At 69.4% G+C, this 56,362-nt stretch carries 49 protein-coding genes, 1 tRNA gene and 1 pseudogene (1 of these 51 cut by a window edge); 26 read left to right on the top strand and 25 right to left on the bottom strand.

Going from position 1 to position 56,362, the window contains the following annotated elements:
* The 3 genes from C5F48_RS05215 to C5F48_RS05205 form a co-directional block, all read left to right on the top strand.
* Positions 1-993, top strand: partial view of a glycosyltransferase family 4 protein gene (locus tag C5F48_RS05215; protein WP_107662852.1) — the 3' portion only. It extends 54 nt beyond the left edge of the window; only the last 993 of its 1,047 coding nucleotides appear in the window; its start codon lies beyond the left edge, outside the window; the stop codon is at positions 991-993.
* Complete coding sequence (locus C5F48_RS05210) at positions 990-1,616, top strand: glycosyltransferase family 29 protein (protein WP_107662851.1); 627 nt, start codon at positions 990-992, stop codon at positions 1,614-1,616. The genes C5F48_RS05215 and C5F48_RS05210 overlap by 4 nt, the downstream gene beginning before the upstream one ends.
* A gap of 72 nt (positions 1,617-1,688) precedes the next feature.
* A complete protein-coding gene (locus tag C5F48_RS05205; protein WP_107662850.1) occupies positions 1,689-2,711 on the top strand; it encodes an aspartate-semialdehyde dehydrogenase in 1,023 nt (340 codons plus the stop codon).
* A gap of 237 nt (positions 2,712-2,948) precedes the next feature.
* Here the strand turns inward: C5F48_RS05205 and C5F48_RS05200 are convergent, their stop codons facing one another.
* Entirely contained in the window at positions 2,949-3,593 is a 645-nt protein-coding gene (locus C5F48_RS05200) for a carbonic anhydrase (RefSeq protein WP_107662849.1), read from the bottom strand.
* Between the two features lie 142 nt (positions 3,594-3,735).
* On the opposite strand from C5F48_RS05200, the gene C5F48_RS05195 reads away from it, so the two are divergent.
* From C5F48_RS05195 to C5F48_RS05185, 3 genes are all read left to right on the top strand, one after another.
* On the top strand, positions 3,736-4,119 hold the full coding sequence (locus tag C5F48_RS05195; protein ID WP_107662848.1) for a hypothetical protein: 384 nt from the start codon (positions 3,736-3,738) through the stop codon (positions 4,117-4,119).
* Positions 4,120-4,194: 75 nt separating this feature from the next.
* On the top strand, positions 4,195-5,580 hold the full coding sequence (locus C5F48_RS05190; RefSeq protein WP_107662847.1) for a leucyl aminopeptidase family protein: 1,386 nt from the start codon (positions 4,195-4,197) through the stop codon (positions 5,578-5,580).
* Positions 5,580-6,398: a C40 family peptidase gene (locus C5F48_RS05185; RefSeq protein ID WP_107662846.1), complete on the top strand. Its 819-nt coding sequence runs from the start codon at positions 5,580-5,582 to the stop codon at positions 6,396-6,398. Before C5F48_RS05190 ends, C5F48_RS05185 begins: the two co-directional genes overlap by 1 nt.
* 4 nt (positions 6,399-6,402) lie before the next feature.
* Here C5F48_RS05185 and C5F48_RS05180 read toward each other — a convergent pair whose 3' ends face one another.
* Positions 6,403-8,940, bottom strand: a complete 2,538-nt coding sequence (locus C5F48_RS05180) for a hybrid sensor histidine kinase/response regulator (protein ID WP_107662845.1) — start codon at positions 8,938-8,940, stop codon at positions 6,403-6,405.
* A 191-nt stretch (positions 8,941-9,131) separates the two neighbouring features.
* On the opposite strand from C5F48_RS05180, the gene C5F48_RS05175 reads away from it, so the two are divergent.
* Entirely contained in the window at positions 9,132-14,561 is a 5,430-nt protein-coding gene (locus tag C5F48_RS05175) for an alpha-2-macroglobulin family protein (protein ID WP_107662844.1), read from the top strand.
* Positions 14,558-16,594, top strand: a complete 2,037-nt coding sequence (gene pbpC / locus C5F48_RS05170) for a penicillin-binding protein 1C (protein ID WP_107662843.1) — start codon at positions 14,558-14,560, stop codon at positions 16,592-16,594. Before C5F48_RS05175 ends, pbpC begins: the two co-directional genes overlap by 4 nt.
* A gap of 4 nt (positions 16,595-16,598) precedes the next feature.
* Here the strand turns inward: pbpC and C5F48_RS05165 are convergent, their stop codons facing one another.
* The 3 genes from C5F48_RS05165 to C5F48_RS05155 form a co-directional block, all read right to left on the bottom strand.
* Positions 16,599-17,339, bottom strand: coding sequence for a metallophosphoesterase family protein (locus tag C5F48_RS05165; RefSeq protein ID WP_107662856.1), 741 nt, complete (start codon positions 17,337-17,339; stop codon positions 16,599-16,601).
* A gap of 107 nt (positions 17,340-17,446) precedes the next feature.
* Entirely contained in the window at positions 17,447-19,042 is a 1,596-nt protein-coding gene (serA, locus tag C5F48_RS05160; protein WP_107662842.1) for a phosphoglycerate dehydrogenase, read from the bottom strand.
* A 127-nt stretch (positions 19,043-19,169) separates the two neighbouring features.
* Positions 19,170-20,324 carry a phosphoserine transaminase gene (locus tag C5F48_RS05155; RefSeq protein WP_107662841.1) on the bottom strand — a complete coding sequence of 385 codons (1,155 nt, stop codon included), beginning with the start codon at positions 20,322-20,324 and terminating at the stop codon, positions 19,170-19,172.
* 164 nt (positions 20,325-20,488) lie between these two features.
* Between C5F48_RS05155 and serB the strand changes: the two genes are divergently transcribed.
* Positions 20,489-21,367, top strand: coding sequence for a phosphoserine phosphatase SerB (gene serB / locus C5F48_RS05150; RefSeq protein WP_107662840.1), 879 nt, complete (start codon positions 20,489-20,491; stop codon positions 21,365-21,367).
* Here the strand turns inward: serB and zapE are convergent.
* On the bottom strand, positions 21,337-22,437 hold the full coding sequence (gene zapE / locus C5F48_RS05145) for a cell division protein ZapE (RefSeq protein WP_107662839.1): 1,101 nt from the start codon (positions 22,435-22,437) through the stop codon (positions 21,337-21,339). The genes serB and zapE overlap by 31 nt on opposite strands.
* Positions 22,438-22,529: 92 nt before the next feature.
* Between zapE and C5F48_RS05140 the strand changes: the two genes are divergently transcribed.
* Positions 22,530-23,732 carry a winged helix-turn-helix domain-containing protein gene (locus tag C5F48_RS05140; RefSeq protein WP_107662855.1) on the top strand — a complete coding sequence of 401 codons (1,203 nt, stop codon included), beginning with the start codon at positions 22,530-22,532 and terminating at the stop codon, positions 23,730-23,732.
* Positions 23,733-24,068: 336 nt separating this feature from the next.
* Here C5F48_RS05140 and C5F48_RS05135 read toward each other — a convergent pair whose 3' ends face one another.
* The gene (locus C5F48_RS05135; RefSeq protein WP_107662838.1) at positions 24,069-24,893 is read right to left on the bottom strand and encodes an LOG family protein; all 825 of its coding nucleotides are present in this window, start codon (positions 24,891-24,893) and stop codon (positions 24,069-24,071) included.
* 91 nt (positions 24,894-24,984) lie between these two features.
* Here C5F48_RS05135 and dapD point away from each other — a divergent pair, with 91 nt between their 5' ends.
* The 7 genes from dapD (at position 24,985) to C5F48_RS05100 (ending at position 32,384) form a co-directional block, all read left to right on the top strand.
* Entirely contained in the window at positions 24,985-25,824 is an 840-nt protein-coding gene (gene dapD / locus C5F48_RS05130; RefSeq protein WP_107662854.1) for a 2,3,4,5-tetrahydropyridine-2,6-dicarboxylate N-succinyltransferase, read from the top strand.
* 92 nt (positions 25,825-25,916) lie between these two features.
* Positions 25,917-26,729, top strand: coding sequence for a DUF421 domain-containing protein (locus C5F48_RS05125; protein ID WP_107662837.1), 813 nt, complete (start codon positions 25,917-25,919; stop codon positions 26,727-26,729).
* Positions 26,647-26,985 carry a DUF8846 family protein gene (locus C5F48_RS05120; RefSeq protein WP_107662836.1) on the top strand — a complete coding sequence of 113 codons (339 nt, stop codon included), beginning with the start codon at positions 26,647-26,649 and terminating at the stop codon, positions 26,983-26,985. Before C5F48_RS05125 ends, C5F48_RS05120 begins: the two co-directional genes overlap by 83 nt.
* Before the next feature lie 22 nt (positions 26,986-27,007).
* Positions 27,008-28,156, top strand: a complete 1,149-nt coding sequence (dapE, locus tag C5F48_RS05115) for a succinyl-diaminopimelate desuccinylase (protein ID WP_107662835.1) — start codon at positions 27,008-27,010, stop codon at positions 28,154-28,156.
* On the top strand, positions 28,153-28,569 hold the full coding sequence (locus C5F48_RS05110) for a GNAT family N-acetyltransferase (protein ID WP_107662834.1): 417 nt from the start codon (positions 28,153-28,155) through the stop codon (positions 28,567-28,569). Before dapE ends, C5F48_RS05110 begins: the two co-directional genes overlap by 4 nt.
* A 61-nt stretch (positions 28,570-28,630) precedes the next feature.
* Positions 28,631-30,883 carry a ribonuclease R gene (gene rnr, locus C5F48_RS05105; protein ID WP_107662833.1) on the top strand — a complete coding sequence of 751 codons (2,253 nt, stop codon included), beginning with the start codon at positions 28,631-28,633 and terminating at the stop codon, positions 30,881-30,883.
* 223 nt (positions 30,884-31,106) lie between these two features.
* Complete coding sequence (locus tag C5F48_RS05100) at positions 31,107-32,384, top strand: lytic murein transglycosylase (protein WP_170139541.1); 1,278 nt, start codon at positions 31,107-31,109, stop codon at positions 32,382-32,384.
* 3 nt (positions 32,385-32,387) lie between these two features.
* Here the strand turns inward: C5F48_RS05100 and C5F48_RS05095 are convergent, their stop codons facing one another.
* Genes C5F48_RS05095 through dapF form a run of 6 tightly spaced genes read right to left on the bottom strand, consistent with a single transcriptional unit; the run spans position 32,388 to position 39,033 of the window.
* Positions 32,388-32,867: an RNA pyrophosphohydrolase gene (locus C5F48_RS05095; protein WP_107662831.1), complete on the bottom strand. Its 480-nt coding sequence runs from the start codon at positions 32,865-32,867 to the stop codon at positions 32,388-32,390.
* 46 nt (positions 32,868-32,913) lie between these two features.
* Positions 32,914-34,251: a S41 family peptidase gene (locus C5F48_RS05090; RefSeq protein WP_107662830.1), complete on the bottom strand. Its 1,338-nt coding sequence runs from the start codon at positions 34,249-34,251 to the stop codon at positions 32,914-32,916.
* Positions 34,252-34,258: 7 nt separating this feature from the next.
* Positions 34,259-35,368: a murein hydrolase activator EnvC family protein gene (locus C5F48_RS05085; protein ID WP_107662829.1), complete on the bottom strand. Its 1,110-nt coding sequence runs from the start codon at positions 35,366-35,368 to the stop codon at positions 34,259-34,261.
* Entirely contained in the window at positions 35,365-36,885 is a 1,521-nt protein-coding gene (gene gpmI / locus C5F48_RS05080) for a 2,3-bisphosphoglycerate-independent phosphoglycerate mutase (protein WP_107662828.1), read from the bottom strand. The genes C5F48_RS05085 and gpmI overlap by 4 nt, the downstream gene beginning before the upstream one ends.
* Positions 36,886-36,916: 31 nt before the next feature.
* Positions 36,917-38,197 carry a tRNA (N(6)-L-threonylcarbamoyladenosine(37)-C(2))-methylthiotransferase MtaB gene (gene mtaB / locus C5F48_RS05075; RefSeq protein ID WP_107662827.1) on the bottom strand — a complete coding sequence of 427 codons (1,281 nt, stop codon included), beginning with the start codon at positions 38,195-38,197 and terminating at the stop codon, positions 36,917-36,919.
* Positions 38,194-39,033 (bottom strand): diaminopimelate epimerase, encoded by an 840-nt coding sequence (gene dapF / locus C5F48_RS05070; RefSeq protein ID WP_107662826.1) that lies wholly within the window; start codon positions 39,031-39,033, stop codon positions 38,194-38,196. Before dapF ends, mtaB begins: the two co-directional genes overlap by 4 nt.
* A 181-nt stretch (positions 39,034-39,214) precedes the next feature.
* Between dapF and C5F48_RS05065 the strand changes: the two genes are divergently transcribed.
* Positions 39,215-39,289: transfer RNA gene (locus tag C5F48_RS05065), tRNA-Lys, on the top strand.
* A 141-nt stretch (positions 39,290-39,430) separates the two neighbouring features.
* Positions 39,431-40,669, top strand: coding sequence for an MFS transporter (locus C5F48_RS05060; protein WP_107662825.1), 1,239 nt, complete (start codon positions 39,431-39,433; stop codon positions 40,667-40,669).
* A gap of 42 nt (positions 40,670-40,711) precedes the next feature.
* Here the strand turns inward: C5F48_RS05060 and C5F48_RS05055 are convergent, their stop codons facing one another.
* The 4 genes from C5F48_RS05055 to C5F48_RS05040 form a co-directional block, all read right to left on the bottom strand.
* Positions 40,712-41,944, bottom strand: coding sequence for a saccharopine dehydrogenase family protein (locus C5F48_RS05055; protein WP_107662824.1), 1,233 nt, complete (start codon positions 41,942-41,944; stop codon positions 40,712-40,714).
* 36 nt (positions 41,945-41,980) lie between these two features.
* Positions 41,981-43,078 carry a carboxynorspermidine decarboxylase gene (locus C5F48_RS05050; protein ID WP_107662823.1) on the bottom strand — a complete coding sequence of 366 codons (1,098 nt, stop codon included), beginning with the start codon at positions 43,076-43,078 and terminating at the stop codon, positions 41,981-41,983.
* Between the two features lie 226 nt (positions 43,079-43,304).
* The gene (locus C5F48_RS05045; RefSeq protein ID WP_107662822.1) at positions 43,305-44,009 is read right to left on the bottom strand and encodes a winged helix-turn-helix domain-containing protein; all 705 of its coding nucleotides are present in this window, start codon (positions 44,007-44,009) and stop codon (positions 43,305-43,307) included.
* Positions 43,981-44,271 (bottom strand): hypothetical protein, encoded by a 291-nt coding sequence (locus C5F48_RS05040; RefSeq protein ID WP_107662821.1) that lies wholly within the window; start codon positions 44,269-44,271, stop codon positions 43,981-43,983. The genes C5F48_RS05045 and C5F48_RS05040 overlap by 29 nt, the downstream gene beginning before the upstream one ends.
* A gap of 195 nt (positions 44,272-44,466) precedes the next feature.
* On the opposite strand from C5F48_RS05040, the gene C5F48_RS05035 reads away from it, so the two are divergent.
* From C5F48_RS05035 to C5F48_RS05025, 3 genes are all read left to right on the top strand, one after another.
* Positions 44,467-45,024: a hypothetical protein gene (locus C5F48_RS05035; protein ID WP_107662820.1), complete on the top strand. Its 558-nt coding sequence runs from the start codon at positions 44,467-44,469 to the stop codon at positions 45,022-45,024.
* A 132-nt stretch (positions 45,025-45,156) separates the two neighbouring features.
* Complete coding sequence (gene rnhB, locus C5F48_RS05030) at positions 45,157-45,795, top strand: ribonuclease HII (RefSeq protein ID WP_107662819.1); 639 nt, start codon at positions 45,157-45,159, stop codon at positions 45,793-45,795.
* Positions 45,796-45,882: 87 nt separating this feature from the next.
* A complete protein-coding gene (locus C5F48_RS05025; protein ID WP_107662818.1) occupies positions 45,883-47,001 on the top strand; it encodes a site-specific DNA-methyltransferase in 1,119 nt (372 codons plus the stop codon).
* A 109-nt stretch (positions 47,002-47,110) separates the two neighbouring features.
* Here the strand turns inward: C5F48_RS05025 and mutY are convergent, their stop codons facing one another.
* A complete protein-coding gene (gene mutY / locus C5F48_RS05020; RefSeq protein ID WP_107662817.1) occupies positions 47,111-48,169 on the bottom strand; it encodes an A/G-specific adenine glycosylase in 1,059 nt (352 codons plus the stop codon).
* A gap of 90 nt (positions 48,170-48,259) precedes the next feature.
* On the opposite strand from mutY, the gene C5F48_RS05015 reads away from it, so the two are divergent.
* The 3 genes from C5F48_RS05015 to C5F48_RS05005 are packed head-to-tail and all read left to right on the top strand — an operon-like array spanning position 48,260 to position 50,621.
* Positions 48,260-48,790, top strand: coding sequence for a DUF721 domain-containing protein (locus tag C5F48_RS05015; protein ID WP_107662816.1), 531 nt, complete (start codon positions 48,260-48,262; stop codon positions 48,788-48,790).
* A gap of 8 nt (positions 48,791-48,798) precedes the next feature.
* The gene (locus C5F48_RS05010; protein WP_107662815.1) at positions 48,799-49,467 is read left to right on the top strand and encodes a DsbA family protein; all 669 of its coding nucleotides are present in this window, start codon (positions 48,799-48,801) and stop codon (positions 49,465-49,467) included.
* Positions 49,464-50,621, top strand: a complete 1,158-nt coding sequence (locus C5F48_RS05005) for a CaiB/BaiF CoA transferase family protein (RefSeq protein ID WP_107662814.1) — start codon at positions 49,464-49,466, stop codon at positions 50,619-50,621. The genes C5F48_RS05010 and C5F48_RS05005 overlap by 4 nt, the downstream gene beginning before the upstream one ends.
* Here C5F48_RS05005 and lpxK read toward each other — a convergent pair.
* The 5 genes from lpxK to C5F48_RS04980 form a co-directional block, all read right to left on the bottom strand.
* The gene (gene lpxK / locus C5F48_RS05000; protein ID WP_107662853.1) at positions 50,573-51,580 is read right to left on the bottom strand and encodes a tetraacyldisaccharide 4'-kinase; all 1,008 of its coding nucleotides are present in this window, start codon (positions 51,578-51,580) and stop codon (positions 50,573-50,575) included. The genes C5F48_RS05005 and lpxK overlap by 49 nt on opposite strands.
* A gap of 2 nt (positions 51,581-51,582) precedes the next feature.
* Entirely contained in the window at positions 51,583-52,776 is a 1,194-nt protein-coding gene (locus C5F48_RS04995) for a 3-deoxy-D-manno-octulosonic acid transferase (protein ID WP_107662813.1), read from the bottom strand.
* Positions 52,777-52,789: 13 nt separating this feature from the next.
* Positions 52,790-53,035 carry a DUF4170 domain-containing protein gene (locus C5F48_RS04990; protein WP_107662812.1) on the bottom strand — a complete coding sequence of 82 codons (246 nt, stop codon included), beginning with the start codon at positions 53,033-53,035 and terminating at the stop codon, positions 52,790-52,792.
* Positions 53,036-53,132: 97 nt separating this feature from the next.
* Positions 53,133-53,888 carry an NYN domain-containing protein gene (locus C5F48_RS04985; protein WP_107662811.1) on the bottom strand — a complete coding sequence of 252 codons (756 nt, stop codon included), beginning with the start codon at positions 53,886-53,888 and terminating at the stop codon, positions 53,133-53,135.
* On the bottom strand, positions 53,888-55,018 hold the full coding sequence (locus C5F48_RS04980; RefSeq protein WP_107662810.1) for an S-(hydroxymethyl)glutathione dehydrogenase/class III alcohol dehydrogenase: 1,131 nt from the start codon (positions 55,016-55,018) through the stop codon (positions 53,888-53,890). Before C5F48_RS04980 ends, C5F48_RS04985 begins: the two co-directional genes overlap by 1 nt.
* A 160-nt stretch (positions 55,019-55,178) precedes the next feature.
* Here C5F48_RS04980 and C5F48_RS04975 point away from each other — a divergent pair, with 160 nt between their 5' ends.
* The gene (locus C5F48_RS04975) at positions 55,179-55,469 is read left to right on the top strand and encodes an I78 family peptidase inhibitor (protein ID WP_107662809.1); all 291 of its coding nucleotides are present in this window, start codon (positions 55,179-55,181) and stop codon (positions 55,467-55,469) included.
* A gap of 10 nt (positions 55,470-55,479) precedes the next feature.
* Here C5F48_RS04975 and C5F48_RS04970 read toward each other — a convergent pair whose 3' ends face one another.
* Both C5F48_RS04970 and C5F48_RS04965 read right to left on the bottom strand, forming a co-directional pair.
* Positions 55,480-55,911 (bottom strand): c-type cytochrome, encoded by a 432-nt coding sequence (locus tag C5F48_RS04970; RefSeq protein ID WP_107662808.1) that lies wholly within the window; start codon positions 55,909-55,911, stop codon positions 55,480-55,482.
* Between the two features lie 118 nt (positions 55,912-56,029).
* Positions 56,030-56,362: pseudogene (locus C5F48_RS04965) on the bottom strand (bifunctional folylpolyglutamate synthase/dihydrofolate synthase); the annotation flags it as partial.

Genomic DNA, 56,362 nt, shown 5'->3' with positions numbered 1-56,362 from the left:
CTCTCCGGCGTGACGGCGACGATCGCCCGGCTCGTCCCGGTGCAGGCGCGCCAGATCGGCATCGCCGCCACCGGCCCCGGCCTGCCCGCCAGCCTGCCGCATATCCCGCTAGCGGCACTCCCCTTCCTGCCGCGCGACCGCTGGCGCGTCTGGCACGCCCGGCGCAACACCGAGATGCTCCTGGGCCTCGCCCTGAAACACCTCTGCCGCCGCAAGCTGAAACTGCTCTTCACCTCGGCCTCGCAGCGCAAGCACTCCGGCTACACCCGCTGGCTCATCGCCCGGATGGACGCGGTCGTCGCCACCTCGCAGCGCAGCGCCCGCTATCTGGAGCGCCCCGCCACCGTCATCCTGCACGGCATCGACGCCGAAAGCTTCCGCCCGCCCGAAGACCGCGCTGCGCTGCGCCACAAACTCGGCCTGCCCGACGCCACCCTGATCGGCTGCTACGGCCGCATCCGCGCGCAGAAGGGCACCGACGCCTTCGTGCAGGCCATGCTGCAGGTCCTGCCCTCCCGCCCCGGCGCCACCGCCCTCGTCATGGGCCGCGCCACCGACAAGCATCAGCCCTTCCTCGATGACCTCAAGCGACAGGTCACCGAAGCGGGCCTGCAGGCCCGCATCCTCTTCCTGCCCGAAGTCAGCGTCGACGCCATGCCCGACTGGTACCGCGCCCTCGATCTCTACATCGCCCCGCAGCGCTGGGAAGGCTTCGGCCTGACCCCGCTGGAGGCGATGGCCTGCGGCGTCCCCGTCATCGCCACCCGCGTCGGCGCCTTCGAGGAACTGGTGACCGAAGCCGCCGGCGCGCTGGTCGATCCGGGCGACATCCCGGCGCTGGCTGCCGAGGCCGCCCTCCTCCTCGACGATCCCGCCCTCCGCGCGGAGAAAGCCGCCGCCGCCCGCGCCCGCGTCACCGCCGGCTTCCGCATCGAGGACGAGGCGGCGGCGCTGATCGCCCTCTACCGCCGCCTGCTGGATGATCCGTCATGAACCGCCTCGGCTTCCTTCTCGCCCGCAGCCTGCGCCGCGAGGCCCCGCTGCGCGCCGCCTCGATCGCGCCCGAGGCGCTGCTGGCGCGCTTCGCCGGGCAGAACATCGCGCTGGTCGGCAATGCGCGCGGCCTCGCCAGGGCGGCGCATGGCGCCTCGATCGACCTCGCCCAGACGGTGATCCGCATCAACCGCGCGCCGATGCCCTCGCCGGTCTCGCATGGCGCCCGCACCGACGTGCTGGCGCTGGCCACCTCGCTCGACGCGAAGGCGCTGGACCGGCTGAACCCCGAGCTCACGCTCTGGATGTCGCACAAGAGGAAACGCCTGCCCTGGCATGTGGTGAAGCGGCCCGGCTTCTACCTGCACCCTCTGCCGGCCTATGAGGCGCTGAAGCGCAGGCTGAAGGCCCCGCCGACCACCGGGCTCATGCTGATCGACCTCCTGGCCCGGTCCGAGGCGGCGCATGTCACGCTCTACGGCTTCGACTTCTTCGCCAGCCAATCGCTGTCGGGACGACGCCGCGCCGACCAGACGCCGCATGACTTCGCCGCCGAGGCGGCCTTCGTGCGCAACCTGATCGCCACCGACGCGCGCTTCACCCTGAAGCATCACCCGGCGTAAACCCCTTTCCCCCGTGGGCCGGTTGCGCTAAACGGGCGCGTCATTCCGACAACACACGAGAGGAAGTCCCCGATGGGCTACAGGGTCGTCGTCGTGGGTGCCACGGGCAACGTGGGCCGCGAAATGCTGAACATCCTCGCCGAGCGCGAGTTTCCGGTGGATGAGATTGCCGCGCTGGCAAGCCGCAAATCCATGGGCACTGAAATCAGCTTTGGCGACAAGACCGTCAAGACCAAGGACCTCGACAACTTCGACTTCACCGGCTGGGACATCGCGCTGTTCGCGGTCGGCTCGGAAGCCACCAAGATCTACGCGCCGAAGGCCGCCGCCTCGGGCTGCGTGGTGATCGACAACTCGTCGCTCTACCGCTACGACCCGGCCGTGCCGCTGATCGTGCCGGAAGTGAACGCCGACGCGATCGAGGGCTACAAGAACAAGATGATCATCGCCAACCCCAACTGCTCGACCGCGCAGATGGTGGTGGCGCTGAAGCCGCTGCACGACCGCGCCCGGATCAAGCGCGTCGTCGTCTCGACCTACCAGTCGGTGTCCGGCGCCGGCAAGGAAGGCATCGACGAGCTCTGGGACCAGACCAAGGGCCTCTACGTCCCCGGTCAGGAAGTGGCGCCGTCGAAGTTCACCAAGCAGATCGCCTTCAACGTGATCCCGCATATCGACGTCTTCCTCGACGATGGCTCGACCAAGGAAGAGTGGAAGATGGTGGCCGAGACCAAGAAGATCCTCGACAAGTCGATCAAGGTCACCGCGACCTGCGTCCGCGTGCCGGTCTTCGTCGGCCATTCGGAATCGATCAACATCGAGTTCGAGGATTTCCTCGACGAGCACGAGGCCCGCGACATCCTGCGCGAGGCCCCCGGGGTCATGGTGATCGACAAGCGCGAGAACGGCGGCTACATCACCCCGGTCGAATGCGTCGGCGACTACGCCACCTATATCAGCCGGATCCGTCAGGATTCGACGGTCGACAACGGCATCAACCTCTGGTGCGTCTCCGACAACCTGCGCAAGGGCGCGGCCCTGAACGCGGTGCAGATCGCCGAAGTGCTCGGCAACCGGTGTCTTAAGAAGGGGTGAGAAGCGCCCGGACGATCCTCCAGTGGAGGATCGTCAGCCTCGAACGCCCGCCGCGCAAGCGGCGGGCCGGAGGAGGCGCGTCCGGCCCACGATCTTTCTGCGAAAGATCAGAGTCTCCCCCGTAGGGTGCGCATTCATTGCGCACCCTCCCTCACCCCAAAAGGGTTAAGCACTCCCTAACGGAACCCAAAAACCCGTTCCGTTCCAAACACTTCCCCCGATTTTCACGCGTGAAAATCACACGGCGACGAACCCCGACCCCGGCACGAACTGCTCCAGCCCGCCCTCGCCGACATTGGTCCAGAGCCCGTGCAGCGTCATCTTCTCGGCCTCGACGGCTTCCTTCACGAAGGGGAAGGTCATCAGGTTCTCGAGGCTGACCAGCACCGCCTCCTTCTCCAGCGCCGCCAGCCGCGCCTCGGCCGGGACATGCTCGACCCGCTGATAGCCGGGCCGCAGGATGTCCATCCAGCGCCCGACGAAGCTCGACCGCAGCTCCAGCTCCGGCGCGATCCCCGAACACATGTCGTGGCAGCCCTTCACCCCGCCGCAGTTTGAATGCCCCAGCACCACGATATGCGCCACCTTCAGCGCCGTGACCGCATATTCCACCGCCGCCGAGGTCCCGTGAGCCTCGCCATCCGGGCTGTAGGGCGGCACCAGATTGGCGATGTTGCGGTGGATGAAGAACTCGCCCTCGTCGGCCCCGAAGATCGAGGTGACATGCACCCGGCTGTCGCAGCAGGAGATCACCATGGCCCGCGGATGCTGCCCGCTCTCGGCCAGCCGCCGGTACCAGGCCTTGTTGCCGGCATAGGTGGTTGCCCGCCAGCCGTGAAAGCGCTGGATCAGATAGCTTGGAAGGGGTTTGGCCTGTTCCATCTCGCAACCTCTGCATCATTGTCCGGCTCGTCTGATTAGGCCGCAAGCGGGGAAAATTCGAGAGGTTTCTTGCGGGAGCGGAAACCTTTTCTTCAGCGCGGCGGCGCATCCTCGCGCCGGGTGTGACGTGAGGACGGGTGTGATGGATTGCAGCATAACGGCTCTCCAGCCGAAGGAGCGTGTATGTCAGGATGCCGAACAGATCGCCGCGATCTGCCGCGAGATGGGCGCTCCGGCGGCGGAGCAGGCGATCGGCCGCGCCCTGGGCGAGCTGACGCTGATCCTCTCCGGGCTTGCGGCGCGGGTGCAGGCGCAGGATGTGGCGGATCTCGGGCGGCAGCTGCGCCGGCTGCAGCGGATGTCGGAGCATCTGGGCATGGTCAGCCTCGGTCATGTGGCCTGCGACGCGCGCAGATGTGCCGAGACCGGCGACGGCACCGCCTTCGCCGCGGTCTGGGCTCGGCTGATCCGGGTGGCCGAGCAGTCGCTGGCCGGCGACCGACCGCCGCTGGACCAGCGGGTCTGAGACCGCTTCCGGCCTTGCGGGCGGCGGCGGAATGGCTAGGCTCCGCGGCGATCTCCCTGGAACCGGAACCTGCCCATGGCCCTGTCTTTCGCCGATCCCGCCGCCCCGTCGCGCCCGCTGCATGTCGTCGCCGTCGACGACCTCGCCTCCTGGCGCGCCGGGCAGAGCGATGCGGTGCAGGCCTGGCTGGCGGCGACCGGCTTCGAGGCTGGCTTGGGCGAGCTGCGGCTGATCCCGGCGCCGGATGGCGGGGTGGCGGCGGCGGTGCTGGGCCATGGCACGGCTGCGATCCGCGCCCGCAGCCGTTTCGGGCTTGCCCGCGGCTACAAGGGCCTGCCGGCGGGCGACTGGCATCTGACCGGCGCGCTCAGCCCGGCGCAGGCGGAGGAGGCGGCGCTCGGCTTCCTGCTGGCGGGCTACAGCTTCGACCGCTACCGCAAGACAAAGCCGGCGCCGCAACCCCGGCTGAAGTTGCCGGAGGGATGCGATGCGGCGCGGATCCTCGCCATGGCCGAGGGCGAGTTCCTGACCCGCCGGCTGATCGACACGCCCGCCTCCGACCTCGGCCCGCAGGAGTTGGAGGAGGAGTTCTTGGCGCTGGCCGCGCGTTTCGGGGCGGAGACCTCGGTGATCCGCGGCGAGGATCTGCTGGCGCAGAACCTGCCGATGATCCATGCCGTCGGCCGCGCCTCGCCGCGCGCGCCGCGGCTGCTGGAGCTGCGCTGGGGCAGCCGCGGGCCGAAGCTGACGCTGGTCGGCAAGGGGGTCTGCTTCGACACCGGCGGGCTGGACATCAAGCCGAGCGCCGGCATGCTCTTGATGAAGAAGGACATGGGCGGCGCCGCCACGGTGATGGGGCTGGCGCAGATGATCATGCAGCTGGACCTGCCGCTGCGGCTGCGCGTCCTCGTCCCGGCGGTGGAGAATGCCATTTCCGGCAGCGCGATGCGGCCGCGCGACATCCTGACCTCGCGCAAGGGGCTGACGGTGGAGGTGAACAACACCGACGCCGAGGGGCGGCTGATCCTCGCCGATGCGCTGGCGCTGGCGGATGAGGAGACGCCCGATGTGCTGATCTCGATGGCGACGCTGACCGGCGCGGCCCGGGTCGCGGTGGGGCCGGACCTCGCGCCCTTCTTCACCGATGACGAGCCGATGGCCGAGGCGCTGCAGGCCGCGGCCCCCGTCGCCTGCGACCCGGTCTGGCGGCTGCCCTTCTGGCAACCCTATGAGGCGATGATCGAGCCGGGCATCGCCGATCTCGACAACGCGCCCTCCGGCGGCTTCGCCGGGTCGATCACCGCCGCGCTGTTCCTGCGCCGCTTCGTCGAGACGCCGCGCTACATGCATTTCGACATCTATGGCCACACGCCTGCCGACCAGCCGGCCCGGCCGAAGGGCGGCGTGGGGCAGGGCGCGCGGGCGATCCTGACCGCGCTGCCGCGGATCCTGGCGCTGTGATGGACCGGCGCACCACCCCGGCCAATGCCCGCGCCGCGCATGACAGCCTGCGCGGCCAGATCGAGGCGCCCCGCTTCACCGCCGGCGAGCCGGCGCAGGTGTCGCTGCCGCTGGTCGACCTGCTGGCGGCCCCGGGCGGGGCGCGGGACCGGCAGTTGCTGCTGGGCGACGGCTTTCTGGTGATCGACCGGCACGAGGGCTTCGCCTTCGGTCGGGCCGAGAAGGACGGGTTCTGCGGCTATGTCGCCGAGGCGGCGCTGGCGGCGCCCGGGGCGCCGACCCATTGGGTCGCGGCGCCGGCGACGCATCTCTACAGCGCGGCGCGGGTGCAGGCGCCGGAGCGTGCCGGGCTCAGCTTCGGCGCGCGGCTGACCGTGACCGGCGCGGCGGGGATCTTCAGCGAGACCACGGAGGGTCATGTCCCGACCCAGCACCTGCGGCCGCTGGGCGAGGTCTTCGCCGATCCGGTCGAGGCGGCGATGCTGTTTCTCGGCACGCCCTATCTCTGGGGCGGCAACAGCCGCAGCGGCATCGACTGCTCGGGACTGGTGCAGGCGGCGCTGCTGGCCTGCGGCATCGCCTGTCCCGGCGACAGCGACCTGCAGCAGGCCATCGGCGAGGAGGTGGCGGAGGCCGAGCTGCGGCGCGGCGACCTGCTGTTCTGGAAGGGCCATGTGGCGATGATCGTCGACGCGACCCGGATGATCCATGCCACCGGCCAGTTCATGCAGGTGGTGGTCGAGGAGACGCGGACCGCCATCGACCGGATCGCCGCGCAGGACGCCGGGCCGGTGATCGCCCGCCGCCGGCCACGCTGAGCGGTCAGGCGGCGTCATCCGGGCGGAGCGGCGCCAGATCGCAGGCGTCTTCGGGGCGGTAGAGGGTCAGCGCCTCGAGGATGGCCGATTTGCGGAGCGGCTTGGTCAGGTAGCGGTCGATCCCGGCGGCGAGGATGCCCTCGGCGTCGCCCTCCATCGCATGGGCGGTCAGAGCGACGATCGGAACGCGGGCGCGGCCGGCCTCCAGCCGGCGGATCGCCCGCGCCGCCTCGCGCCCGTCCATCTCGGGCATCGAGATGTCCATGAAGATCAGGTCGGGGGCGAGGCTGCGGTACAGCGCCACCGCCTCGGCGCCATTGGCGGCGAAGGTGATCTCGATCGGCAGGCCGCGCAGCATCTTGGCGAAGACCAGCTGGTTGGTGCGGTTGTCCTCGGCCGCCAGCACCCGCATCCGCCGCGCCCCCGGTTCGGGCGGCGGCGCGGGCTCCGGTTCCGGCGGGGCGGAGAGCCGCTGCAGCTGGCGGTAGAGGTCGGAGCGCAGCAGCGGCTTCTGCAGCACCGCGGCGAACAGACTCCGGGTCTCGGCGACGCGGGGCGCGGCGGGGTTGGAGGAGAGCAGCAGCAGCGGCATGGTCCAGCCGCCGGCGCGCAGCGCCTCGGCCAGGTCGCAGCCGTCCATCCCCGGCATCTCGTGATCGGTGAGCACCAGGTCGAAGGGCCCGTCGCGCGCCAGTTCGGCCAGCGCGTCGGGGCCGGAGCGGCAGAGCGTGGCGCGGATGCCGCAGGCGGTCAGTTGCCGCTCGAGGATGGTGCGCTCGAGGAAGCGGTCGTCCACCACCAGCGCCCGGGTCAGCGCTCCGGCGACAGGCGGGGCCGCGGCGTCATCGGCCACCGGCAGCGTCAGCCGGAAGCCGAAGCAGGAGCCGCGGCCCGCCGTGCTGTCCACCCAGATCTCGCCCTGCATCATCTCGACCAGCCGCCGGCTGATGGCGAGGCCGAGGCCGGTGCCCTCGAACTTGCGGTTGCTGCCGGTCTCCAGCTGGTTGAACTCGCCGAAGATATGCGCGAGGTGCTCCGGCGCGATGCCGATGCCGGTGTCTTCCACCGTGACATGCAGCTCCTCCAGCCCCGGCCCGGCCTCGCCGCCGAGCACGCGGATCGTCACATGACCCTTGGCGGTGAACTTCACCGCATTGCCGACGAGGTTGGTCAGCACCTGCCGCAGCCGCCCCGGATCGCCGATGTAGCGGGTCGGCAGCGCCATGTCGAAATGCACGATGAGGTCGATCCCCTGCGCCCGGGCGCGGGGTTGCAGCAGCATGGCGACCTCGTGGATCGTGCGCTCCAGGTCGAAGGGCTCGGGATGCAGGGTCAGCCGGCCGGCCTCGATCTTCGAGTAATCGAGGATGTCGTTGATGATGACCAGAAGCGCCTCGCCCGAGGACCGGATGGTCTCGGCGAACAGCCGCTGGTCGCCGGTCAGCGTCGTGTCGCAGAGCAGTTCGGCCATGCCGACCACGCCGTTCATCGGGGTGCGGATCTCGTGGCTCATGTTGGCGAGGAAGGCCGATTTCGCCCGGTTGGCGGCCTCGGCGGCGAGCCGGGCGGCGTCGAGCGCCGCCTGCTGCTCCTTCAACTCGGTGATGTCCATCCTCAGGCCGACCCTTCCGCCGTCGGGCGTCGCCTGGTCCAGCACCCGCAGCCAGCGGCCGTTCGCCATCTCGTATTCGGCGGCCTCGCCGGGGTGGCGGTAGCGCGCCAGCCGCTCGGCCAGCCAGGCTTCCGGATCCGTCACCTCGGGGCTCTGGCCATGCGCCAGCCCGTAGCGCAGGATGCTTTCGAAGCTGGCGCCCGGCTGCATGGCGGGGGCGGCGCAGGGGTAGATCTCGCGGTAGCGGCTGTTGCACAGGAGCAGCCGGTCGTTGCGGTCGAACAGCACGAAACCGTCGGGAACAGCCTCGATCGCCGCCCGCAGCCGCATCTGCTCGGTGATGTCGACGGCGAGGCAGACCATGTCGCCGTCGCGCGCCCGCCGGTCCTCCAGCTGCAGCCAGCTGCCGCTGGTCAGCCGCAGCACCACGGGGTCGGGGCTGTCGGTCTCCCATCGCGCCAGCATGGCGGCGCACCAGGCGTCGGGGCCGTCGTCCAGCGCGACGCGGCCTGACCCGGCGAGATGGCGCAGCAGGTCGGCATAGGGCAGGCCGGGGGCGATCTGCACCCCCTCGAAGGCCGAGAGATAGGCCCGGTTCGCCGCCACCAGCCGCTGCGCGGAATCGAAGACCGCGAAGCCGTCGCGGATCGTCTCGATCGAATCCCAGAGCCGGCGTTCGGCCATCACCGCCGCGGTATGCGCCCGTTCCAGATCGCCGAGGAAGCGGCTGTTCTGGCCTTTCAGCGCCTCGGCCTCGGACAGGGCGTTGCGGACCACGCTGCGCTGCTCGACGATCTGCTCCGACAGGGCGCGGGCGTGCAGCGCCAGCTTTTCATTGGCGGCGAAGAGCTCGCGCTGCTTGTGTTCCAACAGGCGCTCGGCGGCGAGTCGCGCGCGGCGTTCCCGCGCCAGCCGTTCCGCGATGTCCATCCGGCGAAGTCCCGATCCGTTGCCCGCCGGTCGCACGTCGCCGGCCGCTCCTGCACAGTCTGCGACAGCGAGATGAACCGGCGGTAAATGCCGACGGGCCGCACAACCCCCGGAGGAAAGGGCGGTGCGAGTCGCTTGCCAAAACGGGGGGGTGGTGACAGCATCCGCGCATTGGTGGAGGAAATAGCGTGATGCGGTCGATTTTCAGGACGGCGATTGTTTCTCTCGGGCTGGTGCTGCCCACGGTGGCGCTGCCGCAGGATCTGGTGCCGGCGCAGCGCTTCAACCTCAGCGCCGACGCCGACCTGCCGGGTGGCGATCTGGCGACGCTGCTCGACACCACGCTGGAGGGCTGCGAGCGCGCCTGCGCCACCAATGAAAGCTGCACCGCCTTCACCTTCAATTCGCGCAACGGCTCCTGCTTCCCGAAATCCGACCCCGGCGCGCCGGTCTTCTTCCAGGGCGCGCTGTCCGGGCTGGTGGTGAAGGCCGATCCTGCGGTGCAGGCCCGGGCCATGGCGCGGCGGGCCGATCTGGGCTTCCTGTCCGACTATGACATGTCGCAGGCGACCGAGCAGGCCAGGGGCCTCGGCAAGCTGCACACCACCAATGGCTGGAGCGCGGCGGAGCATCTGCAATCAGCGCGGGAGGCCGAGGCCAATGGCGATGTCGCGCTGGCCAGCAACTTCGCCGGGGCGGCGCTGAATGCCGAGGATCGGGCGGATGGCTGGGTCGAATATGCGCGGCTGCTGCTGGCGGCGGGCGCACCCGAGGGCCAGAACCAGCGCGCCTTCCGCGAGCGGGCGTTCAACGCCGCGATCAACGGCTATCTGCGCGCCGAGCCCGACGGGCTGCGCCACAGCGCGCTGGTGATGCTGGGCGAGGCCGCCGAGGCCATCGACCGCGGTCGCGACAAGGTTCTGGCGCTGCGGCTGGCGCAGCGCATCCAGCCGCGCGACGATACGGCGGCGCTGCTGGAGGATGCCGCCGGGAAATACGGCTTCCGGGTGCTGGAGCACGAGGTGCAGGCCGATTCCGTCCGGCCCCGCGTCTGCGCCACCTTCTCGGAGGATCTGGCCGAGTCGGGCGTCGATTATTCCAGCTATGTGCAACTGCCCGAGGCCGGGCTGACGGTGGAGAGGGGCGGCTATCGCCAGCTCTGCGTCGGCGGCATGGCGCATGGCGCGCGCTATGCGCTGACCTTCCGCGAGGGGCTTCCGGCGGCGGACGGGCAGGGGCTGCTGAAATCGGTGGCGCTGAACGTCTATGTCCGCGACCGCAGCCCCGGCGCCCGCTTCCCGAGCCGCGCCTATATCCTGCCGCGCGCCGAAAGCGCCGCGATTCCGGTGGAGACGGTGAACACCGCCAAGCTGGACCTGACGCTCTACCGCGTGTCGGATCGCAACCTGTTGCGCACCATCCAGGACGATTACTTCGCCCGGCCGCTGGCGCAGTATCAGGTCGAGGGCTTTTCGTCGCAGGTCGGCGAGGAGCTCTGGAAGGGCAGCGCCGAGGTGGGGATGGAGGTGAACCGCGACGTCACCACCCGCCTGCCGATGGACGAGGCGATCGAGGGGCTTTCGGCGGGGATCTATGCGCTGAAGGCGGCGGTGCCGGGGGTGGATGAATACGAGACCCCCGCGGCCTGGCAGTGGTTCGTGATCTCGGATCTGGGGATCACCACCATGTCGGGGGTGGACGGGCTGCATGTCTTCGTGCGCAGCCTCGGGACGGCGGCGGCGAAAGAGGGGGTGACGGTCGATCTGGTGTCGCGCGCCAATGCGGTGCTGGCGACGACGACCACCGATGCGATGGGCTATGCCAGTTTCGCCCCCGGTCTGACGCGGGGCGCCAATGGCGCCGATCCGGCGCTGGTCGTGGTGCGCGAAGGCGACAGCGATCTCGCCTTCCTGTCGCTGACCGATCCGGAGTTCGATCTGTCCGACCGCGGCGTCGAGGGGCACGAGCCCGCGCCGCCGGTCGATGTCTTCCTGACCACCGACCGAGGCGCCTATCGCGCGGGCGAGACGGTGCATGTCACCGCCCTGACCCGCGACGCGCAGGCGCAGGCAATTCCGGGACTGCCGCTGACGGCGGTGCTGACCCGGCCCGACGGCGTGGAATATGCGCGCGCGCTGGCCGAGGATGGCGGCGCGGGCGGGCATGTGTTCGACCTGCCGATCGCGGGCACGGCGCCGCGCGGCGTCTGGCGGCTGGAGGTGCTGGCCGATCTGGAGGCCGAGGCGCTGGCGAGCCAGACCTTCCTCGTCGAGGATTTCCTGCCGGAACGGATCGACTTTGCGCTGGCGCTGTCGCAGCCAGAGGTGCGGCTGGAGGACAGCCCGGAACTGACGCTCGACGCGCGCTATCTCTTCGGCGCGCCGGGGGCCGATCTGGGGATCGAGGGCGAGGTGCTGCTGCGCGAGGCCAAGGGCCTTGCCGCCTTCCCCGGCTACCGTTTCGGGCGGCATGACGAGCCCTTCAACGCGCAGATGGCCTCCTTCGGCGGCGAGCGCACCGATGACGCCGGCACGGCGACCGTCGCGCTGGCGCTGCCCGAGGTGACAGACCCGGCGCGCCCCTTGGAGATGCAGGTGACCGCCCGCGTCACCGAAGGCTCGGGCCGTCCGGTGGAGCGGCAGCTGGTGCAGCCGATCACCCCGACCGCGCCGATGATCGGGGTGAAGCCCCTTTTCGACGGCGTGGTGGGCGAGGGCTCTGACGCGCGCTTCCAGCTGATCGGCGTCGGGCCGGATCAGGCGCCGGCGCCGATGCCGGTGAAATGGGTGCTGACCCGGATCGAGACCGACTATCAATGGTATCAGCAATACGGCAACTGGAACTGGGAGCCGATCGTCAGCCGCAGCATCGTGGCCGAAGGCGAGGCGACGCTGGGGGCCGAGCCGGTGCAGATCTCCGGCGCGGTGAAATGGGGCGAATACGAGCTGCTGGTGGAGCGGACCGACGGCCAGCCCGCCGCGACCTCCACCACCTTTTCTGCGGGCTGGTATGCGCCCGCCGACGTGACCTCCACCCCCGACACGCTGGAACTGTCGCTGGACAAGCCCGCCTACAGGCCGGGCGAGACGGCCGAGTTGCGGCTGGTGCCGCGCGCGGCGGGGACGGCGCTGGTGACCGTGCTGTCGAACCGGCTGGTCGCCATGCAGGCGGTCGAGGTCAAGGAGGGCGAGAACCTGATCTCGCTGCCGGTGACGGATGACTGGGGCGCGGGGGTCTATGTGACGGCCTCGGTGCTGCGACCGATGGATGTGGCGGCGGGGCGCAACCCGACGCGGGCGATGGGTCTGGCCCATGCCGCCATCGATCCCGGCGCGCGCCGTCTGACGGCGACGGTGGAGACCGCGCCCGAAGCCGCGCCGCGCGGGCCGCTGGAGGTGGCGGTGAAGGTGGACGGTTTGACCGAGGGCGATACCGCCTATGCCACCATCGCTGCCGTCGATGTCGGCATCCTGAACCTGACCGGCTTCACCTCGCCCGATCCGGACGATCACTATTTCGGCCAGCGCAAGCTCGGCGTCGGCATCCGCGATGTCTACGGGCGGCTGATCGACGGGCTGAATGGGGCGCAGGGCACGGTGCGCTCGGGCGGCGATGCCGGGGCCAAGGGCCGCCTGCAGGCCCCGCCGCCGACCGAGGAGCTGGTGGCCTATTTCACCGGCCCGGTAACGGTGGGGGCCGATGGCTACGCCCGCGCTAGCTTCGATCTGCCCTCCTTCAACGGCACGGTGCGGGTGATGGCGGTGGTCTGGTCGGGCAAGGGTGTCGGCAAGGCCGAGGCCGATGTGCTGGTGCGCGATCCGGTGGTGGTGACGGCCTCGGTGCCGCGCTTCCTGTCGCCGGGCGACGAGAGCCGGATGCTCTTGGAGATCGTCCATGCCACCGGGCCGGTGGGCCGGGTCGGGATGGATGTCTCGGCGCAGGGGCTGAGCATCGGCGCGGCGCCCTCGGGCTTCGAGATCACCGAGAAGGGCAAGGTCACCTTCGCCGTGCCGATCACGGCGGGTGATGTGGGTCTGCAAAGCATCGACGTGGCGCTGACCACGCCGGATGGCCGGCAGCTGACCAAGCATCTGACGATCCCGGTGCAGGCCAATGACCCAGAGGTGGCGCGGATCACCCGCTTCGATCTGGCCCGCGGGCAGAGCTTCACCTTCGACTCCAATGTCTTCGCCGGTCTTGTGCCCGGCTCGGGCAAGGCGACACTGGCGGTGGGGCCGATCGCCCGGCTGAACGCGCCGGGGCTGCTGGCCAGTCTCGACCGCTATCCCTATGGCTGCACCGAGCAGATCACCTCCAAGGCGCTGCCGCTGATCTATTACGATCAGGTGGCGCAGGCGATGCAGCTGCAGGGGGCCGGAACCATCGGCCAGCGCATCGACGAGGCGATTGCCGAGGTGCTGACCAACCAGACGGCGGAAGGCGCCTTCGGGCTGTGGAACCCGTCTTCGGGCGACATGTGGCTCGATGCCTACGTCACCGACTTCCTGTCGCGCGCCAAGGCGCAGGGCCATGCGGTGCCGGATCAGGCCTTCCGCTCGGCGCTCGACAACCTGCGCAATCAGGTGAACTACACCGCCGATTTCGAGACCGGCGGCGAGGCCTTGGCCTATGCGCTGATGGTGCTGGCGCGCGAGGGCGCGGCGGCGGTCGGCGACCTGCGCTACTATGCCGATGTGAAGGGCGATGCCTTCGCCACGCCCATCGCGCAGGCGCAGCTCGGCGCGGCGCTGGCGAGCTATGGCGACCAGACCCGGGCCGATGCGATGTTCCGCAAGGCGGGCATCCGCATGGCGGGGCTGATGGCCGAGGAGACGGCGCAGGTGTTCCGCGCCGATTACGGCACCAACTTCCGCGATGCGGCGGCGCTGTTGACGCTGGCGGTGGAGGCGGGCTCGCAGGCGGTGGACCGCGGCGTGCTGACCGACCGGATCGCCACCAACGACGGCCCGCTCTCGACGCAGGAGACGACATGGGCGCTCCTGGCGGCCAATGCGCTGATTGACCGGCCCGATACCGATGTGACCATCGACGGCGTGGCGCCGACCGGGCCCTTGGTGCGGATGCTCGACGACAGCGGTGCGCCGGTGGAGGTGAAGAACAACGGCGCCGATACCTTCCTGACCGTCACCACCTATGGCGTGCCGGCCGAGCCGGAGCCGGCGGGGGGCAATGGCTATGCGATCAAGCGCAGCTATTACACGCTGGAGGGCGAGGCGGTCTCGCCCTCGGGTGTCGCCGTCGGCACCCGGCTGGTGACGGTGCTGGAGGTGACGCCCTTCGGCACGGGCGAGGCGCGGCTGATGGTGTCGGACCCGCTGCCCGCGGGCTTCGAGATCGACAACCCGAACCTCTTGCGCGCGGGCTCGGTCTCGTCGCTCGACTGGCTCGGGGTCGAGGAGGAGGTCGCGCATAGCGAGTTCCGGCAGGATCGCTTCCTGACCGCGCTGGACCGCACCGATGGCGCGCCGTTCAAGCTGGCCTATATCGTCCGCGCCGTCTCGCCCGGAACCTTCCACCATGCCGCGGCCTCGGTCGAGGACATGTATCAGCCCGACTTCCGCGCCCGGACCGACGCCGGAACCGTCACCGTCACCGAGTGATGCGGGCGCGCTGGTTCATCGCGGCGGCGGCGGGGCTCTGGCTCGCCGCCGTGGTGCAGGACGGGGTGACGGGCTGGATCGCCCGCACCGACCTGCCGCCCTTGGCGCTGGAAACCTCGGTCGAGGTGGTGGCGCGCGACGGCAGCCTCTTGCGTGCCTATACGGTAGCCGACGGGCGCTGGCGCATGGCGGTGACGCCGGGGGCGGTGGACGCGGGCTATCTCGCCATGCTGGTGAATTACGAGGACAAGCGGTTTCGCCAGCATCCGGGCATCGACCTTCGGGCGATGGCGCGGGCGGTGGGGCAGGCGCTTTGGAACGGGCGGGTGATCTCGGGCGGCTCGACGCTGACGATGCAGGTGGCGCGGCTGCTGGAGGAGAGCGGGACCGGCAAGGTTGCAGGCAAGCTGCGGCAGATGCGGGTGGCGCTGGCTTTGGAGCGGCGGCTCGGCAAGGACGAGATCCTGTCGCTCTATCTGCTGCTCGCGCCCTTCGGCGGCAATCTCGAAGGGGTGCGGGCGGCGAGCATCGCCTATTTCGGCAAGGAGCCGGGGCGGCTGACCCCGGCCGAGGCGGCGCTGCTGGTGGCGATCCCGCAATCGCCCGAAGGCCGCCGCCCCGACCGCGCCCCCGGGCGGGCCGAGGCGGCGCGCACCCGAGTTCTGGCGCGGGCGGTGGGTGACGGGCTGATCGACGCCGAACAGGCTGATGCGGCGGAGCGCGAGGCGGTGCCGACGGCGCGCCGGCCCTTCCCGGCGCTCGCCCCGCATCTCGCCGACCGGATGCGGCTGGCCGCGCCGGGCGTCGGGCGGCATCAGCTGACGCTGGACGCGCCGCTGCAGCGCAAGATGGAGGAGCTGGCGGCCCAGACCGTCGCCGGGCGCGGCACGCGGCTGCAGGTGGCGATGGTGGTGGCCGATCACCGCACGGGCGAGATCCTCGCCTCGGTCGGGTCCGCCGCCTATCAGGGCGATGCGCGGCAGGGCTTCGTCGACATGACGCGGGCGCTGCGCAGCCCGGGCTCGACGCTGAAGCCCTTGATCTACGGGCTCGCCTTCGACGAGGGCCTTGCCCATCCCGAGACGCTGGTGGAGGACCGGCCGACCAGCTTCGGTGGCTACACGCCGCAGAACTTCGACCGGGTGTTCCGCGGCGACATAAGGGTGCGCGAGGCGCTGCAATTGTCGCTGAACATCCCGGTGGTGGCGCTGACCGATGCGCTCGGTCCGGCGAAACTGTTGGCCGCCATGCGCCGCGCCGGGGTGGAGGCGGTGGTGCCGGGCGGGCAGCCGGGGCTGGCGGTGGCTTTGGGCGGCGTCGGCGTGACGCTGGAGGACATGGTGCAGATCTACGCCGCCCTCGCGCGCGGCGGCGTGGCGCTGCCGCTGCGGGTGACGGGCGAGGCCCTGCCGGGCGAGCGGGTGCTGTCGGAGGTCGCGGCGTGGCAGGTGGGCGATATCCTCTCGGGTCTCGCGCCGCCGCCGGGGGCGCCGCTGAACCGGCTGGCCTACAAGACCGGCACCAGCTACGGCCACCGCGATGCCTGGGCCATCGGCTTTGACGGGCGGCATGTCATCGGGGTCTGGCTGGGCCGGGCCGATGGCACGCCGGTGCCGGGGGTGTTCGGCGCCGATCTGGCGGCGCCGGTGCTGTTCCGCGCCTTCGCCCGGCTGAAGCCGCAGCTGGAGCCACTCAGCCCGGCGCCGCCCGCGACGCTGATGGTCTCCAACGCCGAACTGCCGCAGCCGCTGCGCCGGTTCCGCTCGCGCATGGCGGCCTTCGCGCCTGCCGCCGATGCCCCTGCCGTGGCCTTCCCGCCCGACGGGGCCGAGGTGGAGCTGAACGACGGCGCGCTGCTGGTGCGGGTGCGCGGCGGGGCGGGGCCCTTCACCTGGCTTGCGGATGGCGTGCCGGTCGCCGTGGCGCAGCGCGGGCGCGAGGCGATGCTGGCGCTGCCGGGGCCCGGGTTCCTCACGCTCTCGGTGATCGATGCCGAGGGGCGCTCGGCCCGGTCGCAGGTCCGGCTGCGCTGAGCGCTCAGAGCATCGGCGTCAGCAGCATCCGGCCTTGCGGGGTCAGGGCATGGGCGGTCCGGTCCTCGATCACCACGGCGGTCAGCGGCCCGCCATAGGCCACGCCGGAATCGAGGTTCAGCCGGTTGCCGTAATGCGTCGCCATGTCGATGGCGGTATGGCCATGCACCACGAGCGCGCCATGGTCGGACCGGTCGGAGAGGAAGGGCTCGCGGATCCACAGCAGGTCGGTCTCGGTCTGGTCCTCGACCGCGATGCCTGGGCGGATGCCGGCATGGACGAAGACCACCTCGCCACGGCGGTAGAAGGTCGGCAGCGCCTCGATGAAGGCGCGGTGCTCGGCCGGCACCAGCTCCACCGCCTCGGCATGCACCGGCGCCAAGGGCCGGCTGGCCGCCTCGCGCACCCCGTAGGACTCCAGCGTCGCCCCGCCGCCGAGCCGCGGATGCAGCCAGCCGAGATCGCTGCGCAGCCCGGGGTCGTGGTGCTTGAGATCGTCGAGAAAGCCGAGGAACATCCGGTCGTGGTTGCCCTTCAGCACCACCCAGTTCTCGCCGGAGTCGATGCCGGCGCGCAGATGCTCCACCACGCCGCGGCAGTCGGGGCCGCGGTCGACCAGATCGCCGACATGCACCACCGGGGCGGTATCGTCGCCGGTCGCGCGGCGGTCGGCGGCGATCCGGTCATGCGCGGCCAGCAGCTGATCGAGATGACCATGGATGTCGCCAATAGCGTAGCTTCGCATCATGCGCCTTGTCTTGAAACGGCAGGACCGGGGCTGATTGCCCCGGACCGCCGCAGGTTTCCCGGGGGCGGAGACGCGTCCCCGCCGCCCGATTTCAGGCCCGGATGTCAGGCCACATCGAATTCCAGCGGCTTCACCTGCTGGAACATACCGGTCGATTCCAGCGTGTCCACCACCTTCTGATCCAGTGCCTGATCGAGGTAGAGGATGGCGATGGCCTCCTGCCCCTCGCCCGAGCGGCCGAGGGTGAAGTTGGCGATGTTGACGCCGTTCTTGCCCATGGTCATGCCCAGAAGGCCGATGATGCCCGGCACGTCCTCGTTGGTGGTGTAGAGCATGTGCCGCCCCACCTCGGCGTCGATGTTGATGCCCTTGATCTGGATGAAGCGCGGCTTGCCATCCGAGAAGCAGGTGCCCGCGACCGAGCGCTCGCGCTTGTCGGTGACCACCGTCAGCTTGATGAAGGCGTCGAAGACCCCGGTCTTCTCCTGACGCGTGGTCGAGATCTGGATGCCGCGCTCCTTGGCGATCACCGGAGCCGAAACCATGTTCACGTCCGGGTTGGTGGCCTTCATGATGCCGGCGATGGTGGCGCAGTTCAGCGCCGCGAGGTTCATGTCGGACACAGCGCCGTCATAGAGCACGTTGATCGCCTTGATCGGCTCGTCGGTCATCTGGCCGACGAAGGCGCCGAGATGGCTGGCGAGCTTGACCCAGGGCCCCATGACCGCGGCTTCCTCGGCGGTGACCGAGGGCATGTTCAGCGCGTTCTGCACCGCGCCGGTCAGAAGGTAGTCCGACATCTGCTCGGCCACCTGCAGCGCCACGTTCTCCTGCGCCTCGGTGGTCGAGGCGCCGAGATGCGGCGTCACCACCACGTTGGGCAGGTTGAACAGCGGCGACTCGGTCGCCGGCTCCACCGCGAAGACGTCGAAGGCCGCGCCGGCGACATGGCCGGACTTCAGCGCCTCGGCCAGCGCCGCCTCGTCCACCAGACCGCCGCGGGCGCAGTTGATGATCCGCACGCCCTTCTTGGTCTTGGCGAGGGTCTCCGCCGACAGGATGTTGCGGGTCTTGTCGGTCAGCGGCACATGCAGGGTGATGAAATCGGCGCGGGCCAGAAGCTCGTCCAGCTCCACCTTGGTCACGCCCAGTTGCTTGGCGCGCTCTTCCGACAGGAAGGGGTCGTAGGCCACGACCTTCATGTGAAGGCCGACGGCGCGGTCGCAGACGATGCCGCCGATGTTGCCGGCACCGATCACGCCCAGCGTCTTGTTGTAGAGCTCCACCCCCATGAAGCGGGACTTCTCCCACTTGCCGGCATGGGTCGAGGCATTGGCCTCGGGCAGTTGCCGCGCCACGGCGAACATCATGGCGATGGCATGCTCGGCGGTGGTGATCGAGTTGCCGAAGGGCGTGTTCATCACGATCACGCCGCGCTTCGAGGCGGCGGGGATGTCGACATTGTCGACGCCGATCCCAGCGCGGCCGATCACCTTGAGGTTGGGCGCGAGGCCCAGCAGCTTTTCGGTCACCTTGGTGGCCGAGCGGATGGCGAGGCCGTCATACTGGCCGATGACCTCGGCCAGCTTGTCCTTGTCCTTGCCGAGTTTCGGCATGTAGTCGACCTCGACGCCACGGTCGCGGAAGATCTGGACGGCGGTTTCGGAGAGTTCGTCGGAAACGAGAACGCGGGGAGCCATGGATGCGGTCCTTCAGAGGATGGGGCGGGACGGTGCGCAATGAATGCGCACCCTACGGGAGTCTGGGGTTTGGCGGGACGGTGACCGTCCAACGGTAGGGTGCGCATTCATTGCGCACCCCTGGCGCTCACGCCGCCTGAAGCGCCGCGATCTCGGCGCGGAAGGCCCAGTCGATCCAGGGCATCAGCGCCGCGACATCGGCGGTCTCGACCGTCGATCCGCACCAGATCCGGAGCCCCGGAGGCGCGTCGCGATAGGCGCCCACGTCCAAGGCAACCCCTTGGCTTTCCAGCCGTTTGGCCACGCCCTTAGCGAAGGCCGCCCCGTCGGTGATGCGCGGATCGGTGAACTTCAGGCAGACAGAGGTGGTCGAGGCGATCTCGGGCCGCACCGCCAGATTGGCGATCCAGTCGTTCTGCGCCACGAACTCGGCCACCACCCTGGCATTGGCCTCGGCCCGGGCGACGAGGCCCTTCAGCCCGCCGATGCTCTGCGCCCAGTCGAGCGCCACGAGGTAATCCTCCACCGCCAGCATCGACGGCGTGTTGATCGTCTCGCCCTGGAAAATGCCCTCGATCAGCTTGCCCTTCGCGGTCAGCCGGAAGATCTTCGGCAGCGGCCAGGCGGGAACATAGCTTTCCAGCCGCTCCACCGCGCGGGGGCTCAGGATCAGCATGCCATGCGCGCCCTCGCCGCCCAGCACCTTCTGCCAGGAGAAGGTGACGACATCGAGCTTGTCCCAGGGCAGCTCCATCGCAAACGCCGCCGAGGTGGCGTCGCAGATCGTCAGACCCGCGCGATCCGCCGGGATCGCGTCGCCATTCGGCACCCGCACGCCCGAGGTCGTGCCGTTCCAGGTGAAGACCACGTCCTTGTCGAAATCGACCGTGGCGAAATCGACCACCTCGCCATAGGGCGCCTTGGTCACTTTGGCGTCGAGCTTCAGCTGTTTCACCACATCGGTGACCCAGCCCTCGCCGAAGGATTCCCATGCCAGCATCTCGACCGGGCGGGCGCCCAGCAGCGACCACATCGCCATCTCCACCGCGCCGGTATCCGACCCCGGCACGATGCCGATGCGGTAGTCGGCCGGAACGCCGAGGATCTCGCGCGTCTGGTCGATGGCCCGTTTCAGCTTGGCCTTGCCCACGGCGGCACGGTGCGAGCGGCCCAAGGGCGCGTCGGCGAGCATGTCCAGCGAATAGGCGGGGATCTTGGCGCAAGGGCCAGAAGAAAAGCGCGGATTGGCCGGCCGCGTGGCCGGGGTCTGCAGATCAGACATGGTATCCTTCCAGATAAATGCCCCCCGTTGGGGAGGGGTGTCCCGCCGTCGGGTCTATCGGGGGTTGCTCTCTGGCGCAAGGAAAGAAATTGCCGTAAAGCGCCGCTTCATGCGGCCAAAACGACGCAGCCGCGCGATGGCAGCCCTTGCATGGTGGACCCCCGATGTATGTAGCGACCCTCTTGACCGACCCCGCCTCTCCGGCGCTCGACCGCGCCACGGTGGAGGCGCTGCGCAATGCCTGGGGCGGCGGCGATGCCCTCTGGCTCGATCCCGGCGTCGCGGCGGAGTTTCCGCTGGAGGATTGCCCGGCGAACCTCTGGGATGTCTGGGCCGAGATGCAGGCGCTGAAGGTCGATCTGGTGGTGCAGAAGGCCGAGGGGCGGCGCAAGCGGCTGCTCTTGGCCGACATGGATTCGACGATGATCCAGCAGGAATGCATCGACGAGCTGGCCGACGAGGCGGGCGTCGGCGCCTATGTCGCGGGTATCACCGCCCGGGCGATGAACGGCGAGCTCGACTTCGAGGCGGCGCTGCGCGAGCGCGTCGGGTTGCTGCGCGGGCTGTCGGTCGAGGTTATCGAACGGGTGTTCACGAACCGCATCACCTATATGCCGGGCGGGCGCGCTCTGGTGGCGACGATGCGGGCCAATGGCGGCTATGCGGCGCTGGTGTCGGGCGGGTTCACCGATTTCACCACCCGCGTCGCGGCGGGGCTCGGCTTCGACGAGCATCGCGCCAATACGCTCTTGGCCGAGGGCGGGCAGCTCACGGGCCGGGTGGCCGAGCCGATCCTCGGGCGCGAGGCCAAGCTTGCGACGCTGGAGGAGCTTTGCGCCCGGCTGGGCATCGCGGTGACCGAGGCGATGGCGGTGGGCGACGGGGCGAACGATCTCGGCATGCTGAAGCGCGCCGGGGCCGGGGTGGCCCTGCATGCCAAGCCCGTGGTGGCGGCGGAATGCGATATCCGCATCAACCACGGCGACTTGACGGCGCTGCTCTACGTGCAGGGCTATGCCCGGTCGGCGTTCGTCTCGGCCTGACCCCAGTCCGCCGCCTGCATCTCGCGCAGGCGGCTCGCGGTGCGGGCGAACTCGAAACTGCCGCTGCCCTCGATATAAAGCCGCTCCGGCTCGTCGGCGGCGGAGGCGATCAGCCGCACCTTCGCCTCGTAGAGCGCGTCGATCAGCGTGACGAAGCGCTTGGCCTCGTTGTAATTCTCCTGCGACAGCCGCGGGATGTCCTCGAGGATCAGCACCCGCACCGCCTCGGCGATGGCAAGGAAATCTGCGGGGCCGAGCGGCCTCGCGCAGAGATCCCAGAAGGTCGCGCGACCGACGCCGTTGGCAAAACAGGGCAGCTCCACCGTGCGCCCGTTCACCGGCAGCACCAAGGGCGCGCCCTTCGAACCGCCGGTCAGATCGGTCCAGATGCCGGCGATCAGCGTCTTGGCCCGCACCGCCGGGTGGAAATACACCTGCGCCCCGGCCAGCCGGTGCTGGCGGTAATCGGTCGGGCTCTCCAGCGGACGCACGACGAGGTGATCGCGCAGAAGATCGATGAAGGGCAGGAAGACCTCGCGGTTCAGCCCGTTCTCGTAGAGCCCTTCCGGCGGGCGGTTCGAGGTGGTGACGATCACCACCCCCGCCGCGAACAGCTTCTCGAACAGCCGCCCCACGATCATCGCATCGGTGATGTCGGTGATCTGCATCTCGTCGAAGGCCAGAAGCCGCACCTCCGCCGCCACCGCATCGGCCACCGGCTGCAGCGCATCCTCGACGCCGCGCTTGCGCGCCTCGTGCATGCCGCGCTGCATCTCCTGCATGAAGGCATGGAAATGCACCCGCCGCTTGACCGGAATGTCCACCGCATTGACGAAGAGATCCATCAGCATCGACTTGCCGCGCCCGACCCCGCCCCAGAGATAGAGCCCCTTCGGCGGCTGCGGCGGCTTGGAGAACAGGCCGAACAACCCGCGCTTCCGCTCGGGGTTGGCCTCCAGCCAGTCGCGCAGCACCTCCAGATCGGCCAGCACCGCGTGCTGGGCCGGATCGGGGCGCAGGGTTCCGGCTTTGATGCGGGCGTCGTAGATCTCGGTCAGGGTCTGGCGCATGCGGCCCTATATCGCGCGGCGTGCAGCGGGAAAAGCCGGAACGCGCGGCAGCTTGACGGGTTTTCTCACCCTGTTACCCCTTCTGCATGACAGTGCTCCTGCCCAACCCCGCCGCGCGCCGCCTGTTCCTCGACCTGCACGCGCTGGCCGAGCCGCCGACCGGCCCGGCGCGCGGGCCCGATCTGCTGGCGCTGATCCGGCGGCTGGGCTTCGTACAGCTCGACTCGATCTCGACCGTCGCGCGGGCGCATCACATGATCCTCTTCGCCCGGCGGCAGAGTTACCGGCAGGAGGCGCTCTCGCCGCTTCTGGACCGGCGCCGCTGGCTCTTCGAGCATTGGACCCATGACGCATCGCTGATCCCGACCGAGTTCTTCCCGCATTGGCGGATGCGCTTCGCCCGCGACCGCCCGCGCCTCTTGGAGCGCTGGCGCGGCTGGCAGCGCGACGGTTTCGAGACCCAGTTCGACGCGGTGCGCCAGCGCATCGCCGATCACGGCCCGGTCTCGGCGGCCGAGGTCGGCGAGGGCGAGGCGCGCGGCGCCGGCGGCTGGTGGGACTGGCATCCGTCGAAGGCGGCGCTGGAATATCTGTGGCGGGTGGGCGAGATCTCGGTCTGCCATCGCGCCGGCTTCCAGAAGGTCTATGACCTGACCGAGCGGGTGATGCCCCCGGAAGTTCTGGCGTGGCATCCGGCGCCGGAGGAGACGATCGACTGGGCCTGCAACACTGCGCTCGACCGGCTGGGCTTCGCCACCTCGGGCGAGATCGCCGCCTTCTGGGCCACCGTCGCCCCGCAGGACGCGCGCGACTGGTGCCACGCGGCGCTGGCGCGGGGCGAGATCATCGAGGCGCGGATCGAGGGCGCCGACGGCGCGCCCCGTCGCAGCTTCGCCCGGCCCGATCTCATGGAGCGCGCCGCCGCCGCCCCTGAACCGCCGGCCCGGCTGCGCATCCTCTCGCCCTTCGACCCGGCGCTGCGCGACCGCAACCGCGCCGAGCGGCTCTTCGGCTTCCGCTACCGGATCGAGGTCTTCGTGCCCGAGCCGAAGCGGACCTACGGCTATTACGTCTTCCCGCTGCTGGAAGGCGCGCGGCTGGTCGGGCGGATCGACATGAAGGCCTTCCGCGACCAGGGGGTGCTGCAGGTGAAGGCCCTCTGGCCGGAGCCGGGGGTGCGGTTCGGGACGGGAAGGATGGCGCGGCTCGAGGCGGAGCTGGAGCGGATGGCGCGGTTCGCCGGGTGCGAACGGGTCGGGTTCGAGGCGGGGTGGATGCGGGAGACGATGGGGTGAGGTGGAACCCCACCCTACGGGGACGGGGGCGGAGGCAATTGAACGTGCGTGGAGTTCGGTGCGCAATGAATGCGCACCCTGCGGTGTCGCGGGGAAGGTGGGGTGAAACCCCACCCTACGCGGAGCGCTTGGTGGCATGTGGGCGGGGACGGGGCCCACGGTCTTCATAGGGTGGGGTTCCACCTCACCTGTGCCACGCCTCGTAGGGTGCGCATTCATTGCGCACCATCGGGACGCCCCCAACACCGGATCACCCTCCACGCCGCGGGGTGGGGTTCCACCCCGCGCCTTCATCGCGCCCGTCCCGGAAACGCCGCCGACACCCGAGCCCTTCCCTCAACACCCCGGATCGGGCCAGCCGTCGATCGCCGCCACCGCCTCTTCCGCCGTTTCCACGAAGCGGAACAGCCGCAGATCCTCGCGCGAGATGGTGCCGGCTTCGGCCAGCGCCTCCCAGTTGATGATCTTTTCCCAGAAGGCCCGGCCGAACAGCAGGAAGGGGATCGGCTTCATCCGCTTGGTCTGGATCAGCGTCAGGCTCTCGAACATCTCGTCCAGCGTGCCGAAGCCGCCGGGGAAGACCACGACCGCCCTGGCCCGCATCAGGAAATGCATCTTGCGGATCGCGAAATAGTGGAAGTTGAACGACAGGTCCGGCGTGACATAGGCGTTGGGCGCCTGCTCGTGCGGCAGCACGATGTTGAGCCCGATGGACTGCCCGCCCGCCTCGTTGGCGCCGCGGTTGCCCGCCTCCATCACCCCCGGACCGCCGCCGGTGACGATGACGTTCTCGCGGCCATAGCTCTCCATGCTGCGCTCGGTCATCACCCGGGAAAAGCGCCGCGCCTCCTCGTAATAATGCGACAGCTCCGCCAGCACCGGGGTCTTCGCCGTCTCCTTGTGCGCGGGATCGGGGATGCGCGCGCCGCCGAACAGCACGATGGTCGAGGCGATGCCGCGCTCGTCCATCACGATCTGCGGCTTCATCAGCTCCAGCTGCAGCCGCACCGGCCTCAGGTCGTCTCGCATCAGGAAGTCGAGATCGGCATAGGCCAGCCGGTAGGCCGGGGCGCGGCTCTGCGGCGTGTCGGGAATCCGGTGCGTGGTTTCCAGATCCTCGGTCGAGTCGCGGAACGGATGGCTGCGGGGTTCGTCTTTCATGAGCTTCCTTGCCGACCTTGGGCGGATTGCGGGAGGTGACCCCACGGTTTATAGCCCTTGACCGGACAAGACCATGAAAAAGGACGCCGCCATGTCGACCGCCCCCGCGAACGCCGCCCTGGAAACCGCCATCGAAGCCGCCTGGGAGGCCCGCGACGGCATCAGCCCCGCCAGCACCGGCGAGGCGCGCGACGCCATCGAGGCGACGCTGGAGGCGCTCGACAAGGGCCGCCTGCGTGTGGCCGAGCGGCAGGCCGACGGCCGGTGGCATGTGAACCAGTGGGCCAAGAAGGCGGTGCTCTTAGGCTTCCGTCTGAAGGACATGGAGCAGCAGCCGGGCGGTCCGCAGGCCGGCGGCTGGTGGGACAAGGTCGACAGCAAGTTCGCCGGCTGGACCGAGGCCGACTGGCGCGCCGCGGGCTTCCGCGCCGTGCCGAACTGCGTCGTGCGCCGCTCGGCCTATGTGGCCAAGGGCGTGGTGCTGATGCCTTCCTTCGTCAATGTCGGCGCCTATGTCGACGAGGGCACCATGGTCGACGCCTGGGCCACGGTCGGCTCCTGCGCCCAGATCGGCAAGAACGTCCACCTCTCCGGCGGCGTCGGCATCGGCGGCGTGCTGGAGCCGATGCAGGCCGGCCCGACCATCATCGAGGACAACTGCTTCATCGGCGCGCGCTCCGAAGTGGTCGAGGGCTGCATCGTCCGCGAGGGCTCGGTGCTGGGCATGGGCGTGTTCATCGGCCAGTCGACCAAGATCGTCGACCGCGAGACCGGCTCGGTGAGCTATGGCGAGGTGCCTGCGGGTTCGGTCGTCGTGGCGGGCTCGATGCCCTCGAAGAACGGCATCAACCTCTATTGCGCGGTGATCGTGAAGAAGGTCGATGCCCAGACCCGCTCCAAGACCTCGATCAACGAGCTCTTGCGCGACTGACGCGCTCCTGACCCGGCGGAACCGCCCCCGGGGCGGGGCGTTTCCGAGGGCGCGGCGCCGGGTGCCGCGCCTGTTTGCGGAGTGTGCGTTGCATGGAAGATCCCGTCGTTCCCTTCGACCTCGCGCGGATGTTCCTCGGCGACGAGCCGCCGCTGTTCCTTCTGGAAATCGTCTTCCGCACTCTCGTCATCTACAGCTACACGCTCATGCTGTTGCGCTGGGTCGGTGGGCGCAGCGTGGCGCAGCTGTCGATCGTCGAGTTCCTCCTCGTCATCGCGCTCGGCTCGGCGGTGGGGGATGCGCTGTTCTACCCGGATGTGCCGCTGCTGCATGCGATGGTGGTCATCACCGTGGTGGTGACGCTCGACAAGCTGATCGACGTGCTGATCCGGCATTACCAGCCGGTGAAGCGCATCGTCGACGGGGTTCCGGTCGAGATCATGCGCGACGGGCGCATCCTGATGCCCGGCCTGACCGAGCGCAAGATCGGGCCGATCGAGCTGAAGGAGATGCTGCGGCTGGAGGGGATCGAGAACCTCGGCCAGGTGCGCCGCGCCTATCTGGAAGCCAGCGGCCATCTCTCGGTCTTCCGCAACGACCCGGTCTGCCCGGGCCTGTCCATCGTGCCGCCCTTCGAGATCACGCCGCCCATGCCTTCGGTACTGGCCCAGCCCGCCTGTTGTCGCAACTGCGGCGCCTGGCTCGACCCGGCCACCGAGGGCGAGCCCTGTCCCTTCTGCAAAGACACCAACCGCGCGCGGCTTTCGCTTGCACCGCAGGAAAAAACGCGCGAACGGGAGGCGACAGGAACGGAGCCGTCAGATGACCGAGGATCAGCCCGAGAAGATCAAGCGCCCGCAGCAGGTCTATACCCTCGTGATCGAGGTGGGCCGCAGACCGAATGACGGCCTGCCCAAGGACGCCACGGGCGCCGCGCTGATGTGCTATGCCACCGGCGTCGACGAGGCCGAGGCCGTGCGCGAGACGGTGGCGCTGCTGAAGACCGCCGACATGGCGCCGCTCGACGTGTCGGGCTACGGCACGCTCGAGGAGCGGCTGGAGGCGGGCGAGGAGATCGACGCCGAGGAGCGCGCGCTGATGCAGCGCGCCCTCGCCGAGAACTCGGTCGTCGTGGCGCAGATGACGCCGTTCTACGATTGATCCCCACGCCAAGGACCTGCCGATGCCGTCTCCCGTCGATCCCGTCGCCCTGACCGCCGCTCTGGTGCGTTGCCCCTCCGTCACGCCCGAGGAGGGCGGGGCGCTGGTGTTGCTGGAGGGGCTGCTTTCCGGGGCGGGCTTCGACTGCACCCGGGTGGACCGCAACGGGGTGCCGAACCTCTTTGCCCGCTGGGGGCGGCGCGGGGCGAACCGGTCGTTCGGCTTCAACGGCCATACCGATGTCGTCCCGGTCGGCGATGCCGCCGCCTGGACCCATGACCCCTTCGGCGCCGAGATCGAGGGCGGCTATCTCTGGGGCCGCGGCGCCACCGACATGAAATCGGGCGTCGCCGCCTTTGCCGCCGCGGCGGTGGATTTCGTGCGCGAGACCCCGCCCGACGGCGCGGTGATCCTGACCATCACCGGCGACGAGGAGGGTGCCTCTGTCGATGGAACGCAGGCGATCCTCGACTGGATGGCGGCAGAGGGCGAGGCGATGGCGGTCTGCCTCGTGGGCGAGCCGACCTCGCCCGAGCGGTTGGGCGAGATGATGAAGATCGGTCGGCGCGGCTCGCTCACCGCGCATGTCACCGCGCGCGGCGTGCAGGGCCATTCGGCCTATCCGCATCGCGCCAAGAATCCGGTCGCGGCGCTCTGCCGGCTGATGGACCGGCTCGACACCCATGTGCTCGACGAGGGCAGCGAGCATTTCGACGCCTCGACGCTGGCGATCACCACGGTCGATACCGGCAACCCGGCGACCAATGTGATCCCGGCGCTCTGCCGCGGCACGGTGAACATCCGCTTCAACGACCTGCACTCGGGCCAGAGCCTGAGCGACTGGCTCGCCGCCGAGGCCGCGAAGGTGCAGGCCGAGACCGGGGTGGAGATCACGCTCAAGGTGGTGGTGAGCGGCGACAGCTTCCTCACGCCGCCCGGCAGCTTTTCCGACCTCATCGCCGATGCGGTGGAGGCCGAGACCGGCATTCGCCCCGTGCCCTCGACCTCGGGCGGCACCTCCGACGCACGCTTTGTGAAGAACCATTGCCCGGTGGTGGAATTCGGCCTCGTCGGCAAGACCATGCATGCGGTGGACGAGCGGGTGGAGGTGGCGCAGATCGTGGCCCTGAAGGCGATCTATGGCCGCGTCCTGCGGGACTATTTCGCATGATCTCCGTCACCACCGACATCGCCGCCTGCCGCGCCCTGCGCCGCATCGTCTTCATCGAGGAACAGGGCGTGCCCGAGGCCGACGAGATCGACGAACTCGACGACGAGGCTATCCACCTGCTGGCCGAGGTCGAGGGCCGCCCGGTCGGCTCGGCCCGCCTGCTGGTCCGCGGCGAGACCGGCAAGATCGGCCGGGTCTGCGTGCTGGCCGAGCAGCGCGGCGCCGGGCTCGGCGCGGCGCTGATCCGCGCGGCGGTGGCGGAACTGCGCCGCATCCCCGGGGTGCGTCAGGCCAAGCTCGGCGCCCAGACCCATGCGCTCGGCTTCTACGAGAAGCTCGGCTTCACCGCTCTGGGCCCGGAATATATCGACGCCGGCATCCCGCATCGCGACATGGTGCTGGCGCTCGGCTGAGCGGGCAGAATGTTTCCGCTTCGAGGATGACGCCCCGCCTGCCGCGTGCTACCTCCGGAAGATGGACCAGTTACCCTCAAAGCCGCAGATCCTGCAGTGGATCGCCGACAATCCCACCCTGACCGCCAAGCGCGACATCGCCCGCGCCTTCGGCATCAAGGGCAGCGCAGAGCGTATCGAGCTTAAGCGGCTCCTGCGCGAGATGGAGGCCGAGGGCGCGCTGGAAAAGCGCAAGCGCGCCTACCGCGACGCCTCGGCCCTGCCGCCGGTGTCGATCCTGCAGGTGCTGGCGCCCGATGCCGATGGCGATCTCTTCGCCCGCCCGCTGGAATGGCTGGGCGAGGGCGAGCCGCCCGCGATCCTCGTGGTCACGCAGAAGACCGATCCGGCGCTGGGCGAGGGCGACCGCATCCTCGCGCGGCTGACCGAGACCGAGGGCGAGACCTACGCCTACGAGGCGCGGCTGATCCGCAAGCTCGGGGCCAATCCGCACAAGGTTCTGGGCATCTTCCGTGCCGAATCCGAGGGCGGGCGGATCGTGCCGATCGACAAGGGGCAGGACAAGGAATGGCGGGTGCCGCGCGACGGTACCGCAGGCGCCCGCGACGGCGAGCTGGTCGAGGCCGAACAGGACGGGCCGAAGCGCCTCGGCCTGCCGCAGGCCCGTATCGTGGCGCGGCTGGGCGATCCCTCCGGCCCGCGCGCCGTGTCGATCATCGCCATCCACCAGCACGGCATCCCCGACAGCTTCCCCGATGCGGTGGTGGCCGAGGCCGATGCCGCCAGCCCGGCGCCCTTGGGCCAGCGCGAGGATCTGCGCGAGCTGCCGCTGATTACCATCGACCCGGCGGATGCGCGCGACCGCGACGACGCGGTCTTCGCCGAGCCCGACAGCGATCCGCAGAACCCCGGCGGGCATATCGTCTGGGTCGCCATCGCCGATGTGGCGCATTACGTCCGCCCCGGCTCGAAACTGGACCGCGAGGCGAGGAAGCGCGGCAACTCCACCTATTTCCCCGACCGCGTGGTGCCGATGCTGCCCGACGTGCTGTCGGGCGACCTCTGCTCGCTGCACGAACATGTCGACCGGCCCTGCCTTGCGGTGCGGATGAAGCTGTCGGCGCAAGGCGCGAAGCTCGCGCATCGGTTCACCCGGGGCATGATGCGCTCGAAGGCGAGCCTCAGCTACGGGCAGGTGCAATCGGCCATCGACGGCACGCCGGACGCCAAGACCGAGCCGCTGCTCGAGCCGGTGCTGAAGCCGCTTTATGCCGCCTACGAGGCCGCCAAGCAGGCCCGCACCCTGCGCCAGCCGCTCGATCTCGACCTGCCGGAGCGGCGGATCGAGCTGAGCGAGGAGGGCAAGGTCACCTCGGTCGCCTTCCGCGAGCGCTTCGACGCGCATCGGCTGATCGAGGAATTCATGATCCTCGCCAACGTCGCCGCCGCCGAGGAGCTGACCCGGCTGCGCCGGCCGCTGCTGTTCCGCGTGCATGAGGAGCCGAGCCCGCAGAAGCTGGAGGCGCTGCGCGACGTGGCCGAGGCCTCGGGCTTCACGCTGGCCAAGGGGCAGGTGCTGAAGACCGCGCATCTCAACCGGCTCTTGGCGCAGGCCGAGGGCACCGAGTTCGACGAGCTGCTGAACATCTCCACCCTGCGCTCCATGACGCAGGCCTATTACCATCCGGAGAATTTCGGCCATTTCGGCCTCAGCCTGCAGAGCTACGCGCATTTCACCTCGCCGATCCGGCGCTATTCCGACCTCATCGTGCATCGCGCGCTGATCCTCGGCCATGGCTGGGGCGATGACGGGCTGTCGCCGCAGGACATCGAGGATCTGGCCGATACCGCCAAGCTGATCTCGGACACCGAGCGGCGCAGCATGATGGCCGAGCGCGACACGACCGACCGCTATCTCGCTGCCTACCTGGCAGACCGGGTGGGGGCGGAGTTCGGCGGGCGGATCTCGGGCGTGCAGCGCTTCGGGCTCTTCGTCAAGCTGGACGAGACCGGCGCCGACGGGCTGATCCCGATCCGCTCGGTCGGGCGCGAGTTCTTCCATTTCGACGCCGACAGCCAGACGCTGACGGGCGCCGACACCGGCACGGTGATCGGCATCGGCCAGCGGGTGACGGTGCGGCTGGCCGAGGCGATCCCGCTGACCGGCGGGCTGATGCTGGAACTGCTGGAGATCGAGGGCAGCGCCCTGCGCTCGGGCCGTCCGAAGCGCGGCCGGCCGATGCCGCGCAAGCCCGGCAAGGCCGCGGCGCGCGACGCCAAGCTGAAACGCAAGGTGGTGCGCAGCCGGAAGTGAGCCGGGGGCGCCGCCCTCGGGGGCATCGAGCCCCCTCGGGCGGCATTGCCATCGCAGACTGCCGGCCGGTCGCCCGTGCGGCCGGCTGCGGGCGCCTCCGGCGGGAGTATTTCTGCCAGGAGAAACCCGCGGGGTTTCGCCGGTTGGCGGTCGCAGTGCTTTGCGCGATGGGCGGGCCGGGTTAGGCTTGGCGCAATCACAAGAACAACGGGCAGGTTCGACGATGCGATCTTCAGTCATGGCCCTTGCGGCCCTTCTTGTCACGGATATGGCCAAGGCCGGGCCGGTCGAGGTCTCGCCCCGACCCGCAGCGCGGGGGGCGGCGATGGTGAGCGATACCAGACCGGCGGAACCGGTGGCCAGCCCCGAGGATCAGGCCGCGCTCGAGGCCTGGGTCGCCGCCTTCCGCCCGCGCGCCGAGGCGGCGGGCATCGCGCCCGCCACGCTGGACCGGGCCTTCCGCGGCCTCCGCTACGATGCCGATGCCATCGCCCGCGACCGCAATCAGGCGGAATTCTCGCGCACGGTCTGGGATTACCTCGCCTCCGCCGTGTCGGAGCGGCGGCTGGCCAACGGGCGGGCGGCGCTGGCCGAGCATGGCGCGCTGCTGCGCGAGATCGAGGCGCGCTACGGTGTCGACCGGCATGTGGTGCTGGCGGTCTGGGGGATGGAGAGCTCCTATGGCAGCCATCGCGGTGACCATCCGCTGATCGGCGCGCTGGCCACGCTGGCGCATGACGGGCGGCGCGGCGCCTTCTTCGAAGAGCAGCTGATCGCCGCCCTGCAGATCGTGCAGCAGCGCGATGTCGAGCCGCAGGCGATGACCGGCAGCTGGGCCGGGGCGATGGGCCATACCCAGTTCATCCCGACCTCCTACCTCGCCTTCGCGGTGGATTTCACCGGCGACGGCAAGCGCGACATCTGGTCGGACAATCCCGCCGATGCGCTGGCCTCCACCGCCGCCTATCTGGCAAAATCCGGCTGGGAGACAGGCCAGCCCTGGGGCCTCGAGGTGACGCTGCCCGCGGGCTTCGACTACGCCGGGTCGGGCAAGGCGCTGCGGCGCCCGACGGCGGAGTGGCGGGGGCTGGGGCTGCGCACGGCGGAGGGCGGCGCCCTGCCCGAGCATGGCGAGGCGGCGCTGCTCCTGCCCGGCGGGGCGCGGGGCGCGGCTTTCCTGATCTACGGCAACTTCCGGGCGATCTCGCGTTACAATGCCGCCGATGCCTATGTGATCGGCGTGGGCCATCTGGCCGACCGCCTGCGCGGCGGCCCTCCGATCCGCGCCTCCTGGCCCGAGGGCGAGCGGGTGCTCCTGTCGGCGGAGCGGGTCGAGCTGCAAGAGCTTCTGACCCGGGCGGGCTTCGACACCGGGGGTGCGGATGGCATGGTGGGGCCGAACACGATCAGGGCGCTCCGGGCCTGGCAGCAATCGGTCGGGCTGATCCCCGACGGCTACGCCAGCCCGGGCGTGCTGGAGCGGCTGCGCTCCGGCGTGTGACCTTCAGCGCAGGTGGTCGCGGAAGGCGGCGACCACCTGTTCGTAGACCGTGCGCTTGAAGGGCACGATGCCCTCGACCAGCTCGGCCGAGCCGATCCAGCGCCATTCCGAGAATTCCGGGTGGTCGGTGGCGATGCCGATCTGGTCGTCGCTGCCGGTGTAGCGGAACAGGAACCATTTCTGCCGCTGGCCGCGATACTTGCCGCCCCAGACCTTGCCCATCAGCTCCGGCGGCAGGTCGTAGGTCACCCAGTCCGGGGTCTTGGCGACGAATTCCACCAGGTCAGCGGTGATCCCGGTTTCCTCCCAGAGCTCGCGCAGCGCCGCCTCGCGCGGCTTCTCGCCCTCGTCGATGCCGCCCTGCGGCATCTGCCAGGCGGCGACCGGGTTGTCGAGCCGCTGCCCGGCGAAGATCAGCCCTTCGGCGTTCATCAGGACGATGCCCACGCAGGGGCGGTAGGGCAGGGAGGCGGGATCGATCATCGGGGAACCTTCGGGTGGGGCACGGACGCGCCCCACCCTAGCAAGCTCAGGGTTTCGGCGCGATAGCCGAAAGCCCCTTCAGGATGTCAACGGCATAGGCCAGCTGGTAATCCTCGTCGCGCAGCTTGGCGGCCTCCTCGGCGCGGGCGCGTTCTTCCTCGGCCTGCTTCTTCTCGTCCTCGGTCATCGAGTCGTTCGACAGCACGCCGCGCAGATCGGCTTCCGAGCGGGTGTTGGCGATGCTCGGCGTTTCCGTCTCCTCCTCGGCGGGCTTGGCGGGCGGCTGCTGCACCACGATGTCGGGCGCCACGCCCAGGGCCTGGATCGAGCGGCCGGAGGGCGTGTAGTAGCGCGCCGTGGTCAGGCGCATCGCACCCTCGCCACGCAGCGGGATGACGGTCTGGACCGAGCCCTTGCCGAAGCTCTTGGTGCCGACGACGATGGCGCGGCGGTGGTCCTGCAAGGCGCCCGCCACGATCTCCGAGGCCGAGGCCGAGCCGCCGTTGATCAGCACGACCATCGGCTTGCCGCCGGTGAGGTCGCCCGCCGTGGCGTTGAACCGCTCGCCGTCGCTGGCCTCGCGGCCGCGGGTCGAGACGATCTCGCCCTTGTCGAGGAAGGCGTCGGAGACCTGGATCGCCTGGGTCAGCAACCCGCCCGGGTTGTTGCGCAGGTCGAGCACCACGCCCGAAACCTTGTCGGCGCCGCCGGCCTCCTCGATCGACTTCTTCAGGCCTTCCTCAAGGCCGGAGTAGGTCTGGTCGTTGAAGGTGGTCAGGCGCACCACGACGGTGTCGCCCACCACGCGGCTGCGGGCGGCGACCAGCTTGATCGTGTCGCGGATGATCGAGACGTCGAAGGGCTCGGCCCGGCCCTCGCGCACCACGGTGATCAGGATCTCCGACCCGACCGGGCCGCGCATCATCTCCACCGCCTGATCCAGCGTCAGGCCCAGCACGGATTCGCCGTTCACATGGGTGATGAAGTCGCCGGCCTCGATCCCGGCGGCGTCGGCCGGGGTGTCGTCCATCGGCGAGACGACCTTCACGAAGCCCTCTTCCTGCGTCACCTCGATGCCCAGCCCGCCGAACTCGCCGCGGGTCTGCACCTGCATGTCGTCGAAGTCCTTCGGCGCCAGATAGCTCGAATGCGGGTCGAGCGAGGTCAGCATGCCGTTGATCGCCGCCTCGATCAGCTTCGTCGTGTCCACTTCCTCGACATACTGGCCGCGGATGCGTTCGAAGATGTCGCCGAACAGGTCGAGCTGCTCGTAGACCGAGCTCTGCTGGGTGGCCTCCTGCGCGATCAGCGGGCCTGCGATCTGCGTCGTCAGCAGCGCCCCGGCGACCGTGCCGCCCAGGGCGGCCATCACGAATTTCCTCATTGCCGTACTATTCCCCGCTTGCCGCGAACCACTCCGCCGGGTCGACCGGCTCGGTTCCTTGCCTGAGTTCCATATAAAGCGTTTCCGTCTCCCGCGCGCCACCGCCATCTTGGGCCGAGACCAGAAACTCCGCCACGCCCGGCTCGCCGCCGCCCATCAGGCCCAGCGGCGCGCCGGCGGAGACGACATCCCCGACGTCACCATAGACCGTCTGCAGCCCCGCCAGCACCAAGAGATAGCCGCCGCCGGGCTCAAGGATCATCACATTTCCGTAGTCGAGCAGCGGTCCGCGATAGCGCACCGTGCCCGGCCAGGGGGCGGTGACCAGCGCCCGGGGCCGCGTGGCGATCACCACGCCGGGCCGCCGCACCCCCGCCGCGTCGGACTCGTTGGCCCGCCGCAGCAGGGTGCCCAGCACCGGCAGCGGCAGCTTGCCCTTGGCCGCGGCGAAATCCGGCATCTCGGCCCCGACGTCGATGCTCAGCCCGTTGGCGAAGGCGTCCAGCGTGTCGGCGCTTTCCAGGAGGCCCTTCAGCGCCTCGGGGCTTTCGGTGAAGCGGCGTGGCAGCGGCGTGCGGTCCGAGATCGCCTGCGACAGGGCGGTGCGGGCCTGTTGCGCCGCCTCCAGCCCCTCGGCCAGCGTGGTTCCGGCCGAGGCCTGCAGCGCCCGCAGGTCGCGCAGCTCTTGCAGCTCGCCGCGCAGGGTCTCGGCTTCGGCCTGCAGCGCGGGGGTCACGTCGGCCAGCATCATGCCCGAACGCGCCGTGCCCAGCGGCCCGGAGGGATGCATCAGCAGCAACGGTCCCGGCCGCGGGTCGAGCCGGGCCAGCACGCCCAAGAGCTGCGAGACCTCCTCGCGCTTTGCCTCGAACTGCATCGCCAGCGTCGCCTCGCGGATCGAGGCCTGCCGCAGGTTCTCGCGCAGCGCGCCGAGCCCCTGCTCGTAGGCCTGGATCGTCCGGGTCAGCGAGGATACCCGATCGCGCGCCGTCTCGGCCGCCTGCAGCTCGGCCACCGCCTCCTGCAACTCCGCCGCCGCCTGCGCCGCCTGCTCGGCCACCGTCACGGCCGCGGCGGGGGTGGCGAGCAGCAGGAGGAGGGCCAGAGGCCGGATCATGCGGTGATGAGGCTCACGCCGGTCATCTCCGGGGGCTGGGGCAGCCGCATCAGCTGCAGCAGCGTCGGTGCCAGATCGGCCAGCCGCCCGTCGCGCAGCTTCGCCCCCTCCGGCCCGCCGACGAGGATCACCGGCACGCGGTTCGTGGTATGCGCGGTATGCGGCTCGCCCGTCACCGGATCGACCATCGTCTCGCAATTGCCGTGGTCGGCGGTGACGATCATCGCCCCGCCCGCCTTCTCCAGCGCCGCCAGCGCCAGCCCCAGCCCCTCGTCCACCGCCTCGCAGGCGGCGATGGCCGCCGAGAGGATGCCGGTATGGCCCACCATGTCGGGATTGGCGAAGTTCACCACGATCAGGTCGTAGCCATGCTCGATGGCCGCGACCAGCTGCCCGGCCACCTCCGGCTCCGACATCTCTGGCTGCAGGTCGTAAGTCGCGACCTTGGGCGATTTCGCCATGTAACGGTCCTCGCCGGTCTCGGGAGCCTCGCGCCCGCCGTTCAGGAAGAAGGTGACATGCGGATATTTCTCGGTCTCGGCCAGCCGGAACTGGCTGCGGCCCTGCTTGGCCACCCATTCGCCCAGCGTGTTCTCGATCACCTGCTTGGGATAGGCGGTGGACATGAAGCCGTCATGCGTCTTGGAATAATCCACCATCCCGAGGAAGCCCGCCCAATCAGGCCGCTTGCCCGTGTCATAGGCGTCGAACCCCGGCTGGGCCAGCGCCGCGAGGATCTCGCGCGCCCGGTCGGCGCGGAAGTTCAGGCAGAAGAACCCGTCGCCGTCCCGGGCGCCTTGGTAGCCGTTCACCACCGTCGGCGCGATGAACTCGTCGGTCTCGGCCCGCTCCATCGCGGCGCCCACCGCCTCCGGCCCGCTTTCCGCCCGCTCGCCCTTCGCATGCAGAATGGCGTCCGTCGCGCGCTGCACCCGGTCCCAGCGGTTGTCGCGGTCCATCGCCCAGTAGCGCCCGATCACCGTGCCGATGCTGACCCCCGGCGGCAGCCCCTCGACCAGCTGCGCCAGATAGCCCGGCGCCGAGGAGGGCGGCACGTCGCGCCCGTCGGTGATCGCATGGATCACCACCGGCACACCCGCCGCCGCCACGACCCGCGCGGCGGTCAGCAGATGCAGGATATGGCCATGCACCCCGCCGTCCGAGGCGACCCCCATCAGATGCGCCGTCCCGCCGCTGGCCTTCAGCGCGGCGATGAAGCCGAGCAGCGCCTTGTTCTGCGCGAAGGTGCCGTCCTCGATGGCCAGATCGATCGCGCCCAGATCCATCGCCACCACCCGGCCCGCGCCGATATTGGTGTGGCCCACTTCCGAATTGCCCATCTGCCCGCGCGGCAGCCCGACATCCGGCCCGTGGGTGATGAGCGTCGCATGCGGGCAGCCCGCCATGATCCGGTCGAAGTTGGGCGTGTTCGCCAAGGCGGGCGCATTCGCCTCCCGCTCCGCGCGCAGCCCCCAGCCATCGAGGATGCAGAGGACGACGGGTTTCGGTGCGCTCATTGCAGGGGCCTTTCGCTGATCTGTCGCCGTTCTACGCCGCCCGCACCTGATCGGCAACGGTGGCGGTCAAGCGCCCGCCCTCCTGCCCGGTGATCGTGGCGCGCACGATCTGCCCCTCCGGCTGGTCGGCGTCGAAGCTCACCTCGGTGAACTGCCCCGTCCGCCCCATCCGCGCCGATTCCATCAGCACCTCATGCTGCGCGCCGCGCTGCGCCGCCAGATGCCGCGCCAGCGCCGCATCCCCCGCCGCGCGCAGCCGCGCCGCCCGCTCGCGGATCACCGGACCCGCCAGCTGCGGCATCCGCGCCGCCGGGGTGCCCTTGCGCGGCGAGAAGGGGAAGACATGCAGGAAGGTCAGCCCGCAGTCCTCGACCAGCTTCAGCGAGTTTGCGAACATCTCTTCGGTTTCGGTCGGAAAGCCCGCGATGATATCCGCGCCGAACACCATGTCGGGGCGCAGCCTGCGCGCCTCCTCGGTGAAGCGGATCGCGTCGTCGCGCAGATGCCGCCGCTTCATCCGCTTCAAGATCATGTCGTCGCCCGCCTGCAGGCTGAGGTGCAGATGCGGCATCAGCCGGGGCTCGCTGGCGATGGCCCCCATCAGCGCCTCGTCCACCTCGATCGAATCGATCGACGAGATCCTGAGCCGCGCCAGATCCGGCACCAGCCGCAGGATGCGCATCACCAGATCGCCCAGACGTGGCGTTGCCGGCAGGTCGGCGCCCCAGGAGGTCAGATCGACCCCGGTCAGCACCACCTCGTGAAAGCCCTTGTCCACCAGCCGCCGGATCTGCTCCACCACCACCCCGGCCGGCACCGAGCGCGAATTGCCCCGCCCGTAGGGGATGATGCAGAAGGTGCAGCGATGGTCGCAGCCGTTCTGCACCTGAACATAGGCCCGATGCCGCCCGAAGCCGTCGATCAGATGCCCGGCGGTCTCCTTCACCGACAGGATGTCATCGACCTGCACCCGCTCGGTCTGACCGATCAGGTCGGGCGCGGCCATCGCAGCCCAGGTCCCTGCCTGCATCTTTTCCGTGTTGCCGATCACCCGGTCCACCTCGGCCATGGCCGAGAAGGTCGCGGGCTCGGTCTGCGCGGCGCAGCCGGTGACGATCAGCGTCGCCTCGGGGTTCTCGCGGCGCAGGCGGCGGATCTCCTGCTTGGCCTTGCGCACCGCCTCCGCCGTCACGGCGCAGGTGTTCACCACCACCGCATTCTCGATCCCGGCGGCGGCGGACAGCTCCTTCATCGCCTCGGTCTCATAGGCGTTCAGCCGGCAGCCCAGCGTGGCGAAGATCGGCGCGCTCATGCCAGGGCCTCCAGATAGGCGGGCGAGAGCCAGCCGTCGAAGACATGCGCCACCGGCCCGGTCAGCCAGACGCCATCCTCGCGCCAGTCGACCTCCAGCACGCCGCCGTCCATCTCCAGCACCACCTGCCGCCCGGTCAGGCCGCGCAGGTTGGCCGCCACCGCCGTCGCACAGGCGCCCGAGCCGCAGGCCAGCGTGATCCCCGCGCCGCGCTCCCAGACCCTCAGCCGCAGCCGGTCGGGGCCGGTCTGGCTGGCGAACTCGACATTGGTGCGCTCGGGAAACAGCGGGTCATGTTCCATCCCCGGGCCTTCGGCGGCCAGCGCCACCGCCTCGGCATCCGGCACGAAGCGGATGCAATGCGGGTTGCCCATGCCCACGGCGACCGGCTCGCCCGCCAGCGGCAGGCGCAGCGTGTCCACCTCCTGCGCCAGCGGCACCTCGCGCCAGTCGAGCTGCGGCTGCCCCATGTTCACGCTCACCAGCCCGTCGGCCCGGCGCACCGCGCGCAGCAGGCCCCGCGCCGTCACCAGCGTCACCGCATCGCGGCCCAGCCCGCGCATCACGTGATCGCAGACGCAGCGGGTGGCATTGCCGCAGGCCCCGGCGCGCGATCCGTCGGCGTTCCAGAAATCCAGCGCGAAATCGGCCTCAGCCGAATCGCGGATCTCGGCCAGCTGGTCGAATCCCACGCCGCGGTTGCGGTCGCCCAAGGCGCGCGCCAAAGCAGCCGTCGTCACCGCCCCGCGCCCGCGCGAGTCGATCACCACGAAGTCATTGCCCGCCCCATGCATCTTCATGAAGCCGAGCCCGTCGGAGGCGCGCATATCCATCATGGCGCGGCATATACGCTCCGCGCAGGGTTTTTGCCAGAGCCGTCAAGATTTCTGCGCTTTGCCCCTTGACCCCCTGCCGATCCCCACTTAGGAAGCGGCCCTGTCGAGACGGAATGACTGGCCGGGACACCGCGCCAAGATAAGCTGTTTCGGTGCTGAGGCTTTGGCCTCGGGATGGTGAGGGCGGGTAGCTCAGTGGTAGAGCAGCTGACTTTTAATCAGCGGGTCGCGGGTTCGATACCCGCCCCGCTCACCAATCCCCCGAAGAACTCCTGACATCGCAGACCCCGCGCATGCCGCTGTCATGAACTTGTCATACTGACACGATTCCCGCTGGCCTTCCGCCCCGCTTTCGGTTTTTTCACATCCGAGCCCGGACAGACGAGAAGGACGCGGCGTGACTGTGCAAGACCGTGCCCCCGTCGGCCGCTGGGTGGCCTTCCGCCATCGCGGCTATCCCGCCTACTGGACCGCCCTGCTGCTCGTGGGCTTCGCCGTGCAGATCCAGACCGTCGCCATCGGCTGGCAGGTCTACGACCTCACCCGCGACCCCTTCGATCTGGGGCTGGTCGGCCTGTCGCAATTCGCCCCGGCCCTGCTGCTGGTGCTCGTCACCGGCGCGGCCGCAGACCGATTCTCGCGCCGGGGCATCATGTGCGCCTGTCTCGTGGTCGAATCCTGCGTCGCCGCGGGCCTTCTGACCTACGCCGCCACGCTCGACGCAACCTCGCCCACATGGCCGATCTTCGCGCTGATTCTGGTCTTCGGCGCCGGGCGGGCCTTCTACAACCCCGCGCGCCAGTCGCTTGCGCCGAATCTGGTGCCGCCCGAGCATCTCTCCAACGCCATCCTCGCCAATTCCACCGCCAATCAGGCGGCGACGATCTGCGGGCCGGTGGTGGGCGGGCTGCTCTACGGGCTCTCGCCGGGCTTGCCCTATGCGGTGACGCTGGTGCTGCTGCTGACCGCCGCCGCGCTGGTGCTGACCATCCCGCGCCAGCCGCGCCAGATCGCTGTGGCGGGCGCCAAGACATGGGAGACCCTGAGCGCGGGCTTCCGCTACATCTGGGCCTCGAAGCCGGTGCTGGGGGCGATCTCGCTCGACCTCTTCGCTGTGCTTCTGGGCGGTGCGATGGCGATGCTGCCGGTCTATGCCCGCGACGTGCTGGAGATCGGGCCGACCGGCCTCGGCCTGCTGCGCTCGGCCCCGGCAGTGGGGGCGATCGGCGTCGGCTTCTGGCTGATGGCCCATCCGATCCGCCGGAACGCGGGGCTCATCATGTTCCTCTCGGTGGCGGCCTTCGGGTTCTTCACCCTCGTCTTCGCCCTCTCCACCACGCTCTGGCTCTCGGCGCTGGCGCTGTTGATGACAGGGGCCTTCGACATGGTCAGCGTCAACCTGCGCAGCGTGCTGATCCAGCTCTGGACGCCGGATGCGCTGCGGGGGCGGGTGAACTCGGTCAATCAGGTGTTCATCGGCGCCTCGAACGAGCTCGGCGCCTTCCGGGCCGGCACCATGGCCACGCTCATCGGCCCGGTGGCCGCCGTGGCGCTCGGCGGCGCCGCCACGCTGGCTGTCGCGGCCCTGTGGGCGAGGCTCTTCCCCGACCTGCGCCGGGTGCAGCGGCTCGACTGAGCCCGAAAGCGAACGGCCTGCCCGAAGGCAGGCCGCTCAAAGTCAGATCGCCCGGTCGCCCGCGGCGTCGCGCACCCGCGTCGGCAGGCCCATCTCGCCCAGCAGCCGCAGGAACGGCTTCGGGTCCAGCTCTTCCACGTTGACCATCCGCGCCACGTCCCACTCGCCCCGCGCGATCAGCACCGCCGCCGCCACCGGGGGCACGCCCGCCGTATAGCTGATGCCCTGCGCGCCGGTCTCGGCATAGGCTTCCTCGTGATCGGCCACGTTGTAGACGAAGACCTCCGCCGGGGCGCCGTCCTTGGTGCCGCGGACGAAATCCCCGATGCAGGTCTTGCCCTTGTAGTCCGGCGCCAGCGAGGACGGGTCGGGCAGCACCGCCTTCACCACCTTCAGCGGAATCACTTCCAGCCCTTCGGCCGTCACCACCGGCTTCTCCGACAGCAGTCCGAGGTTCTTCAGCACGGTGAACACGTTGATGTAGTGATCGCCGAAGCCCATCCAGAAGCGCACATCGGCGTCGGGATAGTTGGCCGAAAGCGAATGCACCTCGTCATGCCCGGTCAGATAGGCCTTCTGCTTGCCCACCACCGGCAGGTCGAACTCCTGCCCGACCTCGAACATGCTGTTCTCCTGCCAGGCGCCCTTCTGCCACGAATAGACCGTGCCGGTGAATTCGCGGAAATTGATCTCCGGGTCGAAGTTGGTCGAGAACCAGCGCCCGTGCGAGCCCGCGTTGATGTCGACGATGTCGATGCTCGTCACCGTGTCGAGATAGTCGTCCGCCGCCAGCCGCGCATAGGCGTTCACCACGCCCGGATCGAAGCCGACACCGAGGATAGCCGTCACGCCTTTTTCGGCGCAACGCTCGCGGCGGCGCCATTCGTAGTTGCCATACCACGGCGGCGTCTCGCAGATCTTCGCCGGATCCTCGTGGATCGCGGTGTCGAGATAGGCGGCGCCCGTGTCCAGGCAGGCTTCCAGCACCGTCATGTTGACGAAGGACGACCCGACGTTGATGACGATCTCGGCCCCGGTGTGGCGGATCAGCTGGGCCACGGCGCCGGTGTCCATCGCATCGACGGCATGGGCCTTGAACAGGCCGGGCGCCTTCATCGAGCCCTTTTCCTCGACGGAGGCAAGGATCGCCTCGCATTTCGACAGGGTGCGCGAGGCGATATGCAGGTCGCCCAGCACATCGTTGGCCTGCGCGCATTTATGCGCCACCACCTGAGCGACGCCACCGGCACCGATGATCAACACGTTCTTCTTCACTTCGGACCGTCTCCTTTAAGGACAGAGGGAAGCGCCTCAGCCGAGGCTGGAGGCATAATCGGCATAGCCGAACTCACGCGCGACGCGCAGCGAACCATCGGTTCCACGCAGCACGATGCTCGGCATCTTCACCCCGTTGAACCAGTTTTTCTTGACCATCGTGTAGCCCGCCGCATCCGAGATGGACAGGCGGTCGCCAACCTTCAATGGTTCCTCGAAGCGAAACTCGCCGAAGATGTCCCCGGCGAGGCAGGACTTGCCGCAGATCATGAAGCTGTGGTCGCCCCGGTCCGGCTCGATCCGCGCCGACTGGCGATAGATCAGCAGGTCCAGCATATGCGCCTCGACCGAGCTGTCGACGATCGCCAGCTGCTTGCCATTGTCAAGAATGTCGAGCACCGTCACCTCCAGCGAGGCCGAACGGGTGATCGCCGCTTCGCCCGGCTCCAGATAGACCTGCACGTCGAAACGCTCGGAAAATCCTTTCAGCCGCGCCGCCAGCTTCTCCAGCGGATAGGCTTCGCCGGTGAAATGGATGCCGCCGCCAAGGCTCACCCAGTCCAGCCGCTCCAGCACCGCGCCGAAGCGGCTTTCGATCTCGGCCAGCTGCCGGTCGAACAGGTCGAAATCGGCATTCTCGCAGTTGTAATGGATCATCACGCCGCTGATCCGGTCCAGCACGCCGGCGATCTTCTCGGCATCCCACTCGCCCAGACGGCTGAAGGGCCGCGCCGGGTCCGCCAGATCGAAGCCCGAGGTCGAGATGCCGGGGTTCAGCCGCAGACCGCAGGAAATGCCTTCGGCGCGACCCGCGAACCGCTCCAGCTGGCCGATGGAGTTGAAGATGATCTTGTCGGCATAGCCCACCGCCTCGTCGATCTCGTCATCGCCCCAGGCGACGGAATAGGCGTGGGTCTCCTTGCCGAACTTCTCGCGGCCGAGCCGCAGCTCGTAGAGCGAGGAGGAGGTGGTGCCATCCATATGCTCGCGCATCGCGTCGAAGGCGGGCCAGGTGGCGAAGCACTTCAGCGCCAGCAGCGCCTTGGCCCCCGACAGGCGGCGCAGCTCGGCCACCTTCTGCATGTTGCGCAGGAGGCTGGCCTCGTCGATCAGGTAGTAGGGCGTCTGGATCATCGCGGCCTCCCGGTCAGGCGAAAGGGAAAGCAGCGCGTATAAGGCCACACCCCCTCAGGTGCAAGCCTTGTGGCCGCGGCGCGTGACAGCGGCATGACAGCGGCGAAAAGGGTTAATCCCGGAGACCGGATTTTCGTCTGCATGCCCCGTGCATCGGGTGTGCATCGGTTGCACGGGGCGAAAATCAAGCGGCGTCCAAGGCTTAACCCCCGTCCGCCGCCCTTCGTCAGACCATGCGGATCACGTCCTTGCCGACCGCCAGCATGTAGCCGCGCCGGGCGATGGTCTTGACCAGAAGCTCGCTGACCATCTGGTTGCCCAGGGCGTCGCGCAACCGCTTCACCCGCGTCGCCCCCGCCGCCTCGTCGCAATCGGCGGCGTCGCGGCCCGAGATCATGCCCTCGATCTGCGCCCCGTTCAGCACCTCGTCATCCATCCGCGCCTCGGCCAGAACGCTCAGCGTCTCGATGGCGGCCTCGGTCAGCGAGAACTCCATGTCGTTGATGTAGACCGCCCGGCTCTCGCGCGAGATCATCAGCGAGGCGACCTGGATTCCCGACCGCTGGATCGCCGACATCCGCCGGTTCAGCGCGATGATCGTCACCAGCAGCACCAGCGCGGCGATCAGCAATGCTGCCGAGAACACCAGCAGCACGAAGATCACCATGCGGTAGCTCGCCAGCACGTCCGAGAAGGAAGTGCCTGATTGCGCGAGGATTTCCAGCAGCCGGATCTCGGTGCCCGACCGCAGCGCGTCATTCTCGATGAAGATCCGCTCGACCCGCGCGTTGAACGCATCCGCATCGGGAAGGTTGAGGAACAGGAACACGGCCGCCGCGGCGAGGATCAGCACGATGGCCGCGATCCCCCCCGTCACCACCCGGTTGCCGGCCCTCAACGCGTCAGTAGCGGAGGAAATATTCTCCGGCACTTGCTTTCCTTTCTTCCAGACCCTCCGGGCCGAATGTGGACAGGACGTTGAGCAGGGTCCAGCCCGCCCGGTCCAGCCGCTGCGCAAGAACCTGCGAGGCGCTGCCGCGATTGCAGGCGTTGTCCGGCACTTCCGCCACGCCGTAATGCAGCCGCAGCGGGCGGTCCTGCTTGGCCTTGTAATCCGCGTAGCAGGCCGCCTCGGCGGGAGCGGTCAGGGCCAGTCCCATCGCAAGTGCCGCCAGCAAGGCAGGAAGTTTCATCGACCGCTCCTGTTGTCCGAGTTCCCGGCATATTGCGCGGAGGGGGATGGATATTCAATGACAGAAGGGGTTTGCCGGATGGTTATCGCATAACAGCGCCCCGATATTGCCTGTCCCGCCGCTCCGGGCCGAGGGTCTGGCCATGCCGGTGCGACAGGCCTCTGCCCCCGCGCCGATCCCAGAAGGAGCCCCCCAATGACGCTTCCCATGACGCCCCTCAAGCGCCTCGCCATGACCCTCGCCGCCGCGGCCACCGCCCTTGCCGCCATGACCGCCGCCGCCGTTCCCGCCCGCGCCGATACCGAAGATGTCGCCAAGGCGCTCGCCGCCGTCGCCGCCGTCGCGATCATCGCCAACCAGGTGCAGAAGAACCGCGCCGACAAGGACGACCGCAAGGAGCAGCTGGTCGACAACCGCTGGAACAATGACCGCTGGGACAACCGGTGGAACGACGACCGCCGCGACAACCGCCGTCCGCCGCGGCACGAGACCCGCTCGCCGCTGGTGCCGCCGGTCTGCGCCTTCCAGCTCGATGACAACCGGCGCGGCGGCCCGGTGCTCTACCCGGAGCGCTGCCTGCGCGACCAAGGCTTCCGCTACAAGCTGCCGCGCAGCTGCGTCCGCGAGGTCCGCAACCGCGGCCGCATGGAACGCTTCTACCCGGCGCGCTGCCTCGCCGAGGCTGGTTTCCGCCTGCGTCCGGGCCGCGAGGATCACCGCCGCGGCGATGACCGCTGGCGCTACGGGTCCTGAGGTTTCCGGGCGCATCCCCCCTCGCGCCCGGAGCAGGGGGGCGGAAGGCCGAGCAGCTTTCGTCCCCCGACTTGGCGACTGACACAACATCTGGGGCTTTTCCCGCCGCGCCGCAGCGGTTATTGCTGCGGCATGGATATTCCCTGCCCCGATTTCAGCCACGAGACCGCCGCCCTCGAGGGCGGCTTCACCTGTGTTGTCGGCGTCGACGAGGTCGGGCGCGGTCCGCTGGCCGGGCCGGTCACCGCCGCCGCCGTCCGGCTGATCCCCGGCTGCATCCCGGAGGGGCTGAACGACAGCAAGAAGCTGACCGCCGGCCGCCGGCAGGAGCTCTGCCTGCAGCTGCATGCCTGCGCCGAGGTCTCGGTCGCCCATGCCTCGGTGGAGGAGATCGACAGCCTGAACATCCTGCGCGCGAGCCATCTGGCCATGGCCCGGGCCATCGCCGGCCTGCCGACCAAACCCGACTTCGCGCTGATCGACGGCCACATCATCCCGGTCGGTCTGCCGCACAAGTGCCGGGCGCTGGTGCGCGGCGACTCCCTGTCGCTTTCGATCGCCGCCGCCTCGATCGTGGCCAAGGTGGCGCGCGACGCGATCATGGTGGATTTGGAGCAACATCATCCGGGCTACGGCTGGCGCCGCAACGCCGGCTACCCGACAAAAGACCATCTCGCGGCGCTGCTAAATCTCGGTGTGACCCCTCACCATAGGCGTTCGTTCAAACCGGTACACAATATCTTGTATCAAGAGATTTCACTAACCCCTTGATTCAATAAAGAATTTGACGGCGATTCGCCAATGACTCATCCTGCCCTCACATAAAACGGCGCAAAGCCGGGGGGCGCAGAGGCAGACATGGCGACGAAGACAAGAGAACCGGAGGCGGCGACGCTTCCGCTGAATGAAATACTTGCGGGCGACTGCATCGAGGTGATGAACAGCCTGCCCGCGGGCAGCGTCGATCTCATCTTCGCTGACCCGCCCTACAACCTGCAGCTGCGCGGCGACCTGCATCGGCCCGACAATTCGCTGGTCGGCGCGGTCAACGACCACTGGGACCAGTTCTCCAGCTTCGCCGTCTACGACAAGTTCACCCGCGAATGGCTCGCGGCGGCGCGCCGCCTGTTGAAGCCGAACGGCGCGATCTGGGTGATCGGCAGCTATCACAACATCTTCCGCGTCGGCGCGGCGCTGCAGGACCAGGGCTTCTGGATCTTGAACGACGTGGTCTGGCGCAAGTCGAACCCGATGCCGAACTTCAAGGGCAAGCGGCTGACCAACGCCCACGAGACGCTGATCTGGGCCTCGAAGGAAGAGGCCAGCAAATACACCTTCAACTACGAGGCGCTGAAGGCGCTGAACGAGGGTGTGCAGATGCGGTCGGACTGGGTGCTGCCGATCTGCACCGGACACGAGAGGATCAAGGACGAGGCCGGCGACAAGGCGCATCCGACGCAGAAGCCGGAAAGCCTGCTGCACCGGGTGATCGTCGCCACCACCAATCCGGGGGATGTGGTGCTCGACCCGTTCTTCGGCACCGGCACCACCGGCGCCGTCGCCAAGATGCTGGGCCGCGACTTCATCGGCATCGAGCGCGAGGAGGCCTACCGCAAGGTCGCCGCCGAGCGCATGACCCGCGTCCGCCGCTATGACGCGACCGCGCTGGAGGTCACCGGCTCCAAGCGGGCCGAGCCGCGCGTGCCCTTCGGGCAGGTGGTGGAGCGCGGCATGCTGCGCCCGGGCGAGGAGCTGTTCTCGATCGGCAACCGCCACAAGGCCAAGGTCCGCGCCGACGGCACGCTGATCGGCAATGACGTGAAGGGCTCGATCCATCAGGTCGGCGCCGCGCTGGAAGGCGCGCCCAGCTGCAACGGCTGGACCTACTGGCACTTCAAGCGCGAGGGCAAGATGATCCCGATCGACATCCTGCGCCAGCAGATCCGCGCCGAGATGGAAGACGGCCGCCCCCACTGAGGGGCGCCCCTCCCGTACAATCCAGTTTCCGCCGGCGCCGCACCTTACCTGCCGCGGCGCCCACTTCCCTCGCCGTGCCTGCACGGCGGGGTCTTTTGCATTGGCGGGTCTAGCGCGGATCGGCGGCCATCGCCGCCTCCCACGCCTTGCGCATCACCGTCGGCAGGTCGGCGGGCCGGAAGGCCTCCCGCGGCTGGAAGCGGCCGCGCGCGGGCTGCGCGTCCAGCGGAACGCGGGAGACCATGACCGCCAGCTTCAGGTGGAAATGGGTGAAAGTGTGCCGCACCTCGACCGGCGCGGCCTGCCAGCCGGCGGCGAGCGGTGGCGTCGCATCGGTCTTGCCGCGATCCCAGTCGGTGCCGGGAAAGCCCAGCATGCCGCCCAGCAGGCCCTTCTCGGGCCGCGTTTCCAGCAGCACCGCACCGTCCTCGCGCAGGCAGACCCAGACCGTGCCCTCGCGCACCGGCTTCTCGGCCTTGGGCGAGCGGCGCGGCAGCTCGGCCTGCACCCCGGCGGCGCGGGCGGCGCAGGGCTCGCGCCAGGGGCAGATGCCGCAGGCGGGCTTGCGCGGGGTGCAGATCGTCGCCCCGAGGTCCATGACCGCCTGCGCATAGTCGCCGGGCCGCTCCTCCGGGGTCAGCGTCTCGGCCAGCCGGGTCAGCGCCGGCTTGGCGGCGGGCAGCGGCGTCTCCACCAGGAACAGCCGCGCCATCACCCGCTCGACATTGCCGTCGACCACGGTCGCCGCCTCGTCGAAGGCGATCGCCGCCACCGCCGAGGCGGTGTAGGGCCCGACCCCCGGCAGGGTCAGCAGCCCCTCGCGCGTTTCGGGAAAGCGGCCGCCATGTTCGGCCACCACCGCCCGCGCGCCCTTCAGCAGGTTGCGGGCGCGGGCGTAATAGCCAAGCCCGGCCCATTCGGCCATCACCTCGGCATCCTCGGCGGCGGCCAGCGCCGCCACCTCGGGCCAGCGCGTGGTGAAGCGGTGGAAGTAGTCGCGCACCGCCGCCACCGTAGTCTGCTGCAGCATCACCTCCGACAGCCACACCCGGTAGGGATCGGGCAGCACGCCCCGCGCCCGCTCGGCCGGCGGCACCCGCCAGGGCATCGACCGGGCATGCCGGTCGTACCAGCCGAGCAGCGAGGCGCTCAGTGCGCTATCCTTCATGTCACGCAATCTTTATGCTCCCTCTGGCCGCAGCATGCTGGCAGCCCGCGCCGCATCGCATAGAATAGGCGCAGATGCAGGAATGAACAGATGACCCGTGCCCCGGCCCAACCGCCCGCCAAGCCGACCCGCCGGATGCGCGGGTTCGAGCCGGCGTCGGGCCTTCTGAAGGACCGTATCCGCGTGGTGGGCGAGAAGCGCGGTTTTGCGGTGACGCGGCTTCTGACGCAATGGGCCGATATCGTCGGCGAAGACCTCGCCCGGATCACCCGCCCGGTGAAGGTGGGCTACGGGCGCGAGGGCTTCGGCGCCACGCTGACCGTGCTGGTCGCCGCGGTGCAGGCGCCCATGGTGCAGATGCAGCTGCCCAAGATCCGCGACCGGGTGAATGCGGTCTACGGCTATGCCGCCATCGCCCGCATCACCCTCACCCAGACGGCCCCCACCGGCTTTGCCGAAGGGCAGGCCCAGTTCGATCCCGCCCCCCCCGCGCCCAAGCCGCTGGACCCCGCGGTTCAGGCCAAGGCCCATGCGGCGGCGGATGGGGCCAAGGACGAGGGGCTGCGTGCAGCCCTTGAAACCCTCGCGCAAAACTTCTTATCTCGCGCAAAGACACAATGAGGCAGAGAATGGTCAAGAAATTCGGGCTTTCGGCGCTTGCGCTGGTGATGATGGCAGGCGCCGGGCTGTGGCTGGGGCAGGGCGGGACGACCGGCGCGCTGTCCTTCGCCGCCGAGGCGCAGGAGACCACTGCCGCCCCCGCCGAGGCGCCCGTGGTGCCCGACATGACCATCGGCGCCGCCGATGCGCCGATCACCATGGTGGAATACGCCTCCTACACCTGCCCGCATTGCGCGACCTTCCACTCCGAGGTCTTCAAGCAGCTAAAGACCGACTACATCGACACCGGCAAGGTGAAGTTCACCTTCCGCGAGGTCTATTTCGACCGCTACGGCCTCTGGGCCTCGATGGTCGCGCGCTGCGGCGGCGAGATGCGCTATTTCGGCATCTCGGGCATCCTGTTCGAGACGCAGAAGGAATGGGCCGCCTCGAACGAGCCGGCCACCGTGGTCGAGAACCTCAAGAAGATCGGCCGCACCGCCGGGATGGACGATGCGACGCTGGGCGCCTGTCTCGAGGATGGGGCGATGGCGCAGGCGATGGTCGATGCCTATCAGAAGAACTCAGCGGCCGATGACGTGACCGCGACGCCGACGATCTTCGTCAACGGCGAGAAGCATTCGAACATGAGCTATGCCGACCTGAAGGAAATCCTCGACGCCGAACTGGCGGAATGAGGCCCGCGCCGCTTGCCGGCGTCCGCGTGATCGAACTGGCCCGGATCCTTGCCGGGCCTTGGGCGGGGCAGACGCTCGCCGATCTCGGCGCCGATGTCATCAAGGTCGAGGCGCCCGAGGGCGACGATACCCGCCGCTGGGGCCCGCCCTTCATCGAGCGCGAGGGCGACCGCTCCGCCGCCTATTTCCACGCGACCAACCGCGGCAAGCGGTCGGTCACCGTCGATTTCCGCACCCCCGAGGGGCAGGAAATGGTGCGCCGTCTGGTGGCCGAGGCGGATGTGGTGATCGAGAACTTCAAGGTCGGCGGGCTGGTGAAATACGGGCTCGACTGGGAAAGCCTGCGCAAGGTGAACCCCCGGCTGGTCTATTGCTCGATCACCGGTTTCGGCCAGACCGGCCCCTATGCGCATCGCGCGGGCTACGATTTCATCATTCAGGGCATGGCCGGGCTGATGAGCGTCACCGGCGAGGCCGAGGGTCAGCCGCAGAAGGTCGGCGTGGCCGTGACCGACATCTTCACCGGCGTCTATGCCGCGACCGCGATCCTTGCGGCGCTGCATCAGCGCGCGACCAGCGGCCTTGGCCAGCAGGTCGACATGGCGCTGATGGATGTGGCGGCGGGGATCATGGCCAATCAGGCGATGAACTATCTCGCTACCGGCACAGCACCGCAGAAGATGGGCAACGCCCACCCGAACCTCGCGCCCTATGCGGTTTTCGATTGTTCGGACGGCTGGATCATCATCGCCACCGGCAATGACGGGCAGTATCAGCGGCTCTGCGGGCTGCTGGGCCTGCCGGCCTTGGCGACAGCCCCGGCCTTCGCCACAAACGCCGACCGGGTGGCGAACCGCGCGGCGCTGACCGAGGCGCTGACCATGGCTACCAGCCAGCGCAGCAAGGCCGATCTGCTCGCCGCCTGCGAGGCCGAGGGGGTTCCGGCGGGGCCGATAAACGATCTGGCCGAGGTCTTCGCCGATCCGCAGATCGTGCATCGCGGCATGCGGCTGACGGTCGAGGGCGTGCCGGGTCTGCGCTCGCCCTTCGTCTTCTCCGGCGCCGATCTGGCGCTGGAGCGCGCGGCGCCGAAGCTTGGCGAGCATCAGGCCGAGGTGCTGGGCGCTCTGAGCCCGAGGCCCGCCAAGGCCTGATCCAGCGGCGCCCAATCGTCCAGCTCCAGCCGCACTGGCAGGGTCAGCACCTTGGCGCGCCAGGCAGGCGGCAGGCGGACGGCGTCCTTTTCGGTCGTCACCAACTGCGCGCCGAGCGCCGCCGCGTCATGCTCCAGCCGTTGCAGCAGAGGCAGCGGCAGCAACTGGTGGTCGTCGAGCGGCACCGCCCCCACCAGATCGGCGCCTTCGGCCTTCAGCGTGGCGAAGAATTTCGACGGGTGGGCGATGCCGGCAAAGGCCAGCAGCCGCGCGCCGCGCCAGTCCATGCCGGTGGGCAGCGGCCGCACCTGCCCGGTCAGATGTGGCAGGCCGAGCGCCGGCCATTGCGCGGCAAAGCCCGCCTGCGCCGCGGCGTCGCCAATCGACAGCAGCATGTTGGCCCGCGCCAGCCCTGCCGGCACCGGCTCGCGCAGCGGCCCGGCGGGCAGGCAGAGCCCGTTGAGAAATCCCATCCGCGCGTCGACCACCACCAGCGACAGCGACTTCTGCACCGAGGGGTTCTGGAAGCCGTCGTCGAGCAGGATCACCTCGGCCCCCGCCGCCTCCGCCGCCCGCACCCCTGCCGCGCGGTCGCGCGCCACCCAGGCCGGGCCGAAGGCCGAGAGCAGCATCGGCTCGTCGCCGGTCTCTGCCGCCAGCTGTTTCGCCGGATCGACGCGCACCGGACCGTCGAGCTTGCCGCCATAGCCGCGCGAGACCACATGCACCTTCAGCCCCCAGCCCTGCAGGCGCTGCATCAGCGCGATGGCGGTCGGCGTCTTGCCGGCGCCGCCGGCGCTCAGGTTGCCGATGCAGATCACGGGCACCTTCGGCGCATAGCCCGGCCGCCGCATCCGCCTCGCGGTGGCGGCGGCATAGGCCGCGCCCAGGGGCGACAGCAGCCGCGCCTGCCAGGAGGGCTTGCCGGGCGGGGTTTTCCAGAAGGAGAGGGGGCGCAGCATCATCGTTCGATATCCATCATCCGCCCGATCAGGGCCACCACGCGATCCGTCACGTCGGTTCCGTCCGAGGCCACCGCCCAGGCCGCATGCGCAAGCCGCGCCGCGCGGTCGGGGGCCAGGAGGTCGCTCAGCCCCTCGGCCAGCTCCGCGGGCGAGCTGACCGGCAGGGTCGCCCGCGCCGCGCCCAGCCGCCCCATCGCCCCGCCGAAGATCCCCGGCCGCGGCCCGTGGATCACCGCCGATCCGAGCGCCGCCGCCTCCATCGGGTCTCGCAGGCAGCCGGTCGTCAGGCTGCCGCCAAGATAGCTCACCGGGGCCAGCCTGTACCAGAGCCCGAGCTCGGTCTGCCCGTCGGCCAGGAAAACCTCGGTCTCCGGCTCCGGTTCCTCATCGGCGGCGCGGCTGGCCACCGTCCAGCCGTAGTCCTTCTGCAGCTGCGCCGCCAGCGCCGGGGCGCGGGCGGCGTCGCGCGGGGCGATGACCAGCAGCAGCCGGTGCGCCAACCGAAGCGCATGGCGATGCGCCGCGATCACCGCGGCCTCCTCGGCCTCGGGCAGGGCGACGGCCAGCCAGACCGGCCGGGTGGCCAGCGTCCGCGCCAGCGCCGCGCGCTCGGCCTCGGTGCAGGGCAGGACGCCGCTGCCCTCTTCCATCCGGCCCGAGACCACGACCGATCCCGACAACCCGCCCGCCTTGCGGAAGGCGCGGGCGGCGGTCTCGTCCACCGTCAGCACGTAGCGAAAATGCGCCAGCAGGCCGCGCATCTGCCCCGGCCACCAGCGCTCCCGGCCGGGCAGGATATAGGGGCTCATGCCGTCAACCATCGCCAGCGGCACGCGCCGCTCGATGATCTCGCGCAGCGCCGAGGGACGCAGCTCGCCCTCTGACATCACCGCGGCGTCCGGCTGCCAGTGGTCGAGGAAGGCCCGCGCCTCGGCCGGGGTGTCGGGCGGGCCGGGCTGCACGATCAGCCCGCCAAGCGAGGGCGCCGGGGCGGGGGTGGTCAGCAGCACGGTGCAGCCCTCGTCAAAGATCACCCGCCGCGCCAGTTCGGACATCGAACGGGCGGCGTCGAGCGTCGGGGCATGCAGCCAGACCAGCCGGCCCTCGGGCCGGGCCGGGCGCGGCAGTTCCGTTACGGTCTCGCGCCGCGCGGTGGATTTCAGCAGCGGGAAGCCGAAGGAATATGCCATCTACATCAGGGGGTCAGATCCCCAGCTCTTCCGTGGCGGAGGCGGGCTGGGCCTCGTCGCGCAGCCGGTGGATATGGGCGATGTAGTAGCGCATGTGGGCGTCGTCCACCGTGCGCTGCGCTTCCGCCTTCCAGGCCGAGAAGGCCGAGGCATAGTCGGGAAACATCCCGACGATATGGATGTTCTTCACGTCCTTGAAGACGTTCTGGGTCGGGTTGACCAGTTCGCCGCCGAACACGAGATGCAGACGCTGGGCCATGGCGGATCCTTTGCAATGGGGAAGTGCCGCGCACCCTAGACGATGCGCGGCGACGGTCAAGGACGGGCCCGGCTTTTCCGGGAGTCAGGCCCCCGCGTCAGGCGACGTCGCGGGCCAGCAGCTGGCCGCCCGGCCCGGGCTTCACCTCGAAACGGCTGATCTTCTTGATCAGGTCCGACAGCTTGGCGCTGCCATAGGTCCGCGTGTCGAAATCCGGGTTGGCCTGGGTGATGAACTGGCCGATCTGGCCCAGCGTGTACCATTCGCCCTCCGGGTCGATGGCGCGCATCGCCGCCGCGATCAGCGGAATCGCCTTGGCCGGCGCTTCCTTCACTCCTCGCTGCACGGGCGGTTCCGGCACAGGCTCGGGCTGGTCGGCGGGGCGCGGCGGCGTCTCGCGCACCGGCTCGTCGCTGTTGAGGTTCTCGACATAGATGAAGCGCTTGCAGGCCATGCGGAAGGCCTCGGGCGTCTTCTTCTCGCCGATGCCGTAGACATCGAGCCCCTGCTCGCGGATGCGCGCCGCGAGCCGGGTGAAATCGCTGTCCGAACTGACCAGCACGAAGCCGTCGAACAGGCCCGAATGCAGGAAGTCGATGGCCGCGATCACCAGCCCGATGTCGCTCGCGTTCTTGCCCTTGGTGTTGGAGAACTGCTGATCCGCCACCAGCCCGAGGGCGGCGACCTTCTTGGCCCAGCCGCCCAGGCGCTGCGCCGACCAGTCGCCGTAGATCCGCCGCACCGAGGCCTCGCCGAGGCTGGCGATCTCCTCGAAGATCGCCTCGGCATAGCCCGCCGGCACGTTGTCCGCGTCGATCAGGACGCAGAGACGGGGGGCGCGTGCATCGGCCATCAATACACCACGACAGAGCGGATGCTCTCGCCCGCGTGCATCAGGTCGAAGCCCTTGTTGATGTCTTCCAGCTTCAGCGTGTGGGTGATCATCGGGTCGATCTGGATCTTGCCGTCCATGTACCAGTCGACGATCTGCGGCACGTCGGTGCGGCCGCGCGCGCCGCCGAAGGCCGTGCCCTTCCAGACCCGCCCGGTCACCAGCTGGAACGGCCGGGTCTGGATCTCGGCCCCGGCCGGCGCCACGCCGATCACCACCGAGACGCCCCAGCCGCGATGGGTGCATTCCAGCGCGTCGCGCATCACCTTCACGTTGCCGGTGCAGTCGAAGGAGTAATCCGCCCCGCCGATCTGGTCGAAGGGCGTCTTGGTCATGTTGACGAGGAAGGGTACGATCGAGCCTTCGATCTCCTTCGGATTGACGAAATGCGTCATGCCGAACCGCTCGCCCCAGGCCTTGCGCTCGTTGTTCAGATCGACGCCGATGATCATGTCGGCCCCGGCCAGCTTCAGCCCCTGGATGACGTTCAGCCCGATGCCGCCCAGACCGAAGACCACCGCCTTGGCGCCGATCTCGACCTTGGCGGTGTTGATCACCGCGCCGATGCCGGTGGTGACGCCGCAGCCGATGTAGCAGATCTTGTCGAAGGGCGCGTCCTCGCGCACCTTGGCCAGCGCGATCTCCGGCACGACCGTATGGTTGGCGAAGGTCGAGCAGCCCATGTAGTGATGGATCGGCGTGCCATCGAGCATGGAGAAGCGCGTGGTGCCGTCGGGCAGCAGGCCCTGGCCCTGGGTGGAGCGGATCGCCGTGCAGAGATTGGTCTTCTGGCTGAGGCAGGAGGGGCACTGGCGGCATTCGGGCGTGTAGAGCGGGATGACATGGTCGCCCGGCTTCAGCGTGGTCACGCCGGGGCCGACCTCGATCACCACGCCCGCGCCCTCATGGCCGAGGATCGCCGGGAACAGCCCTTCCGGATCGGCGCCCGACAGGGTGAATTCGTCGGTGTGGCAGATGCCGGTGGCCTTGATCTCGACCAGAACCTCGCCGAATTTCGGCCCTTCGAGGTTCACCTCCATGATTTCAAGCGGTTTTCCGGCGGCTACGGCGACGGCGGCACGGGTGCGCATGGCATGATCCTCACTGTACTGGTGTTTGCGCCAGAGTGATGGAATCCGCGCAAGGCTGCAACCGCCCTCGGAGGTTTGGCGGCGCGGCCGCCGCCGCTTTTCGCGGCGGCGCTTGCCGAAGCGGGCCTGCCGACCTAGCCTCAGCAAAAAGGAGACCGCAATGCGACGCATCACCGCCCTCATCCCGCTCTGCCTCGTCACGGGGCTGGCCGCCTGCCAGATGGAAAGCCCCGCCGCGCCCCCGGCGACGCCGCCGGTCGAGAATGCCTGCGGCGCCGCCGAGCTGCAGACTCTGGTCGGTCAGCCCGCCTCGGTGCTCGACACCATGCGCTTCTCGCAGCCGACGCGGGTCATCACCCCCGGCATGGCGGTGACGATGGATTTCAACGCCGAGCGGCTGAACATCGAGATCGACGAGGCGAAACGGATCAGCCGCGTGGCCTGCGGCTGATCCGAAGCGGTCACATGCGGTAGTCGCTGTGGCAGTCCTTGCAGGCGCCGCCCATCGCGCCGACCCCGGCCTTCACCCCGTCGAGCGAGGAGGTATCGACCGCCGAGGCCGCGGTGGCCAGAGCTTCGGCCTTGGCGGTGAAATCGGCCCAGTTGGTCCAGATCTCGGGCTTGGCTTCCGACACCGGGTCGGTGGCCTGCGGCTCGAACTTCGCGGGGATTTCCTTGGCGGCAGCCTCGATGGCGGCGACGGCGGCTTCGGCGCTGGCCGCGTCGAAGGCGGTCGCGCCCTTGGCCATCTCGCCGAGCGTCTTGGTGTTCTGCGCGATGGTCTGCATGACCGCGACCCGCGCCTTCACGGTCGGATCTTTCGGCTCTTCCTTGGCCACGGCGGCCCCGGCGAGGGCGAGGCTGGCAATCAGGGTCTTCGCGATCAGGTTCACGGGTCTGGCTCCATGCTGGGTCGAACTGGAGCCACCCTATCCGGGGTTCGTGACTCTCCCAGACATCTTCTGATCTGCGACCGGTTTTTCACGCAATTGTCATTGCCTGAAAACCGCCTTAGCCGTTCTCGCGCAACACTGTTCCGGCCAGGTAGAGCGAGCCGCAGATCAGCACCCGCGCCGCGGTATCCTCGGCGGCGATCGCCGCCAGAGCTTCGGCGACAGAGGCCGAACTGACCGCCGCCATTCCTGCGTCACGCGCGGCGGCCTCGGTTTCCGCCGCCGGAAGCGTGGCCTTCTCGCCCGGGATCGACACGGCATGCAGCCGCGTCACATGCGGGGCGAGCGGGCGCAGGTAGCCGCCGATGTCCTTGGTGTTGAGCATGCCGCAGATCAGGTAGGTCGCGCGCTTCGGCATCCCGGCCAGCGTCGCCGCCACCGCCTCGCCCCC

Source organism: Cereibacter changlensis JA139, assembly GCF_003034985.1.
In the GTDB taxonomy this organism is placed as follows: domain Bacteria; phylum Pseudomonadota; class Alphaproteobacteria; order Rhodobacterales; family Rhodobacteraceae; genus Cereibacter; species Cereibacter changlensis.
This window is presented reverse-complemented; position numbering and strand designations above follow the sequence as displayed.

Bases quoted from the DNA above. Each gene is read 5' to 3' on its own strand.
- C5F48_RS05210 (WP_107662851.1), top strand. From the start codon at position 990: ATGAACCGCCTCGGCTTCCTTCTCGCCCGCAGCCTGCGCCGCGAGGCC.
- C5F48_RS05205 (WP_107662850.1), top strand. From the start codon at position 1,689: ATGGGCTACAGGGTCGTCGTCGTGGGTGCCACGGGCAACGTGGGCCGC.
- C5F48_RS05200 (WP_107662849.1), bottom strand. From the start codon at position 3,593: ATGGAACAGGCCAAACCCCTTCCAAGCTATCTGATCCAGCGCTTTCAC.
- C5F48_RS05195 (WP_107662848.1), top strand. From the start codon at position 3,736: ATGGATTGCAGCATAACGGCTCTCCAGCCGAAGGAGCGTGTATGTCAG.
- C5F48_RS05190 (WP_107662847.1), top strand. From the start codon at position 4,195: ATGGCCCTGTCTTTCGCCGATCCCGCCGCCCCGTCGCGCCCGCTGCAT.
- C5F48_RS05185 (WP_107662846.1), top strand. From the start codon at position 5,580: ATGGACCGGCGCACCACCCCGGCCAATGCCCGCGCCGCGCATGACAGC.
- C5F48_RS05180 (WP_107662845.1), bottom strand. From the start codon at position 8,940: ATGGACATCGCGGAACGGCTGGCGCGGGAACGCCGCGCGCGACTCGCC.
- C5F48_RS05175 (WP_107662844.1), top strand. From the start codon at position 9,132: ATGCGGTCGATTTTCAGGACGGCGATTGTTTCTCTCGGGCTGGTGCTG.
- C5F48_RS05165 (WP_107662856.1), bottom strand. From the start codon at position 17,339: ATGCGAAGCTACGCTATTGGCGACATCCATGGTCATCTCGATCAGCTG.
- serA (WP_107662842.1), bottom strand. From the start codon at position 19,042: ATGGCTCCCCGCGTTCTCGTTTCCGACGAACTCTCCGAAACCGCCGTC.
- C5F48_RS05155 (WP_107662841.1), bottom strand. From the start codon at position 20,324: ATGTCTGATCTGCAGACCCCGGCCACGCGGCCGGCCAATCCGCGCTTT.
- serB (WP_107662840.1), top strand. From the start codon at position 20,489: ATGTATGTAGCGACCCTCTTGACCGACCCCGCCTCTCCGGCGCTCGAC.
- zapE (WP_107662839.1), bottom strand. From the start codon at position 22,437: ATGCGCCAGACCCTGACCGAGATCTACGACGCCCGCATCAAAGCCGGA.
- C5F48_RS05135 (WP_107662838.1), bottom strand. From the start codon at position 24,893: ATGAAAGACGAACCCCGCAGCCATCCGTTCCGCGACTCGACCGAGGAT.
- dapD (WP_107662854.1), top strand. From the start codon at position 24,985: ATGTCGACCGCCCCCGCGAACGCCGCCCTGGAAACCGCCATCGAAGCC.
- C5F48_RS05125 (WP_107662837.1), top strand. From the start codon at position 25,917: ATGGAAGATCCCGTCGTTCCCTTCGACCTCGCGCGGATGTTCCTCGGC.
- C5F48_RS05120 (WP_107662836.1), top strand. From the start codon at position 26,647: ATGACCGAGGATCAGCCCGAGAAGATCAAGCGCCCGCAGCAGGTCTAT.
- dapE (WP_107662835.1), top strand. From the start codon at position 27,008: ATGCCGTCTCCCGTCGATCCCGTCGCCCTGACCGCCGCTCTGGTGCGT.
- C5F48_RS05110 (WP_107662834.1), top strand. From the start codon at position 28,153: ATGATCTCCGTCACCACCGACATCGCCGCCTGCCGCGCCCTGCGCCGC.
- rnr (WP_107662833.1), top strand. From the start codon at position 28,631: ATGGACCAGTTACCCTCAAAGCCGCAGATCCTGCAGTGGATCGCCGAC.
- C5F48_RS05100 (WP_170139541.1), top strand. From the start codon at position 31,107: ATGCGATCTTCAGTCATGGCCCTTGCGGCCCTTCTTGTCACGGATATG.
- C5F48_RS05095 (WP_107662831.1), bottom strand. From the start codon at position 32,867: ATGATCGATCCCGCCTCCCTGCCCTACCGCCCCTGCGTGGGCATCGTC.
- C5F48_RS05090 (WP_107662830.1), bottom strand. From the start codon at position 34,251: ATGAGGAAATTCGTGATGGCCGCCCTGGGCGGCACGGTCGCCGGGGCG.
- C5F48_RS05085 (WP_107662829.1), bottom strand. From the start codon at position 35,368: ATGATCCGGCCTCTGGCCCTCCTCCTGCTGCTCGCCACCCCCGCCGCG.
- gpmI (WP_107662828.1), bottom strand. From the start codon at position 36,885: ATGAGCGCACCGAAACCCGTCGTCCTCTGCATCCTCGATGGCTGGGGG.
- mtaB (WP_107662827.1), bottom strand. From the start codon at position 38,197: ATGAGCGCGCCGATCTTCGCCACGCTGGGCTGCCGGCTGAACGCCTAT.
- dapF (WP_107662826.1), bottom strand. From the start codon at position 39,033: ATGATGGATATGCGCGCCTCCGACGGGCTCGGCTTCATGAAGATGCAT.
- C5F48_RS05050 (WP_107662823.1), bottom strand. From the start codon at position 43,078: ATGATCCAGACGCCCTACTACCTGATCGACGAGGCCAGCCTCCTGCGC.
- C5F48_RS05040 (WP_107662821.1), bottom strand. From the start codon at position 44,271: ATGAAACTTCCTGCCTTGCTGGCGGCACTTGCGATGGGACTGGCCCTG.
- C5F48_RS05035 (WP_107662820.1), top strand. From the start codon at position 44,467: ATGACGCTTCCCATGACGCCCCTCAAGCGCCTCGCCATGACCCTCGCC.
- rnhB (WP_107662819.1), top strand. From the start codon at position 45,157: ATGGATATTCCCTGCCCCGATTTCAGCCACGAGACCGCCGCCCTCGAG.
- C5F48_RS05025 (WP_107662818.1), top strand. From the start codon at position 45,883: ATGGCGACGAAGACAAGAGAACCGGAGGCGGCGACGCTTCCGCTGAAT.
- mutY (WP_107662817.1), bottom strand. From the start codon at position 48,169: ATGAAGGATAGCGCACTGAGCGCCTCGCTGCTCGGCTGGTACGACCGG.
- C5F48_RS05015 (WP_107662816.1), top strand. From the start codon at position 48,260: ATGACCCGTGCCCCGGCCCAACCGCCCGCCAAGCCGACCCGCCGGATG.
- C5F48_RS05010 (WP_107662815.1), top strand. From the start codon at position 48,799: ATGGTCAAGAAATTCGGGCTTTCGGCGCTTGCGCTGGTGATGATGGCA.
- C5F48_RS05005 (WP_107662814.1), top strand. From the start codon at position 49,464: ATGAGGCCCGCGCCGCTTGCCGGCGTCCGCGTGATCGAACTGGCCCGG.
- C5F48_RS04995 (WP_107662813.1), bottom strand. From the start codon at position 52,776: ATGGCATATTCCTTCGGCTTCCCGCTGCTGAAATCCACCGCGCGGCGC.
- C5F48_RS04990 (WP_107662812.1), bottom strand. From the start codon at position 53,035: ATGGCCCAGCGTCTGCATCTCGTGTTCGGCGGCGAACTGGTCAACCCG.
- C5F48_RS04985 (WP_107662811.1), bottom strand. From the start codon at position 53,888: ATGGCCGATGCACGCGCCCCCCGTCTCTGCGTCCTGATCGACGCGGAC.
- C5F48_RS04980 (WP_107662810.1), bottom strand. From the start codon at position 55,018: ATGCGCACCCGTGCCGCCGTCGCCGTAGCCGCCGGAAAACCGCTTGAA.
- C5F48_RS04975 (WP_107662809.1), top strand. From the start codon at position 55,179: ATGCGACGCATCACCGCCCTCATCCCGCTCTGCCTCGTCACGGGGCTG.